49 protein-coding genes, 2 tRNA genes and 1 pseudogene (1 of these 52 only partly in view) are annotated in these 57,671 nt (G+C 69.2%); 15 read left to right on the top strand and 37 right to left on the bottom strand.

What is annotated here, in order from left to right:
- The 11 genes from phnY to F4558_RS27625 form a co-directional block, all read right to left on the bottom strand.
- Positions 1-1,274, bottom strand: partial view of a phosphonoacetaldehyde dehydrogenase gene (phnY, locus tag F4558_RS27675; protein WP_167946613.1) — the 5' portion only. The gene continues 184 nt to the left of window position 1, outside the view; only the first 1,274 of its 1,458 coding nucleotides appear in the window; the start codon lies at positions 1,272-1,274; its stop codon lies beyond the left edge, outside the window.
- Positions 1,271-2,002: a TSUP family transporter gene (locus F4558_RS27670; RefSeq protein ID WP_053651384.1), complete on the bottom strand. Its 732-nt coding sequence runs from the start codon at positions 2,000-2,002 to the stop codon at positions 1,271-1,273. The genes phnY and F4558_RS27670 overlap by 4 nt, the downstream gene beginning before the upstream one ends.
- A gap of 2 nt (positions 2,003-2,004) precedes the next feature.
- On the bottom strand, positions 2,005-3,120 hold the full coding sequence (locus tag F4558_RS27665) for a P-loop NTPase family protein (RefSeq protein ID WP_167946611.1): 1,116 nt from the start codon (positions 3,118-3,120) through the stop codon (positions 2,005-2,007).
- Between the two features lie 91 nt (positions 3,121-3,211).
- Positions 3,212-3,415, bottom strand: a complete 204-nt coding sequence (locus F4558_RS27660; RefSeq protein WP_053651388.1) for a hypothetical protein — start codon at positions 3,413-3,415, stop codon at positions 3,212-3,214.
- Between the two features lie 30 nt (positions 3,416-3,445).
- Positions 3,446-4,321: a TauD/TfdA family dioxygenase gene (locus F4558_RS27655; protein WP_053651391.1), complete on the bottom strand. Its 876-nt coding sequence runs from the start codon at positions 4,319-4,321 to the stop codon at positions 3,446-3,448.
- Positions 4,322-4,353: 32 nt separating this feature from the next.
- Positions 4,354-5,595, bottom strand: a complete 1,242-nt coding sequence (locus F4558_RS27650) for a tetratricopeptide repeat protein (protein WP_167946609.1) — start codon at positions 5,593-5,595, stop codon at positions 4,354-4,356.
- Between the two features lie 14 nt (positions 5,596-5,609).
- Positions 5,610-6,767, bottom strand: coding sequence for a phosphonopyruvate decarboxylase (gene aepY / locus F4558_RS27645; RefSeq protein ID WP_053651394.1), 1,158 nt, complete (start codon positions 6,765-6,767; stop codon positions 5,610-5,612).
- Entirely contained in the window at positions 6,764-8,698 is a 1,935-nt protein-coding gene (locus F4558_RS27640) for an alpha/beta hydrolase family protein (protein ID WP_053651396.1), read from the bottom strand. The genes aepY and F4558_RS27640 overlap by 4 nt, the downstream gene beginning before the upstream one ends.
- Before the next feature lie 53 nt (positions 8,699-8,751).
- Positions 8,752-9,816 carry an aminotransferase class I/II-fold pyridoxal phosphate-dependent enzyme gene (locus tag F4558_RS27635; RefSeq protein WP_053651398.1) on the bottom strand — a complete coding sequence of 355 codons (1,065 nt, stop codon included), beginning with the start codon at positions 9,814-9,816 and terminating at the stop codon, positions 8,752-8,754.
- A complete protein-coding gene (locus F4558_RS27630) occupies positions 9,813-11,045 on the bottom strand; it encodes a phenylacetate--CoA ligase family protein (RefSeq protein WP_053651401.1) in 1,233 nt (410 codons plus the stop codon). Before F4558_RS27630 ends, F4558_RS27635 begins: the two co-directional genes overlap by 4 nt.
- Before the next feature lie 49 nt (positions 11,046-11,094).
- Positions 11,095-12,045, bottom strand: coding sequence for an isocitrate lyase/phosphoenolpyruvate mutase family protein (locus F4558_RS27625; RefSeq protein WP_167946607.1), 951 nt, complete (start codon positions 12,043-12,045; stop codon positions 11,095-11,097).
- Between the two features lie 290 nt (positions 12,046-12,335).
- On the opposite strand from F4558_RS27625, the gene F4558_RS27620 reads away from it, so the two are divergent.
- Positions 12,336-13,568: an ATP-grasp domain-containing protein gene (locus tag F4558_RS27620; RefSeq protein ID WP_167946605.1), complete on the top strand. Its 1,233-nt coding sequence runs from the start codon at positions 12,336-12,338 to the stop codon at positions 13,566-13,568.
- Positions 13,569-13,728: 160 nt separating this feature from the next.
- Positions 13,729-14,742, top strand: coding sequence for an aspartate carbamoyltransferase (gene pyrB / locus F4558_RS27615; protein ID WP_197281379.1), 1,014 nt, complete (start codon positions 13,729-13,731; stop codon positions 14,740-14,742).
- Positions 14,743-14,809: 67 nt separating this feature from the next.
- Here pyrB and F4558_RS27610 read toward each other — a convergent pair whose 3' ends face one another.
- From F4558_RS27610 to F4558_RS27600, 3 genes are all read right to left on the bottom strand, one after another.
- Positions 14,810-16,087, bottom strand: a complete 1,278-nt coding sequence (locus tag F4558_RS27610) for an ATP-grasp domain-containing protein (RefSeq protein ID WP_167946603.1) — start codon at positions 16,085-16,087, stop codon at positions 14,810-14,812.
- A 10-nt stretch (positions 16,088-16,097) separates the two neighbouring features.
- Positions 16,098-17,510: an MFS transporter gene (locus F4558_RS27605; protein ID WP_167946601.1), complete on the bottom strand. Its 1,413-nt coding sequence runs from the start codon at positions 17,508-17,510 to the stop codon at positions 16,098-16,100.
- Positions 17,511-17,854: 344 nt separating this feature from the next.
- A complete protein-coding gene (locus F4558_RS27600) occupies positions 17,855-18,910 on the bottom strand; it encodes an arabinan endo-1,5-alpha-L-arabinosidase (protein ID WP_209273421.1) in 1,056 nt (351 codons plus the stop codon).
- 132 nt (positions 18,911-19,042) lie between these two features.
- Between F4558_RS27600 and F4558_RS27595 the strand changes: the two genes are divergently transcribed.
- Positions 19,043-19,273, top strand: coding sequence for a hypothetical protein (locus F4558_RS27595; RefSeq protein ID WP_053651410.1), 231 nt, complete (start codon positions 19,043-19,045; stop codon positions 19,271-19,273).
- Between the two features lie 471 nt (positions 19,274-19,744).
- On the opposite strand, the gene F4558_RS27590 is transcribed toward F4558_RS27595, so the two are convergent.
- The 3 genes from F4558_RS27590 to F4558_RS27580 form a co-directional block, all read right to left on the bottom strand.
- Positions 19,745-20,299, bottom strand: a complete 555-nt coding sequence (locus tag F4558_RS27590; protein WP_167947703.1) for a DUF3592 domain-containing protein — start codon at positions 20,297-20,299, stop codon at positions 19,745-19,747.
- Positions 20,300-20,396: 97 nt separating this feature from the next.
- Complete coding sequence (locus F4558_RS27585; RefSeq protein WP_053651413.1) at positions 20,397-20,945, bottom strand: carboxymuconolactone decarboxylase family protein; 549 nt, start codon at positions 20,943-20,945, stop codon at positions 20,397-20,399.
- Positions 20,946-21,013: 68 nt separating this feature from the next.
- Positions 21,014-21,562 carry a carboxymuconolactone decarboxylase family protein gene (locus tag F4558_RS27580; RefSeq protein WP_053652292.1) on the bottom strand — a complete coding sequence of 183 codons (549 nt, stop codon included), beginning with the start codon at positions 21,560-21,562 and terminating at the stop codon, positions 21,014-21,016.
- Between the two features lie 153 nt (positions 21,563-21,715).
- Between F4558_RS27580 and F4558_RS27575 the strand changes: the two genes are divergently transcribed.
- On the top strand, positions 21,716-22,708 hold the full coding sequence (locus F4558_RS27575; RefSeq protein ID WP_231639848.1) for a hypothetical protein: 993 nt from the start codon (positions 21,716-21,718) through the stop codon (positions 22,706-22,708).
- Between the two features lie 226 nt (positions 22,709-22,934).
- Here F4558_RS27575 and F4558_RS27570 read toward each other — a convergent pair whose 3' ends face one another.
- The 6 genes from F4558_RS27570 to F4558_RS27545 form a co-directional block, all read right to left on the bottom strand.
- The gene (locus F4558_RS27570; RefSeq protein WP_082377089.1) at positions 22,935-23,669 is read right to left on the bottom strand and encodes an anti-sigma factor family protein; all 735 of its coding nucleotides are present in this window, start codon (positions 23,667-23,669) and stop codon (positions 22,935-22,937) included.
- The gene (locus F4558_RS27565) at positions 23,666-24,214 is read right to left on the bottom strand and encodes a sigma-70 family RNA polymerase sigma factor (RefSeq protein WP_053651415.1); all 549 of its coding nucleotides are present in this window, start codon (positions 24,212-24,214) and stop codon (positions 23,666-23,668) included. The genes F4558_RS27570 and F4558_RS27565 overlap by 4 nt, the downstream gene beginning before the upstream one ends.
- Before the next feature lie 113 nt (positions 24,215-24,327).
- The gene (locus tag F4558_RS27560; protein ID WP_167946597.1) at positions 24,328-24,927 is read right to left on the bottom strand and encodes a COG4315 family predicted lipoprotein; all 600 of its coding nucleotides are present in this window, start codon (positions 24,925-24,927) and stop codon (positions 24,328-24,330) included.
- Between the two features lie 45 nt (positions 24,928-24,972).
- Positions 24,973-26,307 (bottom strand): LysM peptidoglycan-binding domain-containing protein, encoded by a 1,335-nt coding sequence (locus F4558_RS27555; RefSeq protein WP_167946595.1) that lies wholly within the window; start codon positions 26,305-26,307, stop codon positions 24,973-24,975.
- Positions 26,308-26,384: 77 nt separating this feature from the next.
- On the bottom strand, positions 26,385-26,945 hold the full coding sequence (locus F4558_RS27550) for a type VII secretion system-associated protein (RefSeq protein ID WP_053651421.1): 561 nt from the start codon (positions 26,943-26,945) through the stop codon (positions 26,385-26,387).
- A gap of 146 nt (positions 26,946-27,091) precedes the next feature.
- Positions 27,092-28,957: a putative T7SS-secreted protein gene (locus F4558_RS27545; RefSeq protein WP_053651423.1), complete on the bottom strand. Its 1,866-nt coding sequence runs from the start codon at positions 28,955-28,957 to the stop codon at positions 27,092-27,094.
- Between the two features lie 203 nt (positions 28,958-29,160).
- Between F4558_RS27545 and F4558_RS27540 the strand changes: the two genes are divergently transcribed.
- Complete coding sequence (locus F4558_RS27540; protein ID WP_053651425.1) at positions 29,161-29,463, top strand: hypothetical protein; 303 nt, start codon at positions 29,161-29,163, stop codon at positions 29,461-29,463.
- Positions 29,464-29,483: 20 nt separating this feature from the next.
- Positions 29,484-30,131 carry a hypothetical protein gene (locus F4558_RS27535; RefSeq protein WP_167946591.1) on the top strand — a complete coding sequence of 216 codons (648 nt, stop codon included), beginning with the start codon at positions 29,484-29,486 and terminating at the stop codon, positions 30,129-30,131.
- 100 nt (positions 30,132-30,231) lie between these two features.
- Here the strand turns inward: F4558_RS27535 and F4558_RS27530 are convergent, their stop codons facing one another.
- Both F4558_RS27530 and F4558_RS27525 read right to left on the bottom strand, forming a co-directional pair.
- Positions 30,232-34,608 (bottom strand): type VII secretion EssC family protein, encoded by a 4,377-nt coding sequence (locus tag F4558_RS27530; RefSeq protein WP_167946589.1) that lies wholly within the window; start codon positions 34,606-34,608, stop codon positions 30,232-30,234.
- Between the two features lie 92 nt (positions 34,609-34,700).
- Positions 34,701-34,997 (bottom strand): WXG100 family type VII secretion target, encoded by a 297-nt coding sequence (locus tag F4558_RS27525; protein WP_167946587.1) that lies wholly within the window; start codon positions 34,995-34,997, stop codon positions 34,701-34,703.
- Positions 34,998-35,229: 232 nt separating this feature from the next.
- Between F4558_RS27525 and F4558_RS27520 the strand changes: the two genes are divergently transcribed.
- Both F4558_RS27520 and F4558_RS27515 read left to right on the top strand, forming a co-directional pair.
- On the top strand, positions 35,230-35,919 hold the full coding sequence (locus F4558_RS27520) for a hypothetical protein (RefSeq protein WP_082377090.1): 690 nt from the start codon (positions 35,230-35,232) through the stop codon (positions 35,917-35,919).
- 17 nt (positions 35,920-35,936) lie between these two features.
- A complete protein-coding gene (locus F4558_RS27515; RefSeq protein ID WP_167946585.1) occupies positions 35,937-36,380 on the top strand; it encodes a DUF4333 domain-containing protein in 444 nt (147 codons plus the stop codon).
- A gap of 23 nt (positions 36,381-36,403) precedes the next feature.
- Here F4558_RS27515 and F4558_RS27510 read toward each other — a convergent pair whose 3' ends face one another.
- The gene (locus tag F4558_RS27510) at positions 36,404-37,366 is read right to left on the bottom strand and encodes a DUF1996 domain-containing protein (protein WP_312877403.1); all 963 of its coding nucleotides are present in this window, start codon (positions 37,364-37,366) and stop codon (positions 36,404-36,406) included.
- Between the two features lie 492 nt (positions 37,367-37,858).
- Between F4558_RS27510 and F4558_RS27505 the strand changes: the two genes are divergently transcribed.
- Together F4558_RS27505 and F4558_RS27500 are read left to right on the top strand one after the other, a co-directional pair.
- Positions 37,859-39,163 carry a hemolysin family protein gene (locus F4558_RS27505; RefSeq protein WP_209273420.1) on the top strand — a complete coding sequence of 435 codons (1,305 nt, stop codon included), beginning with the start codon at positions 37,859-37,861 and terminating at the stop codon, positions 39,161-39,163.
- Positions 39,160-40,167 (top strand): hemolysin family protein, encoded by a 1,008-nt coding sequence (locus tag F4558_RS27500; RefSeq protein ID WP_231639850.1) that lies wholly within the window; start codon positions 39,160-39,162, stop codon positions 40,165-40,167. The genes F4558_RS27505 and F4558_RS27500 overlap by 4 nt, the downstream gene beginning before the upstream one ends.
- A 77-nt stretch (positions 40,168-40,244) precedes the next feature.
- On the opposite strand, the gene F4558_RS27495 is transcribed toward F4558_RS27500, so the two are convergent.
- Positions 40,245-40,622: a winged helix-turn-helix transcriptional regulator gene (locus tag F4558_RS27495; RefSeq protein WP_053651437.1), complete on the bottom strand. Its 378-nt coding sequence runs from the start codon at positions 40,620-40,622 to the stop codon at positions 40,245-40,247.
- Positions 40,623-40,701: 79 nt separating this feature from the next.
- Between F4558_RS27495 and F4558_RS27490 the strand changes: the two genes are divergently transcribed.
- The 3 genes from F4558_RS27490 to F4558_RS27480 all read left to right on the top strand — a co-directional run bounded on the left by F4558_RS27490 (position 40,702) and on the right by F4558_RS27480 (position 43,053).
- Positions 40,702-41,112 (top strand): RidA family protein, encoded by a 411-nt coding sequence (locus F4558_RS27490; RefSeq protein WP_167946580.1) that lies wholly within the window; start codon positions 40,702-40,704, stop codon positions 41,110-41,112.
- A gap of 106 nt (positions 41,113-41,218) precedes the next feature.
- On the top strand, positions 41,219-42,136 hold the full coding sequence (locus F4558_RS27485; protein ID WP_167946578.1) for a LysR family transcriptional regulator: 918 nt from the start codon (positions 41,219-41,221) through the stop codon (positions 42,134-42,136).
- Positions 42,133-43,053 carry a serine hydrolase gene (locus tag F4558_RS27480; protein WP_306273201.1) on the top strand — a complete coding sequence of 307 codons (921 nt, stop codon included), beginning with the start codon at positions 42,133-42,135 and terminating at the stop codon, positions 43,051-43,053. The genes F4558_RS27485 and F4558_RS27480 overlap by 4 nt, the downstream gene beginning before the upstream one ends.
- 36 nt (positions 43,054-43,089) lie before the next feature.
- Here F4558_RS27480 and bla read toward each other — a convergent pair whose 3' ends face one another.
- The 5 genes from bla to F4558_RS27455 form a co-directional block, all read right to left on the bottom strand.
- The gene (gene bla / locus F4558_RS27475; protein WP_053652298.1) at positions 43,090-43,998 is read right to left on the bottom strand and encodes a class A beta-lactamase; all 909 of its coding nucleotides are present in this window, start codon (positions 43,996-43,998) and stop codon (positions 43,090-43,092) included.
- Between the two features lie 172 nt (positions 43,999-44,170).
- Positions 44,171-45,349 (bottom strand): GDSL-type esterase/lipase family protein, encoded by a 1,179-nt coding sequence (locus F4558_RS27470; protein ID WP_209273419.1) that lies wholly within the window; start codon positions 45,347-45,349, stop codon positions 44,171-44,173.
- Positions 45,350-45,499: 150 nt separating this feature from the next.
- Positions 45,500-45,787, bottom strand: coding sequence for a hypothetical protein (locus tag F4558_RS27465; RefSeq protein ID WP_167946574.1), 288 nt, complete (start codon positions 45,785-45,787; stop codon positions 45,500-45,502).
- A gap of 138 nt (positions 45,788-45,925) precedes the next feature.
- A complete protein-coding gene (locus tag F4558_RS27460; RefSeq protein ID WP_167946572.1) occupies positions 45,926-46,501 on the bottom strand; it encodes an MBL fold metallo-hydrolase in 576 nt (191 codons plus the stop codon).
- A 238-nt stretch (positions 46,502-46,739) separates the two neighbouring features.
- Positions 46,740-49,529, bottom strand: coding sequence for an AAA family ATPase (locus F4558_RS27455; RefSeq protein WP_167946570.1), 2,790 nt, complete (start codon positions 49,527-49,529; stop codon positions 46,740-46,742).
- 363 nt (positions 49,530-49,892) lie between these two features.
- Between F4558_RS27455 and F4558_RS31820 the strand changes: the two are divergent.
- Together F4558_RS31820 and F4558_RS27445 are read left to right on the top strand one after the other, a co-directional pair.
- Positions 49,893-50,651, top strand: a pseudogene (locus tag F4558_RS31820) (AfsR/SARP family transcriptional regulator); the annotation flags it as partial.
- A 215-nt stretch (positions 50,652-50,866) separates the two neighbouring features.
- Positions 50,867-51,223, top strand: coding sequence for an acyl-CoA thioesterase (locus F4558_RS27445; protein WP_312877452.1), 357 nt, complete (start codon positions 50,867-50,869; stop codon positions 51,221-51,223).
- Positions 51,224-51,498: 275 nt separating this feature from the next.
- Here the strand turns inward: F4558_RS27445 and F4558_RS27440 are convergent, their stop codons facing one another.
- The 5 genes from F4558_RS27440 to F4558_RS27420 all read right to left on the bottom strand — a co-directional run bounded on the left by F4558_RS27440 (position 51,499) and on the right by F4558_RS27420 (position 56,956).
- Positions 51,499-52,155, bottom strand: a complete 657-nt coding sequence (locus F4558_RS27440) for a trimeric intracellular cation channel family protein (protein ID WP_167946564.1) — start codon at positions 52,153-52,155, stop codon at positions 51,499-51,501.
- A 64-nt stretch (positions 52,156-52,219) separates the two neighbouring features.
- A complete protein-coding gene (locus F4558_RS27435) occupies positions 52,220-52,930 on the bottom strand; it encodes an alpha/beta fold hydrolase (protein WP_167946562.1) in 711 nt (236 codons plus the stop codon).
- A gap of 631 nt (positions 52,931-53,561) precedes the next feature.
- The gene (locus F4558_RS27430) at positions 53,562-56,318 is read right to left on the bottom strand and encodes an ATP-binding protein (protein WP_209273418.1); all 2,757 of its coding nucleotides are present in this window, start codon (positions 56,316-56,318) and stop codon (positions 53,562-53,564) included.
- A 439-nt stretch (positions 56,319-56,757) separates the two neighbouring features.
- Positions 56,758-56,830 (bottom strand) — tRNA-Arg (locus F4558_RS27425).
- Positions 56,831-56,865: 35 nt separating this feature from the next.
- A tRNA-Ser gene (locus F4558_RS27420) sits at positions 56,866-56,956 on the bottom strand.
- Positions 56,957-57,671 lie beyond the last annotated feature (715 nt).

Here is a 57,671-nt window from a genome sequence, read left to right as displayed (position 1 = left end):
GCTCGGTCCAGGCCCTTCGTGAAGACGCCGGCCGACAGGGCGTACCGACTGGAGTTCGCAATTTGCACGGCCTCCTCGTCGGTGGTGAACCGCACCACCGGGGCAACCGGTCCGAAGACCTCCTCGGTCACGACGGCCATGGTGGGCACGACATGGTCGAGCACCGTCGGAGCGTAGTGTGCGCCGGAACGGACACCGCCGTGCCGTAGCACGGCACCAGCCCGGACGGCATCGTCGACCGCGGCCCCGATCCTGCGGGCCGCCTGCTCGTCGATGACCGTGCCGATGTCGGTTTGGCTGTCGAACGGGTCGCCGGTCCGCAACTGCCGCGCCTGCTCGGTCAGGAGAGCGACGAACTCGTCAGCGACCCCGGCCTGCACCAGGACTCGTTTGACGGCTGTGCAGCGCTGCCCCGAGTTCTTGCAGGCCCCGAGAAGGACCAGCCGCGCCGTCTCCGCCAGGTCGGCGTCGTCGAGCACGATCGCGGGATCGGTCCCGCCGAGTTCGACGACGGTACGTCGGTACCCGGCGCTAGCGGCCACCCGCTTGCCTACCTCGGTGCCGCCGGTGAACGTCACCAACTCGACGTGCGGATCCCCGATCAGCACCGGACCGATCTCGGCGGGGTCGCCGGTGACCACCTGAAACATCGGGGGCGGTAGTCCCGCCTCGTACAGGGTGTCAGCGAAGGCCAATGCGGCCAGCGGAGTCTTCTCCGACGGCTTGAGCACCAGCCGGTTGTTCGTCGCGACCGCCGGCGCCACCTTGTGCACCACCTGATTGAGCGGATGGTTGAAAGGCGTGATCGCACCGATGACGCCGAGCAGCGGCTCCCGCGTGGTGAACACCTTACGAGCACGACCGTGCGGGGTCAGATCGCAGGAGTAGATCTCACCGTCGTCGACAAGTGCCTGGTTGGCGGCGAACATCAGGACGTCACAGGCGCGGCCCACCTCGTAATCGGTGTCCTTGAGGCACAGGCCGGACTCCATTGTGATGAGACGTGCCCACTCCTCACGCCGGCTGTCGATCAGCTCGCGTGCCCGCATGAGAATCGTGTACCGATCGTGCCGGCTCAGCCGGCTGCGGAACCGCTCGGCGACGAGCACCGCGTGGCGCACGTCGTCTGCGGTCGCCATGGCGACGGTGGCGACCCGGTCGCCGGTGTGCGGATGGTGGACCGCGAACGTGCGGTCCCGGTTCAGCGTCTCCCCGCCGATCCGCAGCCCTTCGTGCCGGTACCGCCAGGAGGCGCTCTCCGGTGCGGCGCTCATTGTGCCGCCTGCCAGGTGAGGACTCCCGCACAGCACAACATGAAGGCCGAGAAGGCGGTTTGATACCGGCGGTCCGACATGGCTTGGAACACCCGCCGGCCCAGCAGCAGGTAGGGCACGGCCACACCGACCGTCGACACGACCAGGCGTAGATCCAGCGGAGGCGGGCCGTGCACGACGTACAGCACCACCAGTTGGGATCCGGCGAACAGCAGATAGACCACCGCCACGATCCGGTGGACCTCGCGCTTCTGGTCGCTGCGCGCACCCGCGTACATGGCCAGCAGGCCGCCACCCATGTTGGTCAGCCCGTGCACGAGGGCGATGAGGCTCAACGCCGGCCGACCGGCCGCAGCGCATGCCGCCTGCAGCTTCACCCGGGTCCGCTGGCTCAGGCGCAGCACGCCGGTGACCGCGAGCAGAACCGCCACCGGAATGCGGATGTCGAGGCCTGTCAGATAGAGCAGTGACGTAACCGTGCCAACGAAAATCGCCGGGACGACCCACAGGACGTAGCCGCCGACCTCACGCGGCCGTACGGAGTGGTCGAAGCGCAGCTGCAACGCGCTCAGTGTGGCCGACGCCGGCAGCAGGACGTAGAGCAGTTCGAGGTAGGGGTAACCTGCCAGCAGCAGCAGGGGCGTGCCGAAGAGCAGCAGGCCGACCCCGAACACCGACTGGACCACCGCCAGTAACGCCACCGCGGCGAGGAGCATGAGCTCGTCCATGGTCAGCCAGCCGCTCCGGCCATCAGGCCGGCCGTCTGCTCCGACGGGCACGTCGCGTCGAGGAGGCGCCGCAGCGCAGCCGCGTCCGTGGAGTTGATGACCCGTTCCACGGGTACGGCGAGTCGGTCGGCAAGTGCGTGCAGGTTCTGCCGGAACGTACCGATCATGAGCGGTGCCCTTCCGAGCTCCCGGAGCTGGCGCAGGCCTTCCAGCGCGCCCATCGCGTCGTTGACCATCATCACGCAGGCGGCGTCGATCTCCGCCATGATCTCCAGCGCCTCGGGTGCCCGCGCCTCCAGGAAGTCGCCGCCGATCTCCACCACGATGAGGTCGACGCGTTCCGCGCAGTGCTCAATGAGCGTGTGCAGCATGGCCCGGAACCGGTGCGGGTCCACGCCGTAGGTCGACGGCATGCCCGCGTCCACGAAATCGGTCACCACGTCGTAGTTCGCGGCGCGGTAGCTCAACACGTCCTTCGCCCGCCCGGTGCCGCACGCCTTGATGGCCGCGGTACGCAGACCCGGTCGGTACTCCCTGGCCACGATGTTCAGCCGGCAGACGAGCGTGGTTTTGCCCACCTCGGCCGAGGTTCCGGCGACGAACAGCACGGGAGTGTCGGTGCGCGGCCGTCGGCTGTCGCGGATCGGCACGACGGGGGCTTCGTCGATGTTGCGGACGCGCCCGGCGACGTCCGCCGGAAAACCGACGACCTCCAGCGGCAGCGCACGGGTGCCGTAGTAGGCCGGGACCGCCGTGCACCTGGCCACCAGGCCACCCTGCGCGACGAGATCCAGCCGGTCGCCGGCCGCGACGGGGGCCGTCGGCACCTCGCCGATGAGGTTGGTGCCGGAGCGTCGTGTTCCGAGCGTCGCAACGAAAAGGTCACCCGGGTACAGCTTGACCGGCATTCCGGCGCTGTCCTCGACATGATCGTAGGCGCCGGTTCCGGCCAGGCACCGCACGACGACGAGGTCACCATCGCGCGGGGCCGGGTTGCGGGGGAAGAGCTGCTCACGTCCGTCGAGAAGATCGGCGGCCCGCCGCACACACGAGTTGATCAGCTTGACCGAGAGTCCGCCGGCACGGGCACGCCAGCCGTTCGTCGGTGCCAACGACATCATCTACCTGTTTCGTCGGTGGGTGGGTAGGTGGGCGGTACGGGGACGGGCGGACGCTCAGCTGCGTCCACCCATCCATACGTCCGGGCCGTCAGTCGGCCAGGGCAACGAGCTGCACCGACGAGACGTTGCGCTGTTCCACCTCTTTGAGCGAGGCGACGGCGTTGTCCAACGAGTCGACGGCCTTCTGCCCGTCCTGGCCCTGCAGCAGAGCGTCCAGTTCACCCTGGAGTTGGGCACAGCTATCGGCCAGGGCGGCCCGGTCGGCGGCGGGAGTGGTCTCGGGACTGGTCATGCGGAATCTCCTCCGTTGTGGTTGGGGCGGTCAGACAACGGTGACGCTCCACAGCTCCCGTTTGTTGACCGCGGTGGCGCCATCCTCGGTACGTTCACCGACGATCTTCCGGCGGCCGTGCCCGAACCGGTTGTTGTCCAGGAGCAGCAGGTCGCCACTGTCCATCGGGAAGCACGCCTGGAATTTCTCCTCGGCGGCGTTCTCCACCACGTAGTCGAGCGCACGCCGGTAACCGTCGTAGTCCGCGATCTGATCACGCAGACCCATAATTTTGTCCTGGATATCCTGCTTCATCCGTACTCCCAGATCGAGCGGAGCGGCAGCGTCGGCAAGTGGGTAGCACAGCGGCAGGTTCGACAGTTCCTCGCGTACGTTGTTGGCCTCGAACGTGATCGCGGTACCGGTGAGGTGGGCCAGGTGCGCCTCGAACGCCTCACCGTCCCGGGCTGACAGCTGCTCGAACAGGTGCCGCCAGGCCAGCACCACCGACTCACCCCGTTCGCCCTCCGGCGTGTCCCGCCAACCCGGGTCGACCATCAGCATCGCGAAGTACGCCGGCCGAGGGGTGCACCAGGAGCGGGCGGAGTGCGGCCGTAGCTCGCCGCCGACGTAGTGCACGGATTGCTTGACGTACTGGCCTTTCGGCTTGTACTTGACCCGGTTGATCTGCGGATGCGGATCGTCCTTGGCCAGGTCGCTGCGGGAGGAGTAATTCGACAACGGGGTGCCGAACTGCCCCAGGAAGGCCAGGTACTGATCAGGGTCGAGCGGAAAATCGCGGATCAGGACGATGCGGTTGCGTTCGAGCATCGCGCGTGACTCGGCGACCAGCGCGTCGAATGATTTGCCGCCGGCAGCTACATGGTTACGGACGATGCTCTCGCCCGAGAAGTCGTCGCCAGACATTCGTGGTGTCCTTCCTCAGAGGGTTTGGTTCGTCAGGCCAACGCTGGCTGGAGCTGGGCCGAGTCCGCCGGCTCGACGCGCTGCCGCAGAACCGCCAGGGCCGACCGAATGATGTCGCTCGCATCCGGGCGGGCAGCCCGCTCGGTGAGCAAACCGACCGCCGCACCGGGACGTCCCTGTCGCACGAGCAGTTCGGCCAGTTCGACAGGCACATCCTGCTGACTGTCATTGCCGGCGAGACTCTGCCGGTACAGCACCTCGGCCAGATCCGGGTCGCCCAGCGCGCGGTCCGAGAGCCGGGCCAGCTTGCCTAGGGTGTACGGGTGCATCGGCCGGCCGGCCAGGGCACGCAGCATCAGACGGCGGGCCTCCTGCGGTTCTCCCCGGACCTGCCAGCGGAACAGCGCGTAGTTGCACAGCGTGCGCGGGTGGTTGGGATCCAGCTCGAGCGCCCGCTGATACCGCCGTTCGGCGTAGTCCTGGTCGCCGTACTTGTGCTGGGCGAGGAGGGCGAAGTTGCTGTGTACGCGAGCGTGCCGGGTCTGCTGGCGGATCGGCCGGCCAGCCGCCCTCTTCACGTCGTCCGGTGCCCAGTGGATCTTCTCCGTCCAGAGGGCCAGCAGACGGTGGTCCTCCGCATACTCGGGGAACTGTGCCTGCATCTCTGCCAGTCCGAACGGATCGGGCCGGTCGGCGAGATAGCCGAATCGCCGCATCGTGTTCCATTCGGACAGGGTGATGAGCTCCTTCAGCTCCTCCGGATAGTCCGGCACCGTCGTCGTCGCGTTGACCCGGCTACCCTCCCGCAACGTCGCCTCGTCGAACTCCTCACCGATCAGGCGCAGGAAACGGGCGAAGTCATCGACCAGGTGCTCCTGCCGCCCGACGAAGTCGATTTCCGCCTGCGGAGGGCCCACGTAGGACGCGTAGATGTTCTCCAGAGCACCCGGCAGGATCGACGCGGCCTTACGGACGAAGGTTTCGAAGTCGTCGCTGGCGCAGTGCTCGTCCAGCGGATACTGCGGACGCCAGCCCCGCTCCATCCGGTAGGCCCAGTACGACCGGTACCACTCGATCGGGTCGCGGACGAAGGCCCCGATGTGCCGGTACCGGGACCGGTCGTACTGGTCGAGCAGGTCGTGATCACGCATCGCCGGATCACCGACCGTTTCGACGGCGAGCCCGAGTTGCCGCGCCTTGGCCCGGATCCACGTGCTGCCGGTCTTCGGCACCAGCAACAGGAGAGCGTTGGTACGAGTGAAGAGGAGTGCCACAGTTTCTCCTAAGGTCAGAGCGAGACGGACGCGGGTACGGTCACTCGGTTCAGGTGGGCACGCAGCCGCGACGCGAGGTCGTCCAGTCGCTGCTCGGGGCGGGGAAGGGTGCCGCTGGAGCCGGCCTCGACGCGGCAGTGCACCAGGACCGGGCCGTCGGTCACCTGGGCGGCCTGGTGCAGAGCCGTCCGGACCGCGTCGACGCCGTCGCATCGCCACGCGGCCCGGTAACCACAGGCCACGGCCACTGCGGCGAAGTCGACGGCGGAGCCGTTCGTACGCTGGCCACCTGTCGATTCGTGCTGGCCGTTGTCGAGGACGACATGCAGGTAGGGCGAACGCACGTAGCGACCCACCGTCGCGAGTGAGCCGAGCCGCATCAGCAGTGCGCCGTCCCCGTCGAGGACGGTCACCGGATGGCCGGTCATGGCAAGGCCGATCCCGATGCCTGCCGCGCAACCCATGGAGCCGGCCATGTAGAAGTTGGTGTCCCGGTCGTCAATGCCGTACAGCTCACGGCCCGTGTAACCGGTGGTAGCCACGGTGACGCGTGCCGGCGCCATCGCCAGATAGGCCGCGATCACCTCGCCACGCCGGGGCCGCTTCCCGCCGGACAGCGTGTGTACCACTGCGGGCGGAAGTACGTCGACATTCGGTACGGCCGGTGCCGGGACAGCGTTGTCGAACACGCCCTTTTCGATGATCAGCGCGGCGGAACGCCGGTCGGCGCACCGTTGGACCGCCGCTTCAATCTGCTGCGCCGCGAACTCCGGCGTGGGGTCAAGGATCTCGGTCGACACCTCCAGCAGGCCGAGCAGCTCCGGCGTGATCCGCCCCATCAGGGCGTGCTGGGGCTCGTCGGTGCCGGCTGGCCAGCCTCGCCGCGAGACTCCGAGGAGCACCGGGATCCGGTACGGGCCCGCGAGCGAGCTGAGCGGATTGGTCATGTTGCCCAGGCCGGAGTTCTGGCACAGCGCGACCGCCTGCGAACCGCCGAGCCAGACACCGGCGGCGATCGCCACCGACTCTGCCTCGTTGGTCGCCGAGACGTAGCGCTCCTTCTCACCCTCAAGGAGGGTGTACAGGCCCGAGACGTACGAGCAGGGCACACCAGTGACGCAGCCGATCCGGTGTCGGGTCAGTTCGGACAGGAACCAGGCTGGATCGATCATGGACGCACCTTCTGTATGGTCCGGTCGGCCTTCGTCCGCTGGTGACGCGGGGTGTGAAACAGCTTGAGCGTCGATCCCGCCGGTATCCGGTCCGCTTCCGGCGACGCCTCGGCCGGCCCGGAATCCGCCGGCTCGGAAGGAACCGCCGCGACCGGCGGGAAGCCGGCGGCGGGCAGGTGCCGGGCGAGGAAGTCGGCGAGCAGGTCGGCGACGGCCACCCGGTTCGCGGCGCTGACGATCTCATGGCCTTCGTCGGGGAACAGGGCCATGCTGGCGTCCCGATCGGCGTTGGCCAGTGCCATGAACATCCTCGTGGTCATCTCAGCGGGCAGCCGGCTGTCGTTCAGTCCGTGGACCAGCAGCACCGGGCAGCGGATCCGGTCGGCGTGGTGCACCGGTGACACGTCGGCGAGGGCCTCGCGCTGCGCCGGATCGGACGGGTCGCCGATCCGACGGCGCATCATGGGTACGGCCGAGCGCCAATACGGCGGCGGCGCTTCCAGGAACGCCACCAGGTCGGTGACGGGGGAGGTGGCCACCACACACCGGAACGGGCGTTCCGCGGCGGTGGCGAGCTGAAGGGCTGCGTACCCGCCGTAGCTCCCGCCGACGAGGCCCACCCGGTCGGGGTCGCACACTCCCCGGCGGACCGCCCAGTCGAGCGCGTCCAGCAGGTCGTCCTGCATCGCGGCACCCCATTGCCGGTCACCGGCGTTGATCCAGCCCCGACCGAAGCCGGTCGAACCGCGGAAGTTCGGTTCGATCACCGTGTAGCCGAGGGCCGCCAGCCAGCCACGTCGCTCGGTGTAGTCCCACCGGCTGCGCCGCCACGGGCCCCCGTGGACGAGCAGGACCGCCGGCGCCGAGCCGGACGCCGCCCGTTTCGGTGTGGTCAGGTAGGCCACAGCGCGCCGACCGTCCCGGACCGGGATGTCGACCGGGCGACAGGAGATCGCCAGCGGTCGGCGGTCGGGCCTGGCGGCCGACAACGGCCACAACGCGTCGTCGTGCGGCTGGTAACCGAAGTACCGTTCGTCCACCTCGGGTCGGTGCACGGCCACCAGCCACAGTCGGCCATCGTCGTGGCGTTGCAGCACAGTGGGCTCCTCGCCGAGCCGGGCCCTCAGCGCGGTAAGGGCCGGCACCAGACCGGGGGCGAGTGCGACCGTACGGGGTCGGAAGCGCTCCACCCGCGCCAGCTCCGGCCGACCGGTCTCCGGTGCGACCAGGATCCGGTCGATGTCGGCCCGCCGCACGGTCAGCAGTGTCTCCACCACCGTGGCCGGCTCGTCAACGACGCAGTGCAGACCGACCAGACGCACCGCGTCGTCGCCGCCCGGCAGCACGGCATAGGCAATGCGTCCGTCACCGGAGAAATTCAGGATCCGGGCGGTCAGCGCGTCCTCGTGCGGAACATGCAGGAACCGCCGTCCCCCGGCCGGATCACCGTGCCACCACGTACGTGCTCCGTCGTCGTCGACGGTCTCCACCAGCCGGAGCGCGAACTCGTCGTCGAAGTAGGCCGCCGCGTACCCGGTGTTCGCCAGCAGCCGTCGACGGGTACCGGTGCCCAGGGAGACCAGATCGTAGTCATGGAACCGGGAATCACGCCCGTTCGTGGCTACGAGCACCGAGTCCGGCTGGCGTGGGCTCAGCCGGACCACACGGGTCTGCGCCCCGACGGGTGGCCCGAGCACGTCCCACTCCCCTGTGTCGACCCGGACCCGGTACAGGGACCAGTTCTCACCGCCCGTGGGATCGGCCACCCCGATACCGACGCCGGGCAGGTGCGTCCAGGTGAAGGCCCGCACCCGCCGGGCCGCGACGGGCAGGCTGGCGGACGGCCGCCGGGCCGTCACGTCGTAGAGCACGAGGCGGTTCCCCGCTGCGCCGCTGGTCAGCCAGGCGACGTACCGGCCGTCGGCGCTCATGGACGGCTGTCCGTTGAGTTCCCCGACGGGGACACCCAGGGCGCCCGGGACGCTCACCGTGCTGCCTGAGGGGATGGAACCACCTCAGCGAACCCCGTCGCCTGAACCGTTTCGACCGCGCCGCGATGGCATGCCTCGACGCAGGCCACCACCCTGTCCAGGTGCGGCTGCGGCGGGACCGACAGCCGGATCCCAGCCGGCCAACTCTCCGGGAACCCGCGCAGATCGTGCAGCAGTCGTGCCCGGTAACCGGCAGCCGCCAGGGCCTCGGTCACCGGCCCGGCGAGCGGGGTCTCCAGGCAGACGTAGTTGGCCGCGGACGGCCAGACGCGCACACCGGGGATCCGAGCGAGTCCGGCCAGCATCAGGTCGCGGGCGCGCTGCGCGGCGGCGATGCTGTCCCGTACGGCTTCCGGATGCGCCAGCAGGTGGCGCACAGCGTGCTGGGCGATGCCCGAGACGCTGTTGGGCAGCAGCCGCCGGCGGACAGACCCGGAGGGGTCGTCGAAGGCGGAGGACGCGACAAACCCGGCCCGCAGGGTTGCCAGCCCCCATGCCTTGGAGAAGGTCCGCGCGATGTACAGGTTCGGGTACGCGCCGAGCAGCCGCAGCGCGGAGTCCGGGGCGAAGTCGGCGTAGACCTCGTCGAGGATCACCGGGCCGGCTGCCCGGCGCAGCAGGTCCTCGATGTCAGCAAGGTCGAACTGGTAACCAAGGGGGTTGCGCGGCGAGGACAGTGCGATGGTGACGTCGGCGCGGCCGAGGTACGGCTCCAGTGCGGGAAGCAACTCGGCCGGTTCGCGGACCGGCACGCTGTGGTAGGCCCACCCCTCCTGCCGGGCCACCGTGGCGGCGAGGTGGAAGTTCGGTACGACGTCGACGACAGCACCACGGTTCAGCTCACGCAGCAGCACCTCGATAAGCTGTGTCGATCCGGCGCCGACCCGGATCCACGGCGTCGGGACCGTGAAGTGTTCGGCGATCGCCTCGGCTACCCGGCTGGACCAGGTGTCGTCCTTGGTGGTCAGGTCGACCGCTTCCAAGGCCGACAGGACGCCCCGGCTGTGCGCGGTGGGGTCCAGGAACTGGCTACCCGTCCAGGTCAGATCGAACGTCATCCGAATCTCCGTTTCTTGCCACCCAGCGGCGTTATCCGGGCACACCGCTCGTACCGGACGTCCTCCCTCGGTAGCAGCTCGGCCATGACCTCCCGAAGGGCAGGCTCCGGGTCGGCACCGATGCCGTCCGGCATCCACCGCAGCACCGCACCGACCGGCTCCATCCGCACCTGGAAATCCGCCAGGCCTGGAAGGAACCCGAGCCGCCGGGTGAGGGTCTCGGCCAGAATCGGACCAGTGCGGAACCTGACCTCCTGCGGCTCACGCCCCCACAGCCGGGCGAGCCGCTGAATGCCGTCGGCTCTCCCGGGGTCGAGCACCGCCCGGTCGCCGGTGCGGTACCGCGCGAACACCATGTCGCGGTAGATCAGATTCGTCACCAGCAGCTCGCCCTCCCCGGCGGCGGCCACCGAGCCCTCGCCAGTGCGCACCTCGAGGCGGACGTTGTCGCCGAACACCTCGTACTCCGGCTCGTCTGGACGAGTGGCTGCGATCAGCCCGCCCTCCGTGGAAGCGAGAGCGTCGACCAGAGGCGCGCCGAAGTAGCCGGTGAGCCTCGCCCGGTCGTCACTGTGCAGCGGCTCACCGCTCGTCAGCAGCAGCCGGGGTGCCCAGGTCGGGCAGGTGACGCCGGCTTGCAGGAGGGCCAGTCGCAAGTCGAGCAGGTAGGTGGGCTTGCCGTACAGGATGGCTGGCCGGAGCCGGTCGAACAGCGCGGCGAGGTCGGCGGCCGGCGCGGCGAGCTGGACCCGCGCGTACAGGCCATGCCGCAGCTCGGGCAGTGGCCGAACGACCGCCCGACGGGATGGCTTGTTGCTGACGAACGCGACCGCCACCGAACCGGCGTGGAACGTCTCCATCGGCACATCGGCGAGCTCGACGATCTGGTGAAAGAAGTGGTAGTTGACCGCGTACCACGCCGCCTCGTCGAGCCCCACCTCCAGCGGCTCGCCGGTGCTGCCGCTGGAGGTGATGGTGTAGGCAGGTGTCGCCCCTGCCGCCCGGAACTCATCGCCGCGCGCCCGGTACAGCGCGCGGTCGACGACCGGCAACCCGGGGAGCCGTCCGCCCCGGCCGCCGCGGTAGTACGGCACCTTGTCGTGCAGGTGTCCCAGCAGGTCGGCGACCGGATCACCGAGATTCGCCGACCGGTGCGACCAGGCCCGGTGGAGGCGGTCGGTTTCCTGGACCGGATCCAGGCCGGCCCCGGATGTGGCGGTTGTCGTCATGGTGCCGCGCCGCTGTCTGGGGCCGTTGTCGTCCTGCTGTCCATGTGGCTCAAGCCGACGTCGGGCCCGCGCCGACCAGGTGGTTTCCCGCAGGCCCGCCGTCATCGGCCAGCGCCTTCAGCGAGCTGCCCGCCGGGTGGCTCGCGTACAGCTCTTTGGCCAGCTCCAGCTCGGCGTTGTTGGTCAGGTCGAACACCCGCGACAGGTCAGCGATCTCGCCTTCCAGGTGCAGCATCGTGCGCTGCTCGCGCAGGGCCACGCAGAGCTTTTCCATGCTGCGGATCGCTGCCCGAAGGGTCTGGTTAGCCCAGATCGCCACCGAGATTCCGGCCCGCTCGAAGACATCCGCAGGCACCTTCGAATATTTGGTCGGCACGATCACGACCGGGACCCGTCCGTCCCACGAGGCCATGAAGCTGACGATCTCGTCAGGTGAGGTCATCTTGGAGTGGATCAGAATGGCGTCGGCGCCCGCCTCGGCGTAACCGCCACACCGGTCGGTGGCCTCGGTCATCGACCGGCCGGCGACCAGCGCCTCACATCGGGCGACCAGGAAGACCTCGTCCCCGACCGTGTCCTTGGCTGCCTTGATCCGGCCACCGAACTCGTGCGGGTCGGCCAGTTGCTGTCCCGCACCTATGAACGAGTTGGTTTTCGGGAACAGCTTGTCCTCGATGCATCCGCCGCCCACATCCGCCCGTTGCAGCCTGCGCATCACCAGCCGGACGTTGTTGAAGTCACCGTATCCGGTGTCCAGATCGACAAGTGCCGGCACCGAGACCCGGTCCGCCACAAGCTCGGTGCGCTCCATGACCTGGGTCCACGAGAGCTCGTTGGAGTCACGGAGGCCGCTGGAGGCCGAGAGCCCGAGCCCCGAGACCCATACACCGGGAAAGCCACAATCCTGCGCAATCTGCGCCGACAGGGCGTCGTGCGCTCCCATCAGAAAGTCCAGCGAGGGACGCTGGAACAGGTCGGCGAGGCTCTTGGCCTTGCTCATGGTTCTCCTCACGATCACGTCGTCCGTGGAGTTTCGAGCGTCGACGGTGACGCGAAGGCACGTGTTGCTGCGGCGCGGACATGTGCGATGGGGACAGTCATGGACGTCCACCATCAGTGTCCATAAAGGACGGTGCGCAGCGCTTGCTCAGCCTGCCACGCCGCATCGGGCTTTGTATACGCTAGGTCGCTGCTCGTTGCAGTCGCATCAACCTGCCAGTTGGCTGGAATACACCACTGGGTCTGTCTAATTAGTACGAATGACTATCACAATCGTCGATCTGGAGCCTGATGACGGTGTTCAAGCACGTGCTCGTCGTAGCCGGCGCTCGGGATGTCACGCCGGTGCTACGTCGCCTCAACCCCGCCGTCAGCATCACCACCCTCGTCGCGACGCAGCGACTGGCAAAGGTCCGCCACCCGACGGAGTGTGCGCGGGTACTCGCTCTCGACGAGGCCGCTGACCCGCAGGAGTGGGTGGCCGTCGCGCAGCACGTGCACCGACGGCAGCCGATCGAGGCGGTCGGGGCGTTCGGCGAGTTCGACCAGGACCACGCGGCGGCCATCGCGTCGGCCCTGAACCTGCCGTTTCATCGCGAAGAGGTCATCGCGGCCGTGTACGACAAGGTGGCGATGCGCCGCCGGCTCAGCGCCGCGGGCGTCGAGGAGGTGCCCTCGACGACCGTCTCCACGGTCGGAGAGCTGCGCCGCTTCGCCGACGACCACGGGCTCCCCGTGATCCTCAAGCCGCAGTGCGGCACAGGCAGCCTCGGCATCGTCAGGGTCGATGATCTCACTGACCTCGATCAAGGGCTGGATCGTGCGGTCCACTCGGCACCGCCCGGGTCCCCGGTGGTGGTCGAGCCGTTCCTCACTGGCGCCGAGGTGAGCGTCGAGGCTTTCTCGGAGCGAGGTGAGCACCGGATCGTCGGCATCACCCACAAGATCAAAGACGACAACTTCGTCGAACTCGGGCATGTGGTCCGCGAGCCTGGCCCCGACGACAGCCACGTGGTCGCCTACGTGCGGCAGGTCCTGAACGCCATGGGAATCACCCAGGGCCCCACGCACACGGAGTTGATCCTCACCGGCGGAGGACCCCGCGTCGTGGAGACCCACACACGGGCCGGTGGCGACCAGATCCCTGCCCTGTTAGCTGCGGCGGCCGGCATCGACCTGGTGGAGCTGGCCGTCCGACAGGTGCTGGGTGAACGCGTACTCCCGCGCCTCGACGCGTTACTCGTCGCACCCGACCGGCCGCGCCGGGTCGGTGCCATCCGGTATCTGGTTCCGCCACGGTCGGGTCGGCTCGTCTCGGTGGAGCACACCGGGCACGCCATGTCGTTGCCCTTTGTCACCGGGTGTGCGCTCCTCAAGGATCCGGGCGACGAGTTGATCACCCCCATCCGGGACTCCGTCGATCGGGTCGGCTATTGCACCAGCGTGGCGGACGACAGCGAGACGGCCGAGGAGGCCGCCCGACGGGCGATCGACACGCTCACCGTCACGGTCGGAGCGACCTGAGCGCCCCTTTCGACTTCACCTCACCGCTCACGGTGGCCGACGTCGGGTCAGGCGTCTGACCTCGGTAAGCTCCTACGGTGGCGAGTGCCCCGATGGGTCCGCCGTCGGGCAGGTGACAGGAGGCGGTCGAGTGGTGTTCGCCGGGGCGCACGTTCTTACCGTGGAGCAGTTCGAGCTGGCCCATATCCAGCGGCTCTTCGAGGTGACGGACCGGATGCTGCCGTACGCGCGACGGGAGCGGTCGACGCGGGTGCTCGAGGGAGCGGTGCTCGGTAACCTGTTCTTCGAGCCGAGTACCCGGTCGCGGTTGAGCTTCGGGGCGGCCTTCAACCGTCTTGGCGGATACGTCCGCGAGACCACGGGGTTCGCCTTCTCCTCGATGGCCAAAGGCGAGTCGGTCTACGACACCAGCCGCGTGGTCAGCGGATACATGGACATTCTCGTCGTACGGCACCCGGAGGAGGGTGCGGTGGCGGAGTTCGCCGCCGCAATCAACGTCCCCGTGATCAATGGTGGCGACGGACCGGGCGAACACCCCACCCAGGCGCTACTCGACCTGTACACGCTGTGCCGCGAGCGGGGACTACATCCAGGCGGGTTGGGCGGGATGCGGATCGCGGTGGTGGGCGACCTCCGCTACGGACGGACGGTGCACAGCCTCACCAAGCTGCTGGCGTTGGAGAGCGGGCTGACGTTCGTCTGCGTCGCGCCAGAGGAACTACAGATCCCGGACGAACTGGTGCTCAAGCTACGGCAGCAGGGGCACACCGTCGAATTGACCGACAACCTGGCCGAAGGCATCCGCGACGTGGACGTCATCTACGCCACGCGGGTGCAGCAGGAGCGTCTGCCGCAGGGCAGCACCGTCGCTGCCAACGGGGACCGCTTCAGGATCGACGCCGCCTTGTACGACAAGGTGTGCCGGCCCGGCACCGTGCTGATGCACCCACTCCCGCGCGACAGCCGCGGTGGGGCCAGCGAACTCGCCGACGACCTCAACAGCCGTCCCGAGCTCGCGATTTTCCGGCAGACCGACAACGGCATCCCCGTCCGGATGGCCCTGTTCGCGCTCGTTCTCGACGTCGCCGACCAGGTCGCCGACACCGACCGTGAGGCCCGCTGGTACCGACCGGAGCGCTTCGGCGTACTCGATACCCGCGACATCCTCTCCTGAGCGACACGGCCGACGCCCCGGCACGGCACCCGGAGTGACCCGGTGCCGGGGCACGGCCTGCCACCTGTCACAGGGCTGTCTGGACGCCGCCGTCGGGCACGGTCGGTACGGTCACGACCAACCGACACGCGGCGACGGCCGTGTACGCGCGACGCAGCGCCTCGTCGGCGGTCCCGCCTTCGGCACGGGCCCACACCACCCGGGAGTGCGAGTCTCCGAGCGGCACCACCCGATCGCCGGGGTGGGCCTCCACCGTCAGCGTCACTGACGGACCTGCCGCGCGGGCCTCGTCGAGCCCCTCCCACCGATCCACCTCGCCCGCACAGGGCGCCGTGCCGAACCAGATCGCCTGCGGACGAACAGGTGTCGCCGCCAGCGTACGGCGAACCTCAGGTAGGACCCGCTCGCCGAATGTCTGCCGCACCACGCACCCGATGAGGTCCACCCCGGTCGCGTCATGCACCAGGTAGGGGATCTCGTCTCCGGCGACCCGAAGGTGGGTTTCTATGGTGCGAGGCCCGTCGGGTGTGAGCACGAACTCGGTGTGACAGGTCCCGTCGCGTACGCCGAGCGCGTCGAGTACCTCGGTGGTGTGCGCCGCAAGTCCGGCGCGGGCGGCGTCGTCGATCACAGCCGGCACCACGTGCCCCAACTCGACGAAGGTTGCCGGGTCGGAGTATTTCCCGGTGTATGCCACGACGACGTGTTCGCCGTCTTCGGACAGCGACTCGACGCTCACCTGCGGCCCGGTCAGATACTCCTCCAGAAGCACCTCGGGTGAGTGGCGTCGGCCAGTGTGCTCCGTGGCCACGCAGCGCTGGTAGGCCGCCGCCGCCTCCCGATGACTACGGACCAGCGCCACCCCGGCGCTCGCCGTACCGTCGACGGGTTTGAGGACCCAGGTGCCCGGATTCGCGCGCACCCACTCGACGACGGCCGCCTCGTTGTCGAGCCGGACGGCCACGACCTTCTCCACGCCCGCGTCGGCGAGGACCCGCCGCATCAGGTGCTTGTCGTGCACAGCCGCCACCGTCTCGGCAGTGTGCGTGGACAGCCCCAGAGCGCTGCCGACCACCGCCAGCCGAATCTGGTCACGCTCGCCGAAGGATGCGATGCGGGTAACGGGCGAGGCCCCGTGAACCTGCTGCGCCGCCACGATCCACTCCTCGTCGGAGGCGTCCGCACGCAACCCGATGACACGCTCGTGCTCGTCGACGTCACGCAGCTTCGGCAGCAGAGGGAGCTGGCACAGCACCGACGTACGACTGCCAGCTCCATGCCGCCGCAGCAACTGGGGAATCTCCCGGCCGCCGCCGACGATCAGCACGTGTTCGGTGCCCGACATCGTCTCTCCTTCAGGTCTGCTCCGACGTCGACCCAACCGTCGGCGCACTCGCGCCGGCGACGGGTGTCGGGACTGGAACGGGGATGCTGGGCGGCCGCGACCGGAAGCGCCGCGGGGTGTCCGAACGACGTGCCAGGCGGGTCTGGTTCTTGTCCGGGTCGCGTGCCCCGGCCAGCAGCGCACCCGCTCCGGCCGCGAACGCGGCGGCCAGGCCCAGCCACCCCAGCGGGCCCCGCAGTACCAGCCCGGTCATGACCGGCGGCCCGAACACCATCTGCGCCGACACGCCGACGTTGAACAGACCGAGGTACCTTCCGGCGAAACGGTCCGGGGCCAACTGGTGCGCCAGTTCGAATGCGCCCACCGTGTGCAGGTTCTCCCCGGCGGTAAGCAGAACCACCGCCGCCGCGACCAGGAGGATAGCCACCAGCTGCGGCGCTGGCTCGGACGCAGCGAACAGCGCGCACGCTCCCAACAGCGGCACCGTCGCTAGCAGCAGCATCCGCCGGGCCGCCGTGACGCCATCGGACCAGCGGGTCAGCGGCACCTGCACGGCGACGGTGAGCACGGTGTTCAGTGCCAGCAGGGGGCCGACCAAGCCGTGCGGCAGCGACGTGCGGGTGATCACCCAGAGTGGGAGGAGGGTGAAAAGTACCGAGTCGTGCAGCAGGAGGATCGCGTTTCCGGCCGTGAGAAGTACGTACGCGCGATTACGCAGCGGTGATGCTGGGCCGCCGAGCACGGGTGGTGGACCGGCCCCGTGGGCGGCGCTCGGGGAAGCGGTCAAGTCCGGCACCGCCTGCTGTACCGGGGCAGGCGCGGCGGTGGCCATTCCAGCGCGTCGACGACGTTCGATCGTGCGTACCGTGGTCAGCAGCACCAGGTACGAAGCGGCGTTTACCGCGAAGCCGGCCAGGAATGCCCCTCGGCCGCCAATCGCGATGAGGCCACCGGCACCCACCAGACCTACGCTCAGTCCGATGTTCTTCACCGTCCGTAGGGCTGCCATCGATTCGGAGCGGTTGCTTCCGGCGGCGAGGCACACGACGTAGGTCTGTTGCACCGTGCCGCTGGCTCGATCGAGCATCGTGCAGAGGCACGCGATGACCGCGTACTGCACCAGCGAGTCGACGAACAGGAAGCCGGTGTAGCAGGCCGCCCGGGTGACCAGCAGCCCACTCCAGACAGGGGCCGCGCCAAACCGGTCAGCCAGGTGGCCGGCGGGGAAGGGTGACACCAGCCCGAACACGCTGGCCGCCCCTACCACCAGGCCAACCTGCACGGCCGGAACGTGCAGCTCCGTCACCACGAAGACCGGAAGAAGAGCAAGGAAGAGCCCGCTACCGATCGAGTCCACGAGTGCGGCGATGGCCAGCGTACGGATCTGTGGCTCTCGCGGCACGTAGCGGCGCAGGAACCTCACTGCGGACGTTCCGCCGGTGTCACCGGCCAGCCGGCAGGAACCCCCATGCCCTGATCTCCTTACCGTTCGCATGTGCTCAGCAGTCACCATCCGGCACGGCCGATTGGGCCGGCGTGGGACCGCGGCGGGCAACATCGAAGCCCGTCAGCTGAAGAACCTCACCATGCTAACGGCTGAGGGTGACTGTGGACAGTGCGCACGTGCTCACCGTCGGCTCTGCAGTTGTGACCTGACGGCCGCCATCAGAGCGAAGTCGAGGAGCTTCCGAGCGGTCCTGTCGGTAGTCCAACGTCGCGGCCGCGCGGAACTCTTCGCAGCCCCCACATACTCGCAGCGCTGTCCTCTCAGTAGACGAACGGCCAGCCGGCGGTGTCGTAGCCGATGAGGTTGATGCCGAGCAGCGAAGTGCCGTTGTTCGCGTAGTAGTGGTAGACGAGCACGTCGGCGTCGCTGTCCGCCATGACGGCCTGGTGACCGGGGCCGTGGATGCTGCCGTGGCTGGCAAGCACCTGGGTCGCGCCGCCCGCGTTCATCGGGGTGCCGTTGCGGTCGACGTACGGGCCGGTGACGCTTGTCGACCTGCCGACCATGACCCGGTACGTGCTGGAGGCGCCCTGGCAGCACCTGTCGAAGGACACCCACTGGTAGTACCAGAAGCCGCGCTTGACGATCACCGGCGCCTCGATTGCGCCGCCGCCACGGCCGGAGATGCTGTGGATCGTGTTGTCGGCGCGCTTACCGGTCGTCGGGTTGAGCGCGATCAGTTTGATGCCGGACCAGAACGAGCCGAAGCTCAGCCACCATCGGCCGTCGGAGTCGACGAACAGGTTCGGGTCGATGGCGTTGAAGTTGTCCGAGGTACGGGTCTCGATCACCAGGCCCTGGTTGGTCCAACTGCCGGACTCACCTGTGGTGCTTGTCGCCAGGAAGATCGCCGACCGGTTGGACCCGAAGGTGGAGGCCGAGTAGTACATCCAGTACCGGCCGTCGCGGTAGGTGAGGTCCGGTGCCCACAGGTTGCGGCTGCCGCCGGTGTACGCAGTGGTCCACGGGGCACCGCCGGGGAACGCGCTGCCGGCATTGCGGAACGCGGTCCGGTCGGTGGAGGTCTTCAGGGCGATGTTGTCGCCGGTATGCGCCAGCAGATAGCCGCCGGTGGGCCGGCGCACAATCGTCGGGTCGTGCACGCCGACGTTGCCCGTCACCACTCCCGGGTTGGGGTAGGCGGCCGGTGGGACGGTCGGGGTGGCGGCGGCCAGAGGGACCGCGGCACCGGGCGGCGCGGCGTCCGACGGGCGCGCGGTCACCACCGCGCCGCCGGCCGCGACCACCGCGATAGCTGCGACCAGCACGGCGAGGCGGCTGCCAAGCCGGGGTACGGGGAGAGCTGACGGGATCATGGCAGCCCCTTCGGAGAGGAAAGGTGACCCAATCACCATACGTCGATACTCGTCGATGTGTACGCCTATGTGTGTGCCCGGCTCCAACCTGGGTAGCGAATAGGGGTAGCCGTGACCCAAGGAGGGATCGAGATGACCGACCCCAGATATGCACCCATCGGGCTGGCCGCGCCTGAACGACTGATCGACGACGCCGGCCACGAGGCTGGCGGGACCGTCGTCGGAGCGGACGACGCTGCGGCCGACGCCGCCCGAGCCGGAGCGGACGTGGACCTGTCCCGCGCCCACCGCGACAACGACGGCACCCCGGTCGGTGCGGCGGACGCCGAGGCGGACCGCCGCCGAGCAGCCGACGAGCTCTGACCCCGGCTCAACCCCAAGCAGCCGAACGGGTGGTGAGCGCACTGCTCACCACCCGTCCACGTGTGTCACACGCCCCCGCACTTGATCGTGCACGGAGTTCGGCCGTCTCCTACCTGTTCCGGCTACCGGCCACTATCCCCAGTAGCACTTGACCGACTTGCAGTCCGGCGTGCAGTAACAAATCTTTCCCATGCTGCGCCACCAGGAATTGGCCTCGCAAAGGCAGTTGTACGCGGAGGCCGAGGCGGTCGGAACAAGACGCGAAAGCGCCTTGTATCCGATGTTCTCGATCATACGGATCATGGTTCACCCCTTCACAGCTCAAGCGTTCCTGGCGGTGCCCTGCGAACTACGGACCGCCTTCGACTCGATGCCGCAAAGCTTGGCAACACATCCTTGCCATCGCCCTTCCGTCCGCTTTCCACCTGTGGACAGGACGGACGGTAGAGGTTCACCTTCCCGCCGGCGTTGTCAACGCCGGCCGTACCCCTTGTGCTTGGAGCGGCCCGTGAATCTGCCGCCACCCCGTACCAGCGCGACAGGCCGGCGCCGGGTACGCCGAGGAAACCACCGGCGGAACGGAACTCGTGACAGCAGCAGCGGAACCGCAAGGACCAGGATCCCAAACCCCACGGCCCCCAGCACTCCCTGCACGCGACCGCGGTGCCCGCTGAGCTGGCCGAAGTCCGTGACAAAGTCCCCAGGGTCGGCGGGGTTCACCCAGATCGACACCTCGTCTCCGGCTGACCGGCACACCTCGACGCAGCCGACCTCCTGCTCGTACGTCCGGCCGGACAGGTCGTACCGGAAATACATTGTGGTGGACGGGCTCTCCCGATTGCCGCCTTCCTTCGTCACGCGGTCGTCGACGACCGCCCGCGCCGGCACGCCCCTCGTCCTCAGCTCGGCTGCCCAGTCGTCCAGCTCGAACTGGGTGTGGAACGGCAGCCACAGCAATGCGCCTCCGGCCACCACCAGCAACACGCAACCGAGGTTCGCCCAGACCGACGAGCGTCGTCGCCACATGTTCACGCACGCATCATGGCGCTACCAAACAACAAACCGGTCCATGGGTACGACTGTTGCCGCCCTCGGCCGCCCGGGCGCGGATCGACAAGAGCGCTCAGGCCATGTTGCGGTAGCCGACGCTGGTGATCCTTTGGGCCGCCTCGTCGTAGAACTTCGGATCACTCGGGGCGAACGTGCCCAGGCCGTCGACGTACCTGTTGACCATGCAGAAGGCCGCCGCGATCAGCACCGTGTCGTGGATCTCCTCGTCGGTGGCGCCCTCGGTGCGGGCCGCCTCGACCAACTCGGGGGTGACCTCGCGGCCGCTGCGCTGCACGGCCCCGGCGATGTGCAGCAGAGCGCACAGTTTCGCGCCGACCGGGGCAGTGTCCACATCGGCGCGTACCTGGTCGACAACCGTCATGCCCTCGTCGAGCAGGGCCGCCGCGAATGCCGAGTGCGCCGAGCAGCAGTAGGTGCACTCGTTGCGACCGGAGACGTACGCGGCGATCAACTCCCGATCAGCCGTCGGCAGACTCAGCGGCCCACGCAGCAGGGTTTCGGCCAGCTCCATCATCGGCTTCCCGGTCACCGGCCGGTACTTCATCAGGCCCCGGACCCCGGGAAACTCGGTCTCGTCCACGCCCAGGTCGATGTGTGCCATTGCCTGCAACTCCGGGTTCTGCTCGTAGGTGGGCAGGGCTCGGTGCGGTGACGCCGGGATCGTCGTCGTCAGACGACCTGGCGGTAACCGATGTTGACGATGCGGTCGGACGCTTGCGCGTACCACAGCGGGTCGGCCGCCGGCTGCGTGCCGAGGCCGTCGACGTACCTGTTGAACATGCAAAAGGCCGCCGCGATGAGCACCGTGTCGTGGATCTCCAGATCCGTGGCGCCCTCGGCACGGGCCGCCGCGACCATTTCGGAGGTGACCTCCCGGCCACTGACCTGGACGGCACCGGCGATGCGCAGCAGTGCGCGCAGTTTCGCGGAGATCGGGGCGCTGTCCGGATCGGCGCGCACCTGGTCGACAAGGGTCATGCCCTCGTCGAGCTGCGCCGCCGCGTACGCCGAGTGCGCCGAGCAGCAGTAGGTGCACTCGTTGCGACCGGAGACGTACGCGGCGATCAACTCCCGCTCCCCCGGTGAGAGGGGGTGCGGCCCGCGTAGCAGCACCTCAACCAGCTCAAGCAACGGTCCGCCGGTCTCGGGCCGGAAGCGCAGGGGGCCACGGATGCCGGGGAGTTCGGTCTCGTCCACCCCTAGATCGATGTGTGCGATGGGGTCACCCTCCGGGAACGTCGAAGCTGGACTGTGATCGAACTTAGTGGATCTATCACTGCACCTCAATAGTGTTCGTGCGGTGACTCTCCGCTGAGGCGCCGGAGGTAGTCAGGGCCGAAGTCGGCTGAACCGATTCCGAGTGAGGTCCGTGTGGATGCCGAACGGCTTCCGGACGTACTGGAAGCGGAGAGAACCTGGGAGATCCCGAAAATGATGCGCAAGCACCTGGTGCCCCTCGTCGCCGTCATGGCGGCCGGCACGGTGGCGTTGTCGGCGTGCAGTTCGACCCCCGAGGCGCCTGCCCCGGCGAGGGCGTCCGCACCGGCCGGTGGCGAGGCCACGGCACCCGCGAACGACGCTGTGGGCGGCGACCTCGCGCTGCTCTCCGGCACCGCGAAGTCGAACAACTCGGCAGCCAACACCGGTGACTGGGCGGTGCCGAACGGCGGTGTCGCGGCGGGCGCGGCCCGGCAGTCGGCGCAACGGTGGGTCCAGTTGACAGCGAGCCGGGCAGGCGACCTCAACCCGGTGGTCGTCAACGGTGCGGGACTGACGCTCTACCGCTTCGACAAGGACAGCAACAACCCGCCCACCTCGACCTGCAACGGCGAGTGTGCCCAGACCTGGCCGCCGGTCACGGTGGCACCGGGCGGCAAGATCTTCATCGCGGGGATCAAGAAGTCAAAGGTCGGTACGGTCCGGCGCGCCGACGGCACGCGGCAGGTCACCATCGGCGGATGGCCGGTGTACCGCTTCGCCAAGGACACCAAGCGTGGGGACACCCTCGGTCAGGGCGTCGGAGGCACCTGGTTCGGCGTAACCCCGGCCGGTGGCAAGGCCGGCGCGCCGGAGGGCGGTCAGGAAACCCCGGGCACCGGTAACGGAACCGCTCCGCCCGCCACCAGCGCCGTCTTCTTCGACGAGGCCAACTTCAGCGACAACGGCGCCTCGCAGGGCGTGGCCGGCAACGGGTGCCAGAACCTGGCCCGTCCGGGCGTTGCCTCCTCCGTCGCGGCCCTCGGCTCGCTGAAGATCTGGGCGGGTCGCGACTGCACGGGCCGGTCCCAGGTCATCGACGGGGACGTCGCCGACCTGGCGACGATCGGCTTCGACGAGGCCGTCGTCTCGGTCCGCTTCAACTGACCGACGGTCCCAGCTCGACAAACGGGTGTGCCCCCCGGCTCCTTGCCGGGGGGCACACCCGTTTTCGTACCGGTCGAGCCGTGGCCGGCATGCGCCCTGTCGACCTTTGCCGATCGAGGTGCCGTGCCCGCGCCTCGCCGCCGCGAGGGCGACGAAAGATGAGGTCTCACAACATGGGCGCAGAGCCGATGGGCCGGGCGCTGGGCCACGGCACGGGTCCGCCCGGCTACAGCTTCGCGACGGCGTACGTCTTGCCGTCGGTGTTCTCCACACGCACACCGTCGACCTGGGCGGGGTCGATCAGGGCGCTGCCATCGAGCGTGGTGCCCCCGGCCGCCCCGTCTTCGGACACCAGCCAACTGCCCGCCACCACCGTACTTCCGTCCTTGCCGAGGACCAGCAACCGGCAGCGTTCCCCCTGCGGGATCCCGGACACCGCAGCGTTGACACGCACCCAGCCAGCCGCCGGGACCACCGCGACGGTGAGTCGGGCACCCGTGCCCTGGTCGGTCGTGCTGGCGTACCGGGTGGCGGGGTTGGCGGCGGACACCGCTGTCGACGGGGCGGGCGGGGTCGGCAGCGCACGCGTGTCAGGCGCGTCACCGGTGCTGCGGCCGAGCAGGACGCCGCCAGCGGTCGCGGCGGCGAGAGCCACCACAGCGGCGGCGCTCAGGAGCATCCCGCGGCGCTGGCGATGCCCGGCCGATTCGCTGCGCACCTGGCGCAGGGTCCGCTGCAACAGCAGGTCGCCGCCCTCCGGCGGGCCGTCGAGCAACATCGCCTCGGGTACGGCTTCGAGCGCGGTCTGCCACTCCTTGAGGGACTCGACCTCGGTGCGGCACTCCGCGCAGCCCGCCAGGTGCTCCTCCGCCTGCCGGAGCTGCTCGGGGTCGAGCTCGCCCGTCAGGTAGCCGCCGATGTCCACGTGGTCACCGGCCGGCATCAAGCTGTCCGATTTCATGAGGCAGACCGTTCCACCCCGGTCGAGCGTCCCGCGCTGTCGCGTAACGCACGGAGTGCGTAGTAGGAGCGTGACTTGACCGTGCCTGGCGGGATACCCAGCGCCTTCGCGGCTTCCGCGACTGTACTCCCGAGTAGGTATACCTGCTCAAGGACCTCGCGGTGCTCCTGCGAGAGGCGGTTGAGAGCGTCCACCACCACCATCGAATTGACCACCTGGTCGGCGTGGTCCCGCTCGACCGCGACGTCTGTCGGGCTCTCCGGCACCTCCGGCGGCCGCGCCTTCCGGGCGCGCACGGAGTCGGTGAAGAGGTTACGAACAACGGTGAGCAGCCACCCCCGTACCGACCCCTTGCCGTTGACCAGGCTGTCCGGGTGGCGCCAGGCTCGCACCAGCGCTTCCTGGACGATGTCTTCCGCGGCAGCACGGTCGCGGGTCAACTGCGTCGCGTACGCGAGCATCGCCCGGCCGTGCTCTTCGTAGAGCGTTCGGACCAACGCCTCGTCCGCTACTTCCCGTTGGCGAACGGGTCTCAGCCCCGCCATTCTTACCGTCCTCTGCTGACCCTGCGCTGGCGTGGCCACCGGCGCATCCGGGTCACCAGGATGCCTGCCGTACTTGCGAAAACCGGCAGCCCGGAGCGCATGTGTTTCTATGCTCACCTGGGTGAACTTTCGCCGTTTTGGCCGATCGGTGCGGCGGCCTTGCCTCCGTCCGGAGCGACGACGAACCAGAGCCCGTCGGCACCCTGTCCGGAGATCTGGCCGGGCACCCGGTCGTCCACGAAGCGGTAGGCCGGCCACCCGCCCACCGTCACCTGCTGGGTTCCATCGGGACGGGCCGCTGCGCCGAGCCGGGACGGGTCAAGATCCTTGAACTTCACCTTTTCGTTCACCAGCACCGGCAGCCACCGGGTCAGGCAACTCTCCGTGCAGTTCGACTGCGAGGGTGCGGCGTTGTCCCGGTCGAACCGGTAGAGCGTGAAGCCCTGCCCGTCGAGAACCACAGGGCCGAGTTCCGGGTGTTCGCCGAGCTGCACCGACGCCGGCCAGTAACCCCCGTCCCGGCTGCGCTGCCCCAGGTCGTCCGGCGCGGCGGACCCCTGCGAGCTCTGCGCCGCGTTTGGCTGCGGCCCCGGCCCGCCGGCCTCCGGCTGCGGTGCGCCGACCGGGTCGGTGACAGTGGTGGTGCACCCGGAGGCCAGGAGCGCGAGCGTCAGCGCGAGGGAACCGGCCAGGGTACGGGGGGTGAGTGCCATCATCGTCACACCAATCGATCGACGTGTCCGGGCGGGGAAGACGGGTCAGCGGCGCAGGTTCGGGACGAGCCGACCACTCGGTGCCGGGCTGTCGAGGTCGAGCCCCAGCACACCGACGTCGAGCGTCCCGTCGGCATCGACCTCGAACCGCCAGGCGGCGTTCGGTACGTCGCCGACGACCACTACCGCCGCCGTACCGACCGAGGCGGCCGCAAGCGCGCCGAGCTGCTCCAGCTCCGCCTGCGGAAGCGTGGTGGTGACAAGCACCAGGTGGTCGTGCAGCACGTCGGGCTGACCGGTCGCGCCGTCACCGGGCGACGTCAGGACCGAACGCGCGTCGGGAACGACCCGTACCTGCTCCGATGGCGGCCACATGGGCGACGGCGGGCCTACCACACTGACCGTGAGGGACGCGGCTGCGGCGTGCCAGCCGATCTCGTCGAGGAAGGCTCGGGCTGTGCGCATGGCAGCTACCGGATCCCCGGTGAGCGCGACGATTCCCGGCGCGCGGCCCAGGTTGACCACTGCCAACTCGCCCTCGACCGTGCCGACGGTGGCCAGCAGCGGCAACCCGTCGCCCGCGTCGACGCTCTCGTCGAACTGCCAGCTCGGCGCCTCCCAGATCGCACCCTGCTCCCGCGCCCGCCACGGAGGCGGCGCGTCCGGCAGCGCGGGTGCCAGCCGCAGTGAGACCTGCTCCGGACCGATCAGCGCCGCGTACACCTTGGCCTGGGCGGCCTGCGCGGTGAGCTGCCGCAGGGCGCGGTCCAGAACCTGCCGTGAGCCCGGGGTCGGGGCCGGTCGCGCCGCCACGGCCGCGCGGCGTCGCCGGACCAGCATGATCAGCATCGGCACGGCGAGCGTCAGCAGCACCGTGCCGACACCGACCAAGGTGGCTGTGACCGGTCGGAGCCCCAGCATCCCGCCGCCGTCCGCCACCGGCGGTGGTCGGTCGACAGGTGGTGCCTCGGGCTGCCCTTCGTTTGGCCTGGCCGCCGGCGGCGTGCCGACCCGGATCTCACCGGAGGTCGCGCCCTCGGGCAGGACGAACACCCAGCCGGCGCGGATCGGCTGAGCCGGGTCCGTGAGCGCGCCGCCGTCCGGCTGGATACGCCCCTGGTTGAGCTCCAAAATCTCCGGCCAGCGCTGACTGTCGCCGAGCACCCGGTCGGCGACCCCGGGCAGCGTCAGGTCGCTCACCGCGCCTGGTTCTCCAGGCACCACCCAGTACGGCGCCGACGGCTCGACGGCGCTCGCCGTGCCTACACTCAGCGGCAGGAGCAGGAACACAGCAGCGACGGCCAGCAACCCGCCCCCCGCCGTGCGCGACGCACAGGCAAAGGCGGTACGGAGCAGCCGCCGCACGAATACCCCGCTCACGGCGAAGCCGTAACTCGCACTGATGAGCCGCAGGCGTGGATTCGGCCGAGCCGAACACGCACTCGGAACCGACGGGTTCATCTCGGCCCCGGATCCGTAGAAAGCTCCGCGCCCGCCCAGGATTCGCCGGGCTCGTTCGCTCCGACGACGGCCTCGCGCAGCACGTTGGCGAACAGCCGCATCGAGGCGGAACCGCCCGGGTTGAGCAGCACGTCGACGTCCTCGGGTAGCAGCTCCACCAACTCGGCGCTACTGACCCGCAGCCAGCCTGGTGCTGACACCCGAAGCTGGTCCGCCGCCCCCGTGGTGACCCACACACACGGCACCCCGTCGGGAGCGGGGGCCACGATGACGCGTTCCTCGTCGTCGACCGCGACCTCGACCAGGCTGTCACGTATCGCGAGCACCACAATGCTCGGCTCGGCACGCCCTGCCACGACCAGCTTCGCCGCCGCATCGACAGGTCCGGTCGGCGCGTCCTCGCCGACGGGCAGATAGAGCGGGTTGGGCTCGAAGGCCTCAACCGTTCCCTCGTCGTTGACGAGCCAACCGCCGACGATCGACTCCACCGGCGGTACCGCCCGGGACCGGTCGTCAGCCTCCGGTGGCGGCGACCAGTCACTGTCCAGCAGCAGCATCCAGTTACGCTCAAAACCAGTTTCGTCCTGTTTGCTCACCTGGCCGCCCCCTTGAAAGAACCGCTCGGCTTTAATTCGACGAATGCGCCCATGGACGATCCTTCCTTCTGTCCTGTCTACTGTTCATTAGCTCTGTCCGCAGACGCTTACCGGCTGAAGTCGGGCAGTTGCTCGCCCAAGTCCAAGTCGGGAAGCCGCGGAGGGGGCAGGTCAGCTGGAGAGACCAGCGGGCGGAACTTTCCGCTGTTGGAGACCGCAATGGTGGCGAAATCCCCGCTCATGACGTTGGGATTGAGTGTGTTGCCGAAATCATTTGCGCGAGTGGTCCACACGGTGTCGGTCGCGGCGTAGATCTGCCGATCATTGCCGAGGTCACGCATCACCCGGCTGAACTCTGGGGCGGCGCTGCCATCCGGCGCAGCGAATTTGCAGGCGATCATGGTGATTGAACTGCCGGGGTTAGCCCCGGTCGCGCTCTGGAACACCGTGTTGTGGTGTAGCACCTTGGCGAATTCCCCACCCGGTACGTTGACCACCTTGCCGTTGCTCAGCTGCAGCCCAACGTCCTTCGGACCGCTGTGCGCCATGACAAGAATTGGGTCGTTCGCTTCCCCGTCCCAGGGCGCGCGACGAAGCTGATCGAACTCGAATTCCGGCGCTGGCCCGTTGCGCGACTTACCCGCCGCCTCAGCTGGCATGAGGCCAGGCGCGCTCTTGAAAACTTTTCGACCGTCGGGGGCCAGGTCCGGGCCCTCGTATCGGCCGGTGGCGAGGTTGGTCCCGATGGCCGCCCACTCTTTGCGGCTCTGCCTGTCGCGGTCGCTCAACGGAAAACTCACACCGACTTGCCGGCCGTGAGCGTCGAGAACCGGGTCGGCCCGGACCTCCTTGAGGTCGAAAGTCGTCCTGATGCCCCAACTGTTCTTGCCGACGATGGTGCTCTCGTTCACCGGGGGTCGGGGTCTCAACCGTGCCGACACAACGTTGCTTAGGTCGTTCAGGTTCTGCCCGACGGACACGAATGCACCCTTGATCATCTTCCCTGGGCCATAGCTCGTCGCGTCGGGGCTTTTCGTGTTGGTGAGTTGTCTGGTGCCAGCCTTGACGCCGTCTTTGATCGTGCCCTTGGCGGCGAACTTCATGACCCGTGAGGCGATGCGGCCGCCCGGGACCAGGCCGAGGGCCAGACCGCCAGCGGCCAACCCGATCGCGGCAGGGTCCCCGGACAGCGCCGTGGCGGCGAGGTCGATCGCGCCGGAGAGCATCCCGATTGCCGCGCCGAGTGGCGGGAAGATGAACGACGCGATCGTCGCGATCACGTCCAGGATTGTGGTGATCCACTCGATGACGGTGCTGCGGAGGAAGTCGATGAACGCCTCGAACGCCTCGACGATCTTCTCCCAGAGCGACCGCTGCGGAGCGTCCTTCGCCAACTGCCGCAACGTCTCGGCTGCCGTCCGAGCCGCCTGGTCGCGCAGCGCGGTGGCCTGACCCAGCAACGCCTTCGCCTGGTCGATGGCCTGCTGAGCGTCGTCGGCGCGGTTCTGCGCAGCGGTGGCCTCGTCGGTCGCCTCGTCCCTGGCGACCTGGCCCGCCTCCGGATCCGCACCGAGCCCGGTGAGCGCCGCCTGCGCCGAGACCAGTGCCGCCTGCGCCGCGCCCTGGTCACCGGCGGCCTGCCGCGCCTGCTCCAGGGCACGCAGCGACATCGTCTGCGCCTCCTCAAGGGACGGCAGATACCTCAGGTACGTCTCCGCGGCGGTGGAGTAGGAATGCGCCATCCGGTCCAGCCGACCCGGCAGTTGCCCGACCAGATCCTTGAACGCCTCCATCGCCTTGCCCTGGCCCACGTCGATCCGGCCGCCGGAGGCCAGCAGGTCGTGCGCCTCCCGGGTGGCGGTGGCCAGCTCCTGGTAGGCCCGCGTGATCTCCGCGAAGGACTCCGGATCACCCGGCACCGGATCGGAGTCGAGTTGCAACACCGACCACTCGGCGTCCCCTGGACGCGTCATGCCCAACCTCCCCATCGCACCCGATCGGTCCCGCCGCTCCGGTCGACGCCGGAAGCCGACTCGCACACGTAGCGGATGCGGGATCGGTTCAGCCCGGCTGAACCAATCCGCCCGACCGCCCGTGTACGGCGGGAAGTGGTTGACCGGTCGGGAAGGGAAGCGGGGATGAGCGAGCGGATCAGGCTCGGCACCGAGGTGCCGGCATGAGCGTGATCGACGTACCCGGTGGGGAACTGGAGCGGGTGCACGACCTGCTGCGACGCACCAAGGAGCTGATGGACAGCGCGTCGATCAGGTCGATGGGCGCTGTCGTCGACACGCTCGGGCAGCGCGAGTTGGAAGGTGCCGCGCGCGAGTTCGAGAAGCGGTGGGGTGACGGACGGTACGTCATCGCCAAGGACCTCGACGGGGTCCGCGACGCCGCGAAGGCGGTGGCCGACGCGTTCCGGGAAACCGACGAGCAGACGGTCGCCGCTCTGGAGAACCCTGCGGGGGCGACGAGTTGACAAGCGGAGGAGTCACGTCGATGACCGAAGCGACTGTCCCGACCGGATTCGAGTTGCGTACGCCGGAGGACTGGGTCGACTTCTCGGTCGACGACGAGGCGAGCGAGAACCGGGTGGCGAACGAGGTGTGGACGCGGGCCGTCGAGGCTGGGTTCACCGAGCAGCAGGCGGGTCAGTACGCCGAGCAGCTACGCCGGTCGGTGCGGCAGGCTCGCAACGCCGGCGCGGTGCACGCCGCCGGCACCTTCCAGGTGTACGAGGACGGCCCGCTCACCGCAACGGTGCTGGTGTCGGTGGTCAACCCGCCCGCGACCGGGGACATCCTCGGCGCGTTGACAGCTGTCGTGCAGCCCGTCCGTGCCGACGGGACCTGGCGTCGGGTGAGCACCGCACAGATCCCCGCGATCGGCACCGTCGGCCGGGTCCACGGCATTCAGAACGTGACCCAGGACGGCGCCACAATGCGCTGCGCCGTGATGCACACCGTCGTACCGCTGCCGGGCACCGCGAACGTGCTGGTGGTAACCGGTTCCAGCCCGAACATCGCGGAGGCGAAGGAGTTGTTCGAGCTGTTCGCCACGATCACCGCGACGCTTGCTTTCTCCTATGAGGGGGAGGCCGCCGCGCTCACGCCGCCGGCGGCCTCCGTGGGGGAGGTCGGCAGCTAGGGGATGGCTGCCGGCCCGCGTCGGGGGGACACCTGGGGGGTGTCCCCCCGATCGCGTTTCGGTACCCCGGCCTTACCAGCGGAGTCCGGATCGGTGGCGTCTACGCGGCTTCGCCGGCCCCGCCCAGCAGCTCTCGCAGCACAGCGGGCTCGGTCCGGGGCACCTGCACCAGATGCAGCTTGCCGTCGCCGAAATGCGCGAGCACCCGGCCCGGCCGCCCGCCGCCGAGCTGGCCGCGGGAGAGCTTTGCGCCGATCAGCTCACCGTCGCCGAGGCCCTGCGGGCTGAGCAGCGCTCCCTGGCGGTTCCGGCGGGCGTCGACGTGCCAGCCGCCGAAACCGCTGGAGAGCCCGTCGATCGAGCCCCCCATGATCAGGCCGAGGCCCTTCTCCGTTCCGACCCGCGCGATGTCACCGAGGTCGCTGCCGGCATCGCACTTGAGCAGTTGCTCGGCGTCGTCCAGGACGACAACGGCGGGTCCGGCACGACCGTCGAGGGCCGCCGCCAGCCCGGCGGAGGTGAAGTTCTCGCTCGTCACCAGGTCGAGTACGCCGGGCAGGCCGGCGAGGTCCCGCAGCGGCGACCGGCGGGGTGCCGCGATCACCACGGGTGTCCCCTTCGTCAACAGACCGGCGACCATCGTGAGCAGTGTCGTGCTCCGCCCCGAGCGTGGCGGTCCCGCCAGGATGAACGTGGAATTGGTCCCGAGGTCCGGGCCGATTGCCGAGAGTTCGTCCCCGCCGACCCCCAGCATCGTCCATAGTGGTCTGCTGGGCCGCGCCAGGCCGCTGGTCTGCGCCAGGGTCAGCTCGTCCGGCAGTACGTCGATCCGGAACGGGCGGGCGGCGGCGCCGACCTCGGCGTCCCGCAGCCGCGCCGCCTCGGCGATAGCGGCGATGGCGCGGGCCTGCCCCTGACCGGAGCTGTCATTGGTGAGCAGGGCGATCTGCGCCTCCGCGCTGTCGACCGCCCGGATCGCCCGGCCCGTTCCGATCTCGTCCGGCAGCTGCCGATAGTTGATGCCGACCATGCTGTAGTCGCTGCGCTCGCTCAGCCGAAGCACAAGTTTGTCGTCCGTGGTCGAGGAGATCCTCGTGGTGAACATGCTCCGATCACCGGCCAGCACCACGTGGATGCCTGCGCCGGCGCCCTCGCGCAGCAGAGTCAGGAGGGCCGCCATGACATTGCCGTTGTCGTAGTCGGCGAACGTCTTGTCGAAGACCTCGAACCGGTCCAGCAACAGAAGGATGTGCGGCGGCCGGTCGGCCCCGGCCACGCCGGCCCGGTACTCCACGAGCCCAGCCGAGCCGGTGGACGCGAGCAGCTGCTGACGACGTCCCAGCTCCGCGACGAGTCGGGTGAACAGGCGACCGAGCCGTTCGGCCTCCGTACGCTGCACCACAGCACCGCAGTGCGGCAGCTCGGCGAGGGCGAGCAGTGCCCCGTTGCCGCAGTCGACGCCGTAGAGGTGGACGTCTGCTGTGGAGTGGGTGCGGGCCACGGTGCCGGCGATCGTCCGCAACGCCTGGGACCGGCCGCTGCGCGACGAACCGATGATGTGCAGGTGCCCCAGCGTCCCCAGGTCCAGCTCCAGCGGCGCCTGCTCCTGCTGGGCCGGCAGGTCGACAAGGCCGTACGCCACCGGGGCCAGGTGGTAGCCGCTGCCGCGGGGCGGGGGAAGGGCGTCGACGGTGAGCGTGTCCGGCAGTGCCTGTAGCCACGGGCTGTGCTGCGGCGGGATGGCCAACTGCTCACTGGCGCTCCGGACGGCCTCCACCAGCACGGCGAGGTCGGTGAGTTCGGCGGATGGTTCCGCCTTCACGCCAGGGCGGGTGGGTACGGGCCGGCCGAGGTCCGTCCACGAGACGGGTGCGAGCCAGGGCGGCTGCCGGACGTCGACGCGGGCACCCGGGCGGAACCCGCCGACCCGCCCGGCCTGGAACGGCACCAGCGACGACTGCGCGAGGCGTACGAAGGCCCGGCCCGGCGTCGACTTCAGGATCGAGGCGGCGTCGGGGGCGTTCAGCACGTCCTGACTCTCGCTGGTGTCGGTGACGCGCAGCGCGATCCGCAGGTTGGTGTTCGCCCGGATCTCGGGCGACACGACCCCGCCCGGACGCTGGGTCGCCAGCACCAGGTGGATGCCGAGCGACCGGCCCCGCTGCGCGATGTTGACAAGCCCGGTCACGAAGTCCGGCAGGTCGCGGACCATCGACGCGAACTCGTCGATCACGATCAACAGTCGCGGCATCGGGGTCCGTGTCGGTTCGCGGCGCAGCAGGTCGACGTAGTCGTCGATGTCCTTCGCCCCCGCCTCGGCGAGGATGTGCTCCCGCCGCCGCAGCTCGGCCGTGAGCGAGGTCAGCGCCCGACTCACCAGGTGCGTGTCGAGGTCGGTGACCATGCCGACGGTGTGCGGTAACCGGACGCAGTCCTTGAACGCGCTGCCGCCCTTGTAGTCCACAAGCACGAAGGTCATCGCGTCCGGCCGGTTGGCGACGGCGAGCGAGGCGACGAGGGTCTGCAACAGCTCCGACTTGCCGGATCCGGTGGTGCCGGCGACCAGGGCGTGCGGCCCGTCCCGCTTCAGGTCCAGCGCGAACGGCCCGTCGAGCGAGACGCCGAGCACCGCCTCGGTGGTCCGGCCTCCGGTGGTCCACCTGGCCGCCACCGCGTCCGGCTCCGGCGGCTCCATGCCGAGCACGTCGAGCAGCCGACTCGCGTCCGGCAGTACGGCGCCGTCGTCCGCGCCGCCGGTGTCACGCAGCGGCGCGAGCGCGCGGGCAACGGTACGCAGCCACTCCGTCGAGAGCAGGTCCGGATGCACGCCGGGGATCGGCGCGGCGAGCGTACGGGTCACCAGCAGCGAGCCGTCGGTCTGCTCGGCGACGACGGCCTGGCACTCCTCCGGCAGGAGCTTCTCCTCGGCGTCGACACAGATCGCGTACACCCCGACGGCGGGTCCTTCCCGCAGGATCTGCGTCACCCCGGGCAGGGAACGCAGCCGGCGTGCCCCGTCGAGCACCACGAGGATGTCGCGGAAGGCCGCGTCGGACCGTTCGGCGGCGCGGGCGGAGATCACGGCGACCAGTTCGGCAACCCGTCGGGCCGTGGTCTGAGTGTCGGTTCCGACGGTGGCGAGAGTGCCCTGGCCGTCGCGCGGCGCCACGTGCGGTAGCCAGCCGACCCAGGACCAGCCCTCCTCGTCGCCCGCGCCGGCGAGCAGGTAGATCTGGAGGTCCTCGGGGCTGTGCAGGGTGGCCGCCTGCGCGACCATCCAGCGGGCTGTCACCCGGGCGGCGGCGTCACCGGCGATGCCGACCACGCCGTGTTTGCGGAGCGGCACTGTCGCCGGCACGTCCAGGGCGCTCCACCGGACCTCCCGGCGGTGTTCGTCCTGGCTCGGATCCCGGAGCAACACCTCGGACGGGAGGTCGGCGCTGCCGGCCCGCAGTTCGAGGAAGTCGGGATCGGTGCGTCGCCGTTCCCACAGGCGGCGCTCAGGTCCCACAGCGATCAGCCGTACGGCGGCGGGGTCGGGGAAGTTATCCCGCCGGGCCAGCCGCTCGGCGGTCAGTGCCTCGTGCGCGTCGGTGCTGATCCGCTCCCTCTTGGCCTCGTAGTCGGCGAGCCGCGTACGGTAGCTGACTTTTCCCTGGCGTCGGGCGCCGACCTGACCGGCGATCAGCGCCACCGGCGACAGGATGGCGAAGAGCAGCGTCAGCGGGTTGCCGGTGATGAGGTACGCGGCTCCGGAGACGACAAGCGGTGCCAGCACCGTGATCAGCACAAGCGGTCGCCGTTCCGGAGGCGACGGTGGTGTGGGAAGCGTGAACTGGGTGGTGCGGGCCTCCGGCAGCAACCGGGGCGGGCGGTTGTAGTCAAGGCCGGTGCGATCCTCGGAGATCTGCAGTGCGGCCTCCGCCCGGAGCGGTTTGCGCAGCTCCAGCAGGGACGATCCGACGGCGAGCTGACCGCCGGGTGGCCACGCCTGTTCGTCGTCGAGTTCGACCCGGTCGAGCAGGAGGCCGGGTCCGACCGGTCGCACACGGCACGTTCCGTCGGGGGTGACCCGCACCGACGCCACGACGGAGGCGAGCGAGGGGTCGGTGAGGCGTACGCGGTTGGTGCTGGCGGTGCCGATGGTGTGCTCACCGAGGTCGAGCTGATGGACCGCACCGGCGTTGGTGCCGCTGACCACCCGTACCTCGATCAGACCCGGCTGTTGCGCGGACGCCTCGGGCACCGGGCGGTCCAGGCCGAGCACCGTGCCCTGCCGCAGCGGGGCTTCGGCGAAGGTGAGTCGCGGATCCAGCGGCGCACCGGCGACGAAGATCGTCGGCGGTGTGCCGGCGGGCTCCGGCCGACGCGCGGCGAGCGCCTCGGCGAGTTCCCCGACGGTGGTGTCAGGGGCAGCCTCGATCTGGTAGTCGATGACGGCGGTGGACGGATCCGCAACGGTGAGCTGCAGGCGCACGAGATTCTCCTGGTCGGATGGTCCGGCGGAGGAAACGGCCGAGGGCCGCGTGGTGAGCGAATCACCACGCGGCCCCGGGTCCGGCCGGTCGTTCAGCGGCCGAGGCTGGCCCCGGTCTGGTTGTCCGTGTCGGAGAACGCGGTGCTGACCTGCGAGAGGTACTGGCTGATGCCCTCCATGCCGTTCAGCGTCTGGTCGACGCTGCCCTTGTACTCGTCGAAGTACGGGCCGAACTTCTGCTGCGCGGCCGGGGTGTTGTAGCCACCCTGGATCAGGGTGTCGATCTTGCTCTTGGCCTGGTTCATCCCGTCCAGCAGCGTCTGCATGTTCTGCTTCAGCCAGGTCGAAGATTCCTCGATGTCCTCGCTGACGATGTGGTACGTGGCCACGTTGCGCTCCCCTCGTGTCATCGTTTCGCCGGCTCCGGGCGGTCATTCCTGGGCTGCCCTTCGCTGGTGCCGCCACCCACACGGACGCTGGCCCGAAACGGTTCAGCGCAGGGTGCGACCTCGTGACGGCAGACTCGTCCGATCCCGACGGTGAACCACTTCGCCGACCGCACCGTGTGGGTGCCGGACCGCGCGCACGGGCACGGTCCTCCGAACACGAGGTGGAACAGAGATGCTGTTGCACAGCCGGATCGCCCGGACGGCGATCGCGTTGGCAAGCGTGGCCGTCCTGGCCGCATGTGATGACGCCACGACCGGACCAGCGGCGCCGGCCACAGCGGCCGCGTCACAGGCGACCGCGCCGAGCCCGACCGTCGGCGCCGACACGACACCCGAGGTGGTCGACGCTCCGTCGGCCCCGCAGCCGGCGCCGACGGTGGCGAAGACCCAGGGTCGCGTACGGATCTACAGCGGCCCGTCCGACGTCCCCCTCACGCCCGCACCCGACACCGGGCGGGGCAGCAACATCATCCAGTTGAACGCGACGGCGTCCGAAGACATCGGCACGTACGTCGCCGACGGGCAGGGCCGGACGCTCTACCGGTTCGACAAGGACACCGCAAAGCCGTCGAAGTCGAACTGCAACGGCGACTGCGCGAAGACGTGGCCGCCACTTCTCGTCAAGGGGGGCGGGCAGATCTACCCGAGTGGGATCAACCCGAAGCTCGTCGGTTACGTGGAGCGGGCCGACGGCACCTGCCAGGTGACCATCGACGGCTGGCCCGTCTACCTGTTCGACAAGGACGCCAAGCCGGGCGACATCAACGGCCAGGGGGTTGGTGGCACCTGGTTCGCGATCAGTCCGGTCGGTGACCGCACCACCTCCCTGCCCGAGGTGGTCACCACGCCCACCGCCCCCTGAATCCGGAGGAGACGACGTTGACCAGTTCGTACCGGGGATCCGACGGCGACTCCCCGACGCCCGCCCCTGGCTGGGCACCGGCACCACCGGCGCAGTGGGGCCCGGCGTCCACCGGCTCGACGGCGCCCCCTGAGCGTCGGCGGCGTTTCTCCCGGCGACTCGTGATCGCCGTTGCCGGCCCGGTCGTGGCAGTGGTGGCGCTGGTGGCCGTGCTGGGCCTGACCCGGCCCGGATTCCTCGACAAGAAGGTCTTCGACACAGCGGCGTTGCAGCAGGGGGTGCTGTCGGTGCTGCGTGACGACTACCTGCTCGACGCCGACCTCGTCACCTGCCCGCCGGGCCGGCCGGTCACTGTGGGCAGCCGCTTCTCCTGCTCCGCGCAGGTCGCCGGCGCACCGAAGACGATCACGGTCACGGTGGTGTCCTCCGACGGCCGGTTCGAGGTAGCGCGTCCTCAGTGAGGTACGACCACCTCGGCGTACGGTCAATCGTCCTGGCAGCTCTGCCCGCTGTTGAGGCAGTCCACGACCTTCGCCATCAGGGGCTCCGGCATCAGGTTGACGAAGAACGCGTGATCGGTCAGCGGGCTGTTGTTCTGGCCCTCGAAGGCGTCGATCCGGAACAGGGCATCCGGCGCGATGTCGTACGCCACTGTCAGCCGGAGCTGCGGCACCGGAAACGTGTTGCGGGCGCAGGAGCCGTCAGGGGACGGGAAGACCAGATGCGCGCGGTGGCTTTCGCTGTCCACCTGCCGCCCGTCCCAACAGCTCGGAAAGTCGAAGACCCTCTGCACCTGATCACCGGCCGGGCACCGGGGGTACGCGGTGGTGCGGCGCTCCGGGGTGCTGGAGCAGGTCCAGGTCGCTGCTGCTTTCTGGGGACCGTTCGTGAAAGCCACCGCGTCCCCGACCGTGCCGGCGAGCTGCTGCGGCATCGGCACGACGTTTCCTCGGGGGTTGCCGGAGAAGGCGAGCGTCACGTCGACAGGCACCTGGATCTCGCCGCCGTGGACGGCGTGCTCCCCGGCGTCCATCGGCCCGACCGTACGGAGCACCGGCCAGAAGTACGTCGACCGGTCGCCGTTGCCGCAGGTCGTCCCCGCGGCCGAGAGGGTCTTCGGCGTCGAGCCGACGGCGGTGGAGAGGTTGCCCACGTAGTCGTGCACGTGATGCGGCTGCCCGGGAAAGCCGGGCGCCACCACGATGTTTGCGGTGTTGCGGTGGCCGTTCTCGTTGCGGCCGCAGTCCCAGGTGTAGGTGCCGGTCGCCGCGCCGGGCGCCGTGGCGGGCGAGGTCGGGCCGGGCGCGACGAAGCTGATGTCGACGAAATCGGAGCCCAGGAGGCCGGTCGCCGTTGCCTGACGCGCCCCACCGCCGGCTGCGACCTGCCACGCCGCGCCGCAGCCGAGCAGCACGAGAACGAGCTCCAGTGCCAACGTCACGGTCACGGCCCGATGCCGCGCTGCCACGCGGCCCTTCGCATACCCCTGTCGCACCACGGCGTACGAGCCTAGGTCGATCACGGGCGGCCTCTCCGTCGACGGTCGGGAATGCGATCTGACCGGGTGACGACGGGCAGGGGTCAAGGCGAGCTTGCGGGTGATCCAGGCCATCACTTGGCGTCTCCGATCAGGCGCGTATGCGTCGTCGCTCAGGTAATGACGGCGCGCCCGGGGCAAAGTTCGCAGGTGCCGCGCAGCTCACATCGGGCTACGCGGGCTGATCCAGCCTGGCGGCGATCGGAACACGTTTTTCCTGGTCAGCTAGCAGCGGAGCTACCAGGTTGCTTCCAGAAAGCCGTGCCAAGCTTCCGGCACTGTCGGTACGAGGAGGAGCACGACCTTGATGGGCGCAGACCACCGCCTGAGACCTTTGGCCCGCTGGCGCGGGCCTGATTCATCTGAGGCGACAAACAGCAGGAGCGCGACGACGTGTGGGTGTTGAGCCTCCTCCTGGGGCTGCTGGTGATCCTGGTGATCACGGCAGCCACCGGCTACTTCGTGGCGCAGGAATTCGCGTACATGGCCGTCGACCGGTCGCGGCTCAAGGCCCGCGCGGCGGCGGGTGACAAGGCCGCAGGTCGGGCACTGGACGTGACCCGGCGGACGTCGTTCATGCTGTCCGGCGCCCAGCTCGGGATCACCGTTACCGCCCTGCTTGTGGGGTACGTCGCCGAACCGTTGGTCGGCAAGTCGCTCGGCACAGCCCTCGGCGGCGTCGGCGTCCCGACCGGTGTCGGCATCGTCGTCGGCACTGTGAGCGCGCTGCTGCTCTCGACGTTCGTACAGATGCTGTTCGGCGAGCTGTTCCCGAAGAACCTCGCCATCTCGCGACCCGAGGCGGTGGCCGTCTGGCTGGCCCGCTCCACCCAGGTCTACCTGCGGGTGTTCGGCTGGATCATCGCCTTCTTCGACAAGTCTTCCAATGCCCTGCTGCGCCTTTTCGGCATGGAGCCGGTGCACGACGTGGAACACGCTGCCAGCCGCCGCGACCTCGAATACATCGTCAGCGAGTCCCGCGACTCCGGTGATCTCCCCGCCGAGCTGTCGATGCTGCTCGACAGGGTGCTCGACTTCCCCGACCGTGACGCCGCCCACGCGATGGTTCCGCGGGCCCGGGTCGATGTCGTGGAGCCCGACCTGACCACCCAGGAACTCTGGGCCACGATGGCCGGTGGCCACTCGCGCTACCCGGTGCTCGACGAGCGCGACGACGTGATCGGAGTGGTGCACCTCGCCGACCTGCTCGCTGTCGACCGCGACGCCGCCCGCACAGTCGCCGACATCATGCGGCCACCGGTGCTGGTCCCCACGTCGATGCCGCTGCCCCGGGTCGTGCAGACCCTCACCGAGCGGCGCGCCCAGCTCGCCTGCGTGCTCGACGAGCACGGCGGGCTGGCCGGCGTGGTCACCGTCGAGGATCTTGCCGAGGAGCTGGTCGGGGAGATCGAGGACGAACACGACGACACCACAGTGGCCACGCTGCCGGTCGGGCCGGCGGACGGCGCCTGGGAACTTGCCGGCCAACTGCCACTGGACGAGGTCGAACGCATCATCGGGCACGACCTACCCGAATCGGACAGCGAGACCCTCGCCGGCCTGGTCATCGAACTGATCGGCGAGCTACCTGCCCCAGGTGCCACGGCTGAGCTGAGCCTCGACGCGGTGTTCCTGACACTCGAGGTGATGGAGCTGGAACGGCACGTCCCGTCGCTGGTCCGGCTACGTACGGAGGAGAACCGGTGATCGGCAACCCCTGGGTCGTGGTGGCCGTCACCGTAGTGCTGATCGTGCTCAGCGCCTTCTTCGTGGCAGCCGAATTCGCGCTGCTGGCGGCACGCCGGCACCGCCTCGACGCGCGCTCCGAGCACAGCCGGTCGGCCCGGGCAGCGGTGCGCAGCTTCGACGAGCTGACAGTGCTGCTGGCCGGCTGCCAACTCGGCATCACCGCCTGCGCACTCGGCCTCGGCGCGGTCACCAAGCCAGCCGTCAACTACGCGCTGACCCCCGTGTTTCTGTCCTGGGGCGCGCCGGGCTGGACTGCCGACGCGGTCGGGTTCGCGCTGGCGCTGCTGGTCGTCACCTTCCTGCACCTTGTCGTGGGGGAGATGGCACCGAAGTCGTACGCCATCGCGCACCCGGAGAAGACCGCCATCTTCCTGGCGATCCCGATGCGCGGCTTCATGTGGCTCACCCGCCCGGTGTTGCGTGCCCTCAACGCCAGCGCGAACTGGTGCCTGCGCCGGGTGGGCGTCGAGCCCCGGGACACCATCGCCACCGGCCAGAACGCCGCCGACCTGCGGCACCTTGTCGAGCACTCGGCGAACGTCGGTGCGCTCGACGCGTCGTACTCCGCGCAACTCACCGATGCCCTCGATCTTGACCAGCTCACCCTGGCCGACCTCACCGGCCCGGAACGCGGGTTGACCTCGGTCGAAGCGGCCGACACGGTGCTCACCGTCCGCGCGACGGCCCGCGCCACGGGCCACCTGCGGGTGGTGGTGCTGCGTGACGGCGCGGCCGTCGGCGTGGTGCACGTCCGCGACACCATGGACCAACCGGACGACCGGACCGCTGGCGAGGTGATGCGCGACGTTCTCGTGCTGGACGGCTCGACGCTCGTCTACGAAGCCCTGGCCAGGATGCGGAACACCCGCCACCACCTCGTGGTGGTCACCACACCGGACGGCCCGGCGGTGACCACCCTCAGCGACGTGGTCGAGCGACTGCTCCGCACCCCCGCCCGATGACGCGGTGACCGCGGTGCTCGACGAGTTCGCCGCCAGCGGACCCGTACGCGTAGCACCGCGGTCGCGGCCCATCCTCGTTAGTCGATCTGGGCGTCGAACGCCGTGCGGGCGTGTTCGATCTGCGGCATGTACGCGTCCGCCCACTCGAGGAGGGTGTCGATCGGTGCACGCAGGGTCTTCCCCAGCGGGGTGATCCGGTACTCCACGGCGACCGGGCGGGTAGCTACGACGTGGCGCTCGATGATCCCGTTGCGCTCGAGTCGTCGCAGCGTCGCCGTGAGCGACTTCTGCGTCACCGCCGGAACCGCCCGGCGCAGCTCGTTGAACCTGCTCGGGCGCTCGCACAGTTCGTTGAGAACGCTGAGCGACCACTTGTCCAACACCTGGTCGAGCAGCTCGCGGTGAGGCGCGTCGATACGTAGCTCGCTGGCCCGGGCGGGGGTGGTATCGCGCATGAAACCAGGTCTCCTTGAAGTGTCCTTCGTCAACTAGGTATCAATAGTAAACCTAGCTGGTTCCACCAGAGGAGACACGATGCCTGTCACCCGCTTCAGCCCCGACGGTCTTCAGCCGCACACGCCCTACGCTCACGTGGCGGTGGCTACCGGGTCGCGTCACATTCACGTGAGCGGTCAGATCGCACGCCTGGGCGACGGCACAGCCGTTGCTCCCGGCGACCTGGCCGGGCAGGTGGCGCAGGCGCTGCGCAACACCGGCCGGGCCCTCGCCGGAGCCGACGCCTCATTCGAGGACGTGGTCCGGTTGACCTTCTACGTGACCGACTGGGCACCCGAGAAGATCGGGCCGTTCATGGCCGGGATCGAGTCGGTCGTCGAGGAACTCGGCCTGCCCTGGCCCCTTCCGCCGGCGTCGCTGATCGGCGTGGACTACCTCTTCGAGCCCGACGTGCTCGTCGAACTGGAGGCGACCGCGATCGCGCAGTAAACGCTGCCTGCTCTCAGACGGGGCGGATGATCCGAGACGCTCCGCGAGAAGACGTCGCCCGTCGGCTGCCGTTCAGGGCGGCACGCGGCCGCGATACGTTCGGTGGGTGGATGTCGTCGCCGCCTGCCGGGCCTTCGTGGCGGTCAGCGGCCACGGCAGCTTCACCTCCGGGGCCGCCGCGGCGGGTATTCCCCAGTCGGTCGCCAGTCGCCGCATCGCCGCACTGGAGGAGCATTTCGGGGCGCGGTTGTTCGACAGGTCGTCCCGCGCGGTGCGGCTGACGTCGTTCGGGCAGGACATGCTGCCGTCGGCCCGGCGCCTGGTCGACCTCGCCGATGCCATGGGCGACGACGCCGAGCGTGCGCGATTGCGTCCGCTGCGGGTCGCCGTACCCGAGATCTGCCCGCCGCGCCGCCTCGCCGATCTGGTGGTCGCGGCGCGGCGGCAGCGGATCCACCTGGAGGTACGGCCGGCCGGGCCGTCGGAGCGCGCCCGGCTCTGTCAGACCCTGGAGGCCGGTGCCGGGATCGTGGCGGTTCCCGAGGCGGGGGCGTCCTGGCAGGTGCAGCTCGGGCTGGCCGCCCGGACCCCTTTCCCGGCGCCGACGGTGTTCCTGGAGACGTTGCGCAGCGGCCGGGCCCGCACGCAGGCACGCAGGCGGGTCCTGATCCAACCCGAGGACGACGTCGCTCACCTGCGGGACCCGTTGACCCGTGCCGGCCAGTCGGCCGGCCTGGTGCCGGCCCAGGTGACGGTCGCCCCGTCCCTCGTGGACGCCGCGGCAGCGGCCCTCGGCTCCCCCGACCTGCTGCTCTGCTCCCGTCAACAGGCCGAGGACTTCGGATTGCACTGGTGCCCCCTCGTCGGCCCACGGCTCCTACGCGGCTACGACGTCGCCGCCGGCGTACGCGAGGACCTCGATCAGCTCAGCACGGTCCTGTACGCGGACATCGCCCGATGCCTCGGCGCGCCCGATGTGCACCCGGAGCCGGCCAGGGCCGGCACGACAGGAGATTCCGCGTGAGCGCCGTCGCAGTCGTCCGCAACGCCCAGGACCTGCTCGACGAGGCGGGGTTGCGCGGCGCGTTCCTGGTCCGCAACCTCGACACCGGCGAGGAGATCGGCTTCGACGCGGACACCCCGTACCCGGCGGCGTCGCTGGCGAAGGTGCCGCTGGCGGTCGCCGTGCTCGAACGGATCGCGCGCGGGGAACTCGACCCGGCGACACCTGTCGACGTCCCGCCCGGTCGGATCACCACACCGGGCCCGACCGGGTTGAGCCGCTTCCGCCATCCCGCGCGGATCGCCGTGGACGACCTGCTCTACCTGAGCACCTCCATCAGCGACGGCGTCGCCGCCGATGCCCTGTTCGACCTCGTCCCGCCGGCTGAGGTCGCCGCCGAGCTGCGGCGACTGCGCATCGAGGGCATCGCCGTACGACACCGGGTCGGCGACCTCGCCGACACGCCTGCGGAGCGTTTCGGCCCCGACGACGTACACCTGGCCCATTCCCTCGCCATCGGCGCCGGGACCCCCGGACAGGGTCACCCGGTCGCCCAACTCGACGTCACCCGCGCCAACACCGGCTCGGCCCGGGCCTACGTCGACCTGCTGCACGCCCTCTGGCGCCCGTCGACGATCCAGGAAGCCACCGCCGATCGGGTACGTGCCCTGTTGGGCGACAACCTGCACCGGCAGCGGCTTGCCCCGGACTTCACCTCCGACGCGTCCCGCTGGTCGTCAAAGACCGGCACCCTGCTGCACCTGCGCCACGAGATAGGGGTGGTGGACCACGCCGACGGTCAGTCGTACGCTGTCGCCGCGCTCACCGCCTCCCGGGTGCCCGCCGCCGCCCAGCCAGCCAGCGAGGCGACGATGGCGCAGGTCGCCCGGACACTGCACGACCACCTCCGCACGGGCACCCTGCCCTGGTGGAGTTAGTCAGCTGGCGACCCGGACGCCCGCACCGGCAGACCGTCACAACGCGGCGATCACGACCTCAGTTGCCCTCGCGATGAGCGCGTTGTCGTAGTCGGCGTCCTTCTCGTCACGGCTGGACAACACAGCGAGGACGATCGGCGCCCGATCCGGCGGCCAGATCACCGCGATGTCGTTGCGGGTGCCGTAGCCGCCGGACCCGGTCTTGTCCCCGACGACCCAGCCGTCGGGAACACCGGCGCGGATCAGCTCGTCGCCCGTGGTGTTGCCCCGCAGCCAGCCGTTGAGGATGTCGCGGTCCGCCGACTCGAGGGCATCGCCGACCGCGTACGCCCGCAGGGACCCGGCAAGGGCCCGCGCGGTGCTGGTGTCCCGCCGGTCACCCGGCTTGGCCTCGTTGAGCGCGGTCTCGTAGCGCTCCGGATCGGTGACCTTGTCTCCGATCTCGCGCAGTTCCTTCTCGAACTTCTGTGGTCCGCCGAGCTGGCGCAACAGCAGGTTGCCGGCGGTGTTGTCGCTGTAGCGCACGGCCGCGTCGGCGATCGCGCGCAGCGTCATGCCGTCAGCGACGTGCTGCTCCGTGATCGGCGAGTAGGTCACCAGGTCGTCCGCCGAGTACCGCACCACCCTGTCCAGCTCGGCGTCGGTGGTCTCGTCGAGGACCTCGGCGGCGGCCAACGCCTTGAACGTCGAGGCGTACGCGAACCGCTCGTCGGCCCGGTACTGCACGGTCCGGCCAGTGCCGGTGTCGATCGCGTAGACCCCGAGCCGCGCGTCGAATCTCTCCTCCAGCCGCCGGAACTCGTGGTCCCGGTCAGCGGCGGCGGTGGACGGGCTCGCCGTTGCCGCAGGGGTCCGCGTCGGCTGCCCGGCAGCATCGGCGGGACCGCAGGCGGCAAGTGACACCACTGCCAGCGCGCCCACCAGACGGCGTGTCGCAAGCGCCATGATCACTCCTTGTCGGTGTCGTGAGGTCCGGCGCGGCGGCGCCGGTCGGACAGGACTCGACCCTGACAGGGATCCGGCATGCGGTCGAAGACGGAACTGGCGGTGTTCATGCTCATTCGGCATCGCCAGCGTCTCACGGTTGGATCCCCTCCTCACCGGTTCACCCGGTCCGTCAGGAGCTGGGGCCCGCGAAGGGACCGTCGACGCTGAACACCCGCTTCGCGAAGCGTTCGCCGATGCGTCGGTGGGTGGCGGTGTCTGGATGGAGTTGATCGGGCAACGGCAGCTCGGCGAAGTCGGCCGGGCCGTACAGGTCGAGGCCGTCGAGGAGGTGCAGGTTCGGGTCGTCGGCAGCCCGCTGGGCGGTGATCCGCGCCAGTTCGTCGCGGATGACACCGAGCGTGAGCTTGCCGCTCGCCCGTTCCGCCGGGTCGCCGGTGGCTCGGAAGCGCAGCTGTCCGGTACTGAGTGCGGTGAGGTCGAACGCGCCCGGTCCGGGGGTGTCCTCGTGGATGGGGCAGTAGATCGGGGAGACGACAAGCAACGGCGTGGTGGGATGGCCCTCCCGGATGGTGTCGAGGAAGCCGTGCACGGCCGGGGTGAAGGCGCGCAGCCGCATCAGGTCGGCGTTCACCAGGTTGATGCCGATCTTCACGCTGATGAGGTCCGCTCGGGTGTCCCGCATGGTGCGGGCGGTGAACGGGTCGAGCAGCGCGCTGCCGCCGAAGCCGAGGTTGAGCAGGTCGACGCCACCGAGGGACGCCACGACAGCGGGCCAGGTGGCGGTGGGGCTGGTGGCGTTGGAGCCCTGACTGATGGAGCTGCCATGGTGCAGCCAGACCCGGCGCCCCCGGTCGGGTACGGGTTCGACGGGGGCGTCGGTGCGCAGGGCGACGAGTTCGGTGGTCTCGTAGTGCGGCAGCCAGATCTCGACGTCCTTCACCCCGTCGGGCAGGCCGGTGAACCGGACGGTGCCGGGCGGACCGGACTGGCGCTCCACGGTCCCGTTGGCCGGGTCGATGGTCACCAGGTCCCCGCCGGTGACGCTGGCCTGGTCGGTCAGCCGACCGTCGACGAGCAGGTCGTAAACACCGTCAGGGCGGCCCGGCAGGCCGATGTAGGCGTGCCGGGTGGGCAGCGTGTCCAGCTCGACGGCAGTGGCACGGGTACGGAAGGCCAGGTGCACGCCGGCGGGTTGAGCCTCCACCATGGCGAGCTGCCCGTCGGAGTACTGGGCACGTGCCCAGGCGGGCAACCTGTGCGGAAGCAGCCCACGGGCGGTGCGCTGCACGTCGAGCGCGCCGTGCAGGAGGTCCGTGCTGATCGGGGTGGTGATCCAGGTGGACATCATGCTCCCAATCCATCATCTGACGTCGTCGCATGGCGGTGACCCGGCGGCAGGGTGACGGCGAGCACAGACACGCCCCGGGTAGATCCAGCGTCTCCCGTGGCGCAGGGAACCGCGGCGCTTCGCTGAGACTCGACGGCCGCCGCCACTGGCCTAGTCCCGCATCTTCGCGAAACTACAGCGTTCGATGACCATCGCCATTGTGGTGTCCTCGCCCGCGCCGGCGAGCGTGGCGATCAGGAGATCGATGTCCCGCTCGGTCAACGGCACTGGCCCAGCGACGGCCGCGAACACGATCGCCTGCGCGACCTCGACCTCGTGACCTCCTGCGAGCCGGGCTCTGAGCGCTTCGACGAAGTCCTGCGGTAGCCGATCGGTGAGGGTGACGAGGAGTCGGAAGAGCCCTCGTCCTGCTGCCTGTTGCTGTGCGCTCTGGTGCACCTCATGCTCCCTCCGATTCCGGTGACGAGCTGTGCCACTGGTGTCCACAGCTGAGACCCCACCGGCGATGAGCGCGTCCCGCACCGAAGTCAGGGCGTAGGACGTGCACGACATGACGGCCCGTCGCATGGCGTCGACCTAGAAAGGTGTCTTGGTGTCCGGCGTGAACGGCAGGCCGTGGCCCGGCACGATCAGCGTCGGATTCATGGCCAGCACCCGCTCCCGGGAGGCCCGCAACACGTCGCGGTCAACGGCGAACGGGTCGTCCAGCGGGCCGAATTCCGACCACCAGAGGTGCGTGCACGCGACCAGCCCATCATCGGTCTCGATGAGCGTGGTGACGTCCTGGGCGGTGTGCCCGGGCGTCCGCACCAGGCGTACCGCGTCGGAGAGCCTGCTGAAGTCCGAGTCGTCAGCGAACTGGCGAGGTAACCACAGGTCGTTCTGGTAGGTCGCCTGGAAGTCGTGGAAGCGGGCGTTCTGAAACAGCGCCGCGTTGAGTGTGTGGTCCGGGTGGTGGTGACTGAACACGACGTCCGTCACCTCGTCGGCGTCGACTCCCGCCGCGGCGAGCGGGTCGAGGATCATCGAGCGATCGGCCACCATTCCGGGATCGATCACGGCGATGAAGTCGCGGTCGCGGATCAGCGTGACGGTCCCGGCGACCCTCTCGCCCGCGTAGCCGACGGACAGAACCTTCAGTTCGGCGCTCACAGCGGCCCTCTTCCCCTAGCGGTTGGAGGGCTCACTCTCCCCCGCTCCGGGCAGCCACCGAATCAGTCATTCTTCTCCGGACGACTCTGCCGCGTAGCCCGGATTGCCCCCTTTCGTCGATGTCTGGGCGGCCGCAGCGGCCGACCGGCGGCCCTCCGTGGTCGAAGAAGCCGAAGCAGGGAGTCGGGTCATCCAACTGATCCCGTGCCCGAACGACCGGCAACACGAGGGCGGCGCCTCACCCGTCGGAGCCGTGCCGGTCCGTGGATTCCTGCCCGGCAAGAGCGTCACGCAGTCCGGCCCGCGTCGTGATGCCGAGCTTCGGGTAGATCCGATGAAGGTGGGCGCTCACCGTCCGGTGCGAAATGTAGAGGCGCTCCGCGATCTGTTTATTGGTCAGCCCGCCGGCCGCCAGATCGGCTATCTCGAGTTCCTGAGCGGTCAGGGCGACCGGCGGCCGGTGGGCAGGACCGCGCCGATATCCGGTGGCTCGCAGTTCGTGGACGGTACGAGCGAGCCACGGCTCGGCACCCATCGCCGCGAAGCCGATCCGCGCGTTGAGTAGGTGGGCTCGGGCTGCTGAAGGTGCCCTGCGTCGACGGAGACTTTCGGCGAAGGCGAGGCGGATGCGCGACGCATCGAACAGCCAGCGTTCCGCACTGGGCTCCGCCAACGCCTCCTCCAGCCGCGCCACGGCTGCATCGTCACCGAGGACCAAGGCGTCGACCCCGCACTGGATGAGCGCCATCCGTGGCGAGATCGCCGCCACATCAGCCGCTCGCATGGCGTCGGCGTGTGCGCGCGCCTCGGCGGTCCGGCCAGTGCGTAGCGCCGCTTCCACCAGGTCGAACATCACGGACGTCGCCACCTGAACGTACGGCGCCAGCACGCCGGCCGGGCTGATCGCGCTGGCGTACCGGTAAGCCGATTCGTAATCGCCCTGGGCAGCGGCGGCCAGAACGCGCGGGTGGTATGCGATGGTCATCGCGATACCGACACCACGCGGCTGTGCCCACCGGGTCATCTCGTCCGCCAGCTCGAAAGCCTCGCCCACGTCCCCCCGACCGGCGGCCAGGAGGGCTCGGCAGTACAGGAAGCTGAAGATCAGGAACTGCGACACTCTCGTGGAGCAGAGCTGCTGTCCCTCCTCGGCCAGCCTCCTGCCCTCCTCCCACCGGCCCGTAGCGTAGTCGTCCAGGCACAGATACATCAGTGCACCGACCTGCAGCCGAGGCGCACCGCCCTCGCGGCCGTACTGAAGCACCCGCCACGACGAATCCCGGATGTCCCCGAGCCGGTCGAGGTAGAACGCAGCAAAACCGATCCGCATGACCCGACCGAAATCCTTCTCGCCGGTCAAGGTGGCGAGCAGGGCATCGAGCGCGGGCCGTGCGGCGGCGCCGGTGCGTACCGGATCGGGGATGATCGCGCTCCCCACCGCAAGAACATCCGACGGGTCTGTCAGCCGGCTCAACGCGCGCTGGTACACCGTCCAGCTCTCGGGGTCGCTCGCATACCAGCAGAGCTGCAGCAATGTCTGCATGGCTGCTTCCACCGCCGGATCGTCGCCTCGCCAGCCGTGATCGCCGATCTCGACAGCCCCGCCGAGCAGCCGGATCGCTGCGTGCAGGTCACCGTCGCCGTCCAGCATCAACAACGCCGCCGCAGTAGCCGCACGCAGCGAATCAGCGGAGTCCGGACTGACCGCACGGGCATCGGCAAGCAGCATGTCGAGGTCGTTCCCGGCGCCGCCCGCCTCGGCCCCGAGGTAGGCGGCCTCGACCATCCGCCGGGCCCGGTTCTCCCTGGTGGCGCTCATCTCGGCCGCCCGTGCCATGGCGGCGACAGCCCCCAGTACGTCCCCGCGTTGCAGGATTACCGGTGCCGACTGCTCGAGCAGTGCCGCCACTGTCTCGTCCGGCCCGTCGGTGGCTGCGGCCAGGTGCCAGACGTACCGTTCCTGATCGCCGGCGAGCGCGTCGGCGATGGCGAGGTGGGCCAGCCGCCGCTCCTCGTGGGTCGCCGATGCGACGACTGCCGACTTGATCAACGGATGACGGAACGTGACGCGGGCTGCCGCGTCGTCCACGGTTAGGAGTTGCGCGCGCTCCGCTGGGGCGAGATGGGCGAGATCGGTGATGGCGCGGAGGACGCGAAGATCTCCGTGGCCCTCGAACGTCGCGATCAGCAGTAGGCAGCGGGTGTCATGCGGCAGTTCGGCGATCCGCCTGGAGTACAGCTGCTCAAGCCTTTCGGTCAGCGGCACCACAACTGTCGGTTCCCAGTCATGCGCTGCCGAGCCCATCAGCGTCCCCGCCAACTCGACCAGCGCGAGCGGATTGCCCTGCGCCAGATCGAGCAGGCTCTGTCGGATATGCGGAGGCAGCCCCGGGAAGCGGGCGTCCACCAGTTGCCCGGACGCCTCCCGGGTGAGCGGCAGTGTCTCCAATTCGGCCAAGCCGCGCCAATCGAGATGGCTGGCGGTGCCGGTGCGGGATGACACCACCACGCCGATCGGGGAAAGCTCGACCCGTCTCGCGATGAAGCCCAACGCGACGGCGCTCGGACGGTCGGCCCACTGGACGTCGTCCACCAGCAGGACGATCGGCGCCTGCTTGGCGGCAGCCGCCAGCAACGACAGAGCGGCATTACAGACCAGCAGGGCGGCCGGTGCCGGACCGGGGCCGAGGCCCAGCGCAACCGTCAGCGCGTCACGGAGGCCGGGGGGAAGGCGCTCGATCTCGGCGCGCAGCGGCAACAACAGCTGGTGGAGGATCGAGTAGCTGATGGCCGCCTCGAACTCCGAGCCGGACGCCCGCAACACCCGCATGCCTTTGTCAGCCGCAACATCGCCAGTGGCGGCGAGGATCGCGGACTTGCCGATGCCGGCGTCGCCCCGGAGCATCCAGATGTCACCGCGGGAGCGAATCGATTCGAGGAAGCGCTCGATCTGCGCCAGCTCGGCGCTCCGCCCGAACAAGCCTCCCACGACAATGCCCCGATCGACACAGCTCTCGCTGCTCAGCAATGAGGTACGACACTATTGCACGATCAGCGGTTGACGGCTGTCAACTCTTCCGGGCTCAGGCCCGGCGGCACGGGCGCATCAGGTTTCTTGTCTTCAGTCAAACGACCACACCTTGAACACGCAGGAAATGTCGCACTGGCAGGTTGCCACAACGCCCATGAGGGCATAGGTCGGGCATTCGAGCCGCCACGCACGGCATCGCGTCCACGCTCCCTTGAGATCCATGAACGCTTGACTGATTCACCGGAGCGCCCCGAGCCCGAAGGTGGTAACCGACGGCACCACCTCGGGAGCCTCGGAGGGAGTACACCACATGATGGCTGCAATCCCGCACAGTCCGCATTCGCGGCGGAAGAACCAGCCATGACCGATCTCGGTGACAGGGGCCGGCCTCTGCTGTTCGAACTCCTGGGCCCGCTTCGGGTACGGCGCGACGGCCAGGATCTCGATCTTGGACCCCGCCAGCAGCGCCTGATTCTGGCGCTCCTGCTGACTCGGGCCGGGCAACCGGTGAGCACTCAGGAAGTGATCACGATGCTGTGGGGGAGCCAGCCCCCGGCAAGTGCCAAAAACATAGTCCACCGCTGTATCGGGAACCTGCGCCATCTTTTCGAACCGGATATCGCACCCCGGGCCCAGGGGCGCTGGATCACCTCCGACGCAACCGGCTACCGCGTCGTGGCCGACGAGAGCAACCTGGATCTGCTGGCTTTCCGGAAGCTTGCCGGGGAGGCCCGCGCGGCAGCCGACACCGGCAATCCGGATGCGGCGCTGACGGCGTACACGAAAGCCCTGGAAATGTGGCGGGGGCCGTGCGCCGGCGCTTCGGACCTGCTGGTCGACCAACTGGCGCCGTTCAACGCCATCGACCACGAATGCGCCGCTGCCGCCGTCGAGGCAGCCGACCTGTCGCTTCGTCTCGACAGCGGTCGCTCCGTGCTCAACATACTGAGACGGGTGGCGACCCATCAATTCTTCAATGAAGCGCTCCAGGCGAGGTTCATCCTGGTGTTGTCGGCCGCCGGTCAACAGGCCGAGGCGATCGCCCGCTACCACTCGCTACGCCGGAAACTGCTCGACGAACTGGGCGTGGAACCCGGCGCCGAGGTTCAAGCGGCCTATCGCGAGATTCTCGAGTGGTCCAGCGTACGGAGAGAGGACAAGACCTGCGCGCTCGCAACGGAGAAGAAGAGATCAGAACGATGTACGGTGATCCCGGGCAGCCGGAGTTCGTTTTCCCGCTACGACGGTGCGACACACACGGCGTCCATCACCGTCGGCAGTGACGACTCGGCGCCAACGGGAGTGTCCGGAGCCCGCGGTACCTCGACTATTCGATCCGGGCCCGGTGTGCCGCTCTGGCCGACGCCGGCCTGTCGATCAAGGAGCTGGCGGCGGCGGGCCTCGGACCGGTGGATCTGGAGGTGTCGATCAAGTACCTCGATGAGTTGGTCCTCGGGGACGAGGTCGACGTCGTAACCCGCTTCGAGTACCTGGCCCCGAAAATCGTCCGGCTCGTCCAGTCGATGATCCGGCGCTCTGATGGAGCCATAGTCTCTGTGGTCACCAGCGTGACCAGCCTGATGGACACCACGGGGCGGTGGTTGGTGGACGACGCCGCCGTCTGGGCAGAGTTCCCGCGCGACCGTGCCGTCGTCGATCTGACCGAGCGTCCGAAGAACAACCAGGCGTGAGGCCGCCGTCGTTCGGGGGCGGCCTTGGTGCCCGGCTGAGGCGCCTGACGCACGCTTGGACGCGGACGTCAGTGCAGGCGCGGGGGCCTGGGTGGACTTCCTCTCTCCGGGAGAGGCCCTCGATCCGCAGACGCTGAGCGAGTGTGCGGCGGCGCCAACTACGACCGCCTCCTCGGGGTCAAGCAGAAGTTCGATCCGCACACGATGGTTCCGAATGAGCCACACCATGCGGCCGTCGCGGTACGAGTTCAGTCCCACACGGCATCGTCGAGGGCTCAGGGACCGGTCGTACGCCTGGATTTCAGTGCGCGCTGCTCGGGGAAGGTCCAGCCGAAGCGGACTGCGGGCAGACGAATGGCCGTGGTCACGAGCAGGCAGATGAGACCCGCGATCGGGATGGGCGTGCCGAATCCGGTGAGCACGATCAGTGTGCCGGCGCCAGCCCCCGCAGCGACGGCATAGAGGCTGCCGACCTGTAGGAAGGAGACCGGCAGGTTCAGGATGACGTCGCGCAGTATGCCCCCTCCGATGGCTCCGATGACCCCGACGACGAGCGCCCCGGCCGCGCCGACGCCGAGCGACAACGCTTTCGAGGCGGCGATCGCGCCGAACAGCCCCATGACGACCGCGTCGAGCGTGGCGAGCAGCCATCCGGCTCGTGCGAACACCGGCTGCAGCAGCATGCCGAGGACGGCCGACCCGCCGGCCACCAGCAGATACCAGTTCATCCAAATCACGACCGGCGGCTGATTGAGCACGATGTCACGCAGCAGGCTGCCGCCGAGTGAGACGGCCAGTCCGATCACGATGACACCGAGCACGTCGATGCGGCGGTGCCTTTCTCCGGCCGCGAACAGGGCGCCCTGAAGGCCACCGAGTCCGGCGGCGAAGAGCTCGATCCACAGGGCCACATCAAACGGCATGACGAGCATGCGATCACGCTCCGGCGGGCTCGAGGCCGGCTCGCACGACGGTGCGAGCCGGCCGTGAGTAACGTCAGTGAGAGCTGCCGGCGGCGTTGCGCGCGGCAGTCACGATCACGTCGGAGATGACATCGGCCTGGGTGATGAACAGGTCGTGGCTGGCCGAGACATTGGTGATCGTCGCACCGGCACGCTCGGCCATGTGCTGCAGCATGGCCTGGTCGAACGCCTTGTCCTCGGTCGCGATGACGGCCCAGCTCGGCTTGTCACGCCAAGCCGCGTTCTTCACCGGCGTCCCGAAGACCGACATGTTGATCGGAACCTGCGAGTCGCGCAGGAAGGCCGCGTCGGCGTCGCTGGCGTCCGCCGCGAAACCGGCCTTGAACTTGTCGTGGTTGAGGAAGCCGAATCCGTCCTCGCCGACGTCGATGACGAAGTCGGGCGTCGGGGCGAATCCCTCGTACTGCTGGGCGGTGGTCTCGCCCTCGTCGGGGGCCAGCGCCGACACGTAGACCAGACCGGCGACCTTCGGGTGGACTCCGACCTCGGTGATGACCGTGCCACCCCAGGAGTGGGCCACCAGAATCGTCGGACCGTCCTGCAGGTCGAGCACCCTCGTGGTCGCCGCGACGTCGTCCTCGAACGAGGTGAGCGGGTTCTGCACGATCATCACCCGGTAACCCCGGGCCGTCAGGTTGTCGTACACGCCGCGCCAGCCCGAACCGTCAGCGAACGCGCCGTGCACCAGCACGACATTCTTGATTTCTTGACCGGTGATGCTCATTAGGTCATTCCTTCCGTTGCCGCACCGGCGTTCCCCGGAGCGGGTCAATGTGGGTAGGCGACCATCACTTCTGACATGTGATCGCATGTCAGACGGGGCACAAGGCTCGCGCTCCGCCTTGTGAACGATGGTCGGGTGATCCTGCGTGGGTCAGTGCGTCAGACTGGAAATGCCGGTTGGTGGCTCGCCTGGTGGCGGTCATCAATTTCGGTGTGCCGGCCAACTCCAGGTTCGTCCCGGAGGGCGCTGCGAGAATCAGTCATTTTGCTGGCCGGTTCGACAAGACGCGTGGCATCGGGAGCGGATCGGCGAGGCCGCCGCAGCCCGGATCGGCTCACCCCGCCATGTCTACGAACCCGGTACTAACGGCCACCTGCCCGGTGCGACGGGCAGCACGTAAGTCATTCGACAGATACGGCGGGGCGACAGCGGGTCGGTCAACGCCCGGACGTCGACGTCCGATATCGGTGGTGGGGAGCCGGCCGGGTCCGTCGGCGACACCCGCGGCAACCGGCCGTCCCCGCGCGTTCTCCCGCAGCCCTGCGTCTGCGGGGATGACGGGACCGCTGCGCCGACGATGCGGCGCCTTCGGCAAGGAGGCACCCGGGGGGTGAACCTCGTGAAGATCAGGTCACGGACTGTAGCGACGGATGGTCGACAGCGCGTCGCGAAGGCCGGCGCGGGAGGAGATTCCGAGTTTCGGGTAGATCCGGTAGAGGTGGGCGCCGACTGTGCGATGGGACAGGAACATTCGCTCGGCTATCTGTTTGTTGCTCAGGCCGCTCGCGGCGAGGTGAGCGATCTCGAGCTCCTGGGTGGTCAACGTGAGCGGTCCCGGCTCGTCGACTATGGCCGGGCGGTATCCGGTGGCCCGCAACTCCTGCGCGGCGCGTGTCAACCACGGCTCGGCGCCGATGGCGGCGAAACCGGTGTGCGCTTCGAGCAGATGTTCGCGGGCGCGGGCGAAGGCTTTACCCCGGCGCAGCTTCTCGGCGAAGGCCAGCCGGATGCGAGAAACCTCGAAGCGCCACCGTTGCGTGGCGGGGGCGCTGAGCACCTCCTCAAGGCGCCGGCTCGCTTCCTCATCGTCGAGAACGAGGGCGTCGACGCCGTGCTGGATCAGCGCCATTCGAGGGGAGATCGCAGCCAGGTCCGCCCTGCGTACGGCGTCGGCGTGGGCCCGCGCCTCGGTCGTCCGGCCAGTACGCAGAGCGGCTTCGACGAGATCGATGATGGCCCACATGGCGATCGGCGTGTACGGTGCCAGCACTCCGGCCGGGCTGATAGCGGTGGCGTGCAGGTATGCGGACTGGAAGTCGCCCTCAGCCGCGGCGGCGAGCGTACGCGGGTAGTGCGCAACGGCCACGGCGCCGGCGACTCCTCGTGGGAGTGCCCAGCGGGTTATCTCGTCGGCCAGCGCGTAGGCCTCGTCGGTCAGGCCACGGCCCGCCGCGACGTTCGCCCGGTTGAACAGGAAATACCAGGTGAGGAAAGGCAAACCAGCTTCACGGCAGGCTTTCTGGCCCTCTTTCGCCAGTTCCTCGACCTCGTCCCACCGGCCGGTGAAGTAGCCGTCGACGCACAGATGCTGGAGCGCTCCGAGTTGACGACGCGGTGCGCCGCCGTCACGGCCCTGCTGGACCAGCCGCCACGACGACTCCCGGACCTCGGCGAGCCGGTCGACGTACACTGAGGCGGTTCCGATGCGCATGACCCTGGTGAGGTCGCGCTCGTCGGCCAGGGTGCCGAGCAGGGCGTCCAGGTCGGGTATCGCGGCCGCCCCGGTGCGTACCGGGTCCGGGAAGGTTCTGCTCATCACCGAGAGAATGTCCGACGGGCCAGGAATGAGACGGGCCAAGGCGCGGTGGAAAACCGCCCAGTGCCCGGGTGTTCCCGCATACCAGCAAAGCAGAAGCAGGGTGTGCATCGCCTCGTCCAGCGCCGGGTCGTCGGCTCGCCAGCCGTGCTGTCCGGTCTCGATGGCCCCGGCGAGCAGCCGGTGGGCGGTGTGCACGTCACCGTCGCCGTTGATCATCAGCAAGGCGGCCGCGCTGGCCGCGCTGAGTGCCCCGGACGGACCCAGATCGGCGGTCTGCGCGTCGGCCAGCAGCGTACCGAGCTCAGCGCCCGCTCCTCCTGCCTCCGCGCCCAGGTAGGCCGCCTCCGCGAGCCGTCGCGCCCGGTTCTCCCCGAACGCACTCAACTCAGCAGCGCGGACCAGGTTCGACACCGCGCCGAGCACGTCGCCGCGCTGCATGACACGCCGAGCCGCCTCGTCAAGCATGGCGGCGATCGTCTCGTCGGGGTCGGCCGCCGCCGCCGCCAGGTGCCAGGCGCGGCGTTCCCAGTTACTGGGGAGCGCCGCAGCGATGTCGAGATGGGCTTCCCGCCGCTCGGTGTGTGTAGACGCGGCGACGATCGCCGATTGGATCAGTGGGTGGCGGAAGATTATCCGGCCGGCGACGTCGTCGACCCGAACGAGCCGGGCGCGTTCGGCCGGGGCCAGATCGGTGAGGCTGGCCATCCCGCGCAGTACTCGGATCTCCCCGCTGCCCTCGAAGGTCGCCAGCAGCAACAGTCGTCGGGTGGCCTCGGGCAGTCCGCCGACCCGCGCGGCGAACACGGTCCGCAGCCGGTTGTTGAGCGGGACCACATCGGAGCCGGGCGCGCCCGGCTCCGACAGGGGATCGGGCAGATCGGCCTCTGCCAACGTGGCCGGCAGCTCGACAAGAGCGAGTGGGTTGCCTTCCGCCAGGTCCAGTAGCCGCTGCCGAACTTGGGACGACATGTCCGGATAGCGCACGGTGACGAATTGTGTGGCGGCCTCCCGGCTGAGCGGCTGTACGACCACCTCGGTGAGGCCGCGGCGGTCAAGGAAGCTCTCGGTGCTGGTGCGCGAGGACGCCACGACTCCGATCGGTGTGCCCTGGACGCGTCGCGCGATGAAACCGAGCACGACCGCGCTCGGCCGGTCGATCCACTGCACGTCGTCGACGAGCAGCAGGACGGGTGTCTTCCGCGCAATTGTCGACAGCAGTGACAGCGCCGCGTTGCACACCAGCAACACAGGCGGTGGCGGGCCTGGACCGAAACCTAGCGCGACATTCAGCGCGTCACGCAGGCCGGGCGGCTGCTGCGGAATCTCCGAGTGGACGGGCAGCAGCAACTGGTTGAGGATCGAGTAACTGATGTCGGCTTCGAACTCCGACCCCGAGGCGCGGAGGACGCGCATCCCGTAGTCGGTCGCGAGTTTCGCGGCGGCACCGAGGAGCGCTGACTTCCCGACACCCGGTTCGCCACGGACAATCCGTACGTCACCGCCGGCGCGTACCGACTCGAGGAAGCGGGTAATGCTCGCCAGCTCTACCTCGCGCCCGAACAGCTCCATGGCGGTGACCTCCGTCATTCAGCACGGCCGCCTGGCGGCGACTCAGTCCGCAAGGGCACCAGCGGCGAAGCTCGGCTGGCGCCCCGGCCTCTTTGCGAGGCGGCCTTCGCTGGACCGGACGGGGAACCAACAGGTAGTCACGTTGCCGCATGCAGTATATCGGACATCGACAGGTCCGATGCTTCTGCCAACGGGCGCGATGCCGAATCGCAGATCCGCCCCTCCGCCCATGATCAACGACACCGTGCCCGTCGAACCTGTAGCCGGGGTGACGAACCGTCCAGGCGTCACCGGCGGTGCGATCCGGTTGGTCGCGCTCGCACCGTCACGACCGTGTGCGGGGGGCGCCGTCGACTAATCCACAGGTGCGCTGCACTTTGTTGCTGTACCGCACCGAAAAGGGACCGTCTCGGTTTCCCGAAACGGCCCCTATCTGCTGTGCGCCCGAAGGGACTCGAACCCCTAACCTTCTGATCCGTAGTCAGATGCTCTATCCATTGAGCTACGGGCGCTCGTGCTCAGCCAGTGTACACACCTGACTTTCGCGCGGAGACTCCGGGATTCGAACCCGGGAGGGGCTTTAAGACCCCAACCGCATTAGCAGTGCGGCGCCATAGACCAGACTAGGCGAAGTCTCCCAGGTGGCCCGCAGACCACCGCGCCCGAGGATACAGGTCCCCACCCACCGGGAGCAAAACGACTTCCAGGGTACGTCTGCCACGGCTCCTGGAGCCCGTGTTCCGAGCTGTGCGGCAGCGTGATCGGGACTACGCTGCATCGATATGCAGGAGCAGCCGCCCAGCGAGCCGACCCGTCGAGAGCCTGCTGACCGAGCGCGGCGGCGCCCTCCGCGGGCGACCTTCACTCCGCCGACGGCCGCTGAGCAGGCCGTGGAGAAGGCACCGTCGGAGCCTGCGGTGGCCGGGGATACGTCGGACGAGCAGCGCCCGAGGCGCACCAGACCCGCCCCGACGGTTCTGTTCCAGCCACCGGAGCCGGAGCGCCCCCTGCCCCGGCAGCCGAGGCGGCCGCCGGCTCTTACGCCCGACAGCACGATCACCCGCGCGCAACCCTCGGCACCGGACGCCGATCAAGCAGGGCCGGCGGAACGGGCGGAGTCAGGCCCCAACCAGGTGCCGGAAAGCCCGCCAGCGGACGTCAACGGCCCGAGCCGGCCGAACGCCCCTGTGGCGACGGACGCCCCTGCGGCGGACGCGAATGAAGCGGGTACCGCCGATGCGAAGGGTTCGACGGCGCGCACGCCGGACAGGTCAGCGCCCGAGAGAAGCGCAGAGGCAGCCGCCGGTCCGGCGACGCGGGTACCGAAGGCGCGCGCCACCCCAACGCGGAAGA

The sequence above is a fragment of the Micromonospora profundi genome (genome assembly GCF_011927785.1).
Taxonomy (GTDB): Bacteria; Actinomycetota; Actinomycetes; order Mycobacteriales; family Micromonosporaceae; genus Micromonospora; species Micromonospora profundi.
This window is presented reverse-complemented; position numbering and strand designations above follow the sequence as displayed.

Bases quoted from the DNA above. Each gene is read 5' to 3' on its own strand.
- F4558_RS27610 (WP_167946603.1), bottom strand. From the start codon at position 16,087: ATGTCGGGCACCGAACACGTGCTGATCGTCGGCGGCGGCCGGGAGATT.
- F4558_RS27640 (WP_053651396.1), bottom strand. From the start codon at position 8,698: ATGAGCGCCGACGGCCGGTACGTCGCCTGGCTGACCAGCGGCGCAGCG.
- F4558_RS27535 (WP_167946591.1), top strand. From the start codon at position 29,484: ATGACCGAAGCGACTGTCCCGACCGGATTCGAGTTGCGTACGCCGGAG.
- F4558_RS27600 (WP_209273421.1), bottom strand. From the start codon at position 18,910: ATGATCCCGTCAGCTCTCCCCGTACCCCGGCTTGGCAGCCGCCTCGCC.
- F4558_RS27620 (WP_167946605.1), top strand. From the start codon at position 12,336: ATGACGGTGTTCAAGCACGTGCTCGTCGTAGCCGGCGCTCGGGATGTC.
- F4558_RS27470 (WP_209273419.1), bottom strand. From the start codon at position 45,349: ATGATGTCCACCTGGATCACCACCCCGATCAGCACGGACCTCCTGCAC.
- F4558_RS27625 (WP_167946607.1), bottom strand. From the start codon at position 12,045: ATGAGCAAGGCCAAGAGCCTCGCCGACCTGTTCCAGCGTCCCTCGCTG.
- F4558_RS27520 (WP_082377090.1), top strand. From the start codon at position 35,230: ATGCTGTTGCACAGCCGGATCGCCCGGACGGCGATCGCGTTGGCAAGC.
- F4558_RS27545 (WP_053651423.1), bottom strand. From the start codon at position 28,957: ATGACGCGTCCAGGGGACGCCGAGTGGTCGGTGTTGCAACTCGACTCC.
- bla (WP_053652298.1), bottom strand. From the start codon at position 43,998: ATGGCGCTTGCGACACGCCGTCTGGTGGGCGCGCTGGCAGTGGTGTCA.
- F4558_RS27570 (WP_082377089.1), bottom strand. From the start codon at position 23,669: ATGAAATCGGACAGCTTGATGCCGGCCGGTGACCACGTGGACATCGGC.
- F4558_RS27490 (WP_167946580.1), top strand. From the start codon at position 40,702: ATGCCTGTCACCCGCTTCAGCCCCGACGGTCTTCAGCCGCACACGCCC.
- F4558_RS27550 (WP_053651421.1), bottom strand. From the start codon at position 26,945: ATGCTGCTGCTGGACAGTGACTGGTCGCCGCCACCGGAGGCTGACGAC.
- F4558_RS27565 (WP_053651415.1), bottom strand. From the start codon at position 24,214: ATGGCGGGGCTGAGACCCGTTCGCCAACGGGAAGTAGCGGACGAGGCG.
- F4558_RS27430 (WP_209273418.1), bottom strand. From the start codon at position 56,318: ATGGAGCTGTTCGGGCGCGAGGTAGAGCTGGCGAGCATTACCCGCTTC.
- F4558_RS27670 (WP_053651384.1), bottom strand. From the start codon at position 2,002: ATGGACGAGCTCATGCTCCTCGCCGCGGTGGCGTTACTGGCGGTGGTC.
- F4558_RS27635 (WP_053651398.1), bottom strand. From the start codon at position 9,816: ATGACGTTCGATCTGACCTGGACGGGTAGCCAGTTCCTGGACCCCACC.
- F4558_RS27585 (WP_053651413.1), bottom strand. From the start codon at position 20,945: ATGGCACACATCGACCTGGGCGTGGACGAGACCGAGTTTCCCGGGGTC.
- F4558_RS27590 (WP_167947703.1), bottom strand. From the start codon at position 20,299: ATGTGGCGACGACGCTCGTCGGTCTGGGCGAACCTCGGTTGCGTGTTG.
- F4558_RS27630 (WP_053651401.1), bottom strand. From the start codon at position 11,045: ATGACGACAACCGCCACATCCGGGGCCGGCCTGGATCCGGTCCAGGAA.
- F4558_RS27595 (WP_053651410.1), top strand. From the start codon at position 19,043: ATGACCGACCCCAGATATGCACCCATCGGGCTGGCCGCGCCTGAACGA.
- F4558_RS27660 (WP_053651388.1), bottom strand. From the start codon at position 3,415: ATGACCAGTCCCGAGACCACTCCCGCCGCCGACCGGGCCGCCCTGGCC.
- F4558_RS27540 (WP_053651425.1), top strand. From the start codon at position 29,161: ATGAGCGTGATCGACGTACCCGGTGGGGAACTGGAGCGGGTGCACGAC.
- F4558_RS27655 (WP_053651391.1), bottom strand. From the start codon at position 4,321: ATGTCTGGCGACGACTTCTCGGGCGAGAGCATCGTCCGTAACCATGTA.
- F4558_RS27560 (WP_167946597.1), bottom strand. From the start codon at position 24,927: ATGGCACTCACCCCCCGTACCCTGGCCGGTTCCCTCGCGCTGACGCTC.
- F4558_RS27665 (WP_167946611.1), bottom strand. From the start codon at position 3,120: ATGTCGTTGGCACCGACGAACGGCTGGCGTGCCCGTGCCGGCGGACTC.
- F4558_RS27495 (WP_053651437.1), bottom strand. From the start codon at position 40,622: ATGCGCGATACCACCCCCGCCCGGGCCAGCGAGCTACGTATCGACGCG.
- F4558_RS27435 (WP_167946562.1), bottom strand. From the start codon at position 52,930: ATGAGCATCACCGGTCAAGAAATCAAGAATGTCGTGCTGGTGCACGGC.
- F4558_RS27440 (WP_167946564.1), bottom strand. From the start codon at position 52,155: ATGCTCGTCATGCCGTTTGATGTGGCCCTGTGGATCGAGCTCTTCGCC.
- aepY (WP_053651394.1), bottom strand. From the start codon at position 6,767: ATGATCGATCCAGCCTGGTTCCTGTCCGAACTGACCCGACACCGGATC.